This is a genomic window from Bradyrhizobium sp. CFUWI (genome assembly GCF_056429085.1).
This window is the reverse complement of the sequence record NZ_JBWJZE010000008.1, coordinates 218,130-275,800: the sequence shown is the minus strand read 5'-3', so window position 1 is coordinate 275,800 and position 57,671 is coordinate 218,130. Positions and strand designations below refer to the sequence as shown.

At 65.6% G+C, this 57,671-nt stretch carries 42 protein-coding genes and 2 tRNA genes (1 of these 44 only partly in view); 7 read left to right on the top strand and 37 right to left on the bottom strand.

Going from position 1 to position 57,671, the window contains the following annotated elements; translation table 11 throughout:
* The first annotated feature begins 249 nt into the window (after positions 1-249).
* Complete coding sequence (locus tag AC066S_RS19805; RefSeq protein WP_478270395.1) at positions 250-1,431, top strand: bifunctional 2-C-methyl-D-erythritol 4-phosphate cytidylyltransferase/2-C-methyl-D-erythritol 2,4-cyclodiphosphate synthase; 1,182 nt, start codon at positions 250-252, stop codon at positions 1,429-1,431.
* 4 nt (positions 1,432-1,435) lie between these two features.
* On the top strand, positions 1,436-2,041 hold the full coding sequence (locus AC066S_RS19800) for a CinA family protein (protein WP_126257692.1): 606 nt from the start codon (positions 1,436-1,438) through the stop codon (positions 2,039-2,041).
* 1,092 nt (positions 2,042-3,133) lie between these two features.
* On the opposite strand, the gene AC066S_RS19795 is transcribed toward AC066S_RS19800, so the two are convergent.
* Positions 3,134-3,604, bottom strand: coding sequence for a type II toxin-antitoxin system RatA family toxin (locus AC066S_RS19795; RefSeq protein ID WP_126257693.1), 471 nt, complete (start codon positions 3,602-3,604; stop codon positions 3,134-3,136).
* Positions 3,605-3,610: 6 nt separating this feature from the next.
* Positions 3,611-4,567: a lipoyl synthase gene (gene lipA / locus AC066S_RS19790; RefSeq protein WP_126257694.1), complete on the bottom strand. Its 957-nt coding sequence runs from the start codon at positions 4,565-4,567 to the stop codon at positions 3,611-3,613.
* 130 nt (positions 4,568-4,697) lie between these two features.
* Here lipA and AC066S_RS19785 point away from each other — a divergent pair, with 130 nt between their 5' ends.
* Positions 4,698-5,300 (top strand): DNA-3-methyladenine glycosylase, encoded by a 603-nt coding sequence (locus AC066S_RS19785; RefSeq protein ID WP_126257695.1) that lies wholly within the window; start codon positions 4,698-4,700, stop codon positions 5,298-5,300.
* 92 nt (positions 5,301-5,392) lie between these two features.
* Here AC066S_RS19785 and AC066S_RS19780 read toward each other — a convergent pair whose 3' ends face one another.
* The 16 genes from AC066S_RS19780 to AC066S_RS19705 form a co-directional block, all read right to left on the bottom strand.
* Positions 5,393-8,269: a valine--tRNA ligase gene (locus AC066S_RS19780; RefSeq protein ID WP_478270394.1), complete on the bottom strand. Its 2,877-nt coding sequence runs from the start codon at positions 8,267-8,269 to the stop codon at positions 5,393-5,395.
* A 129-nt stretch (positions 8,270-8,398) separates the two neighbouring features.
* Entirely contained in the window at positions 8,399-9,172 is a 774-nt protein-coding gene (locus AC066S_RS19775; RefSeq protein ID WP_167772239.1) for a PopZ family protein, read from the bottom strand.
* Between the two features lie 304 nt (positions 9,173-9,476).
* Complete coding sequence (locus AC066S_RS19770) at positions 9,477-10,862, bottom strand: TolC family outer membrane protein (RefSeq protein ID WP_478270393.1); 1,386 nt, start codon at positions 10,860-10,862, stop codon at positions 9,477-9,479.
* 206 nt (positions 10,863-11,068) lie between these two features.
* On the bottom strand, positions 11,069-11,731 hold the full coding sequence (locus tag AC066S_RS19765; protein WP_478270437.1) for a protein-L-isoaspartate O-methyltransferase family protein: 663 nt from the start codon (positions 11,729-11,731) through the stop codon (positions 11,069-11,071).
* Positions 11,732-11,868: 137 nt separating this feature from the next.
* Positions 11,869-12,297 carry a hypothetical protein gene (locus tag AC066S_RS19760; RefSeq protein ID WP_167767666.1) on the bottom strand — a complete coding sequence of 143 codons (429 nt, stop codon included), beginning with the start codon at positions 12,295-12,297 and terminating at the stop codon, positions 11,869-11,871.
* Positions 12,264-12,338: transfer RNA gene (locus AC066S_RS19755), tRNA-Asn, on the bottom strand. The genes AC066S_RS19760 and AC066S_RS19755 overlap by 34 nt, the downstream gene beginning before the upstream one ends.
* A gap of 136 nt (positions 12,339-12,474) precedes the next feature.
* Positions 12,475-12,843 (bottom strand): hypothetical protein, encoded by a 369-nt coding sequence (locus AC066S_RS19750; protein ID WP_478270392.1) that lies wholly within the window; start codon positions 12,841-12,843, stop codon positions 12,475-12,477.
* Between the two features lie 207 nt (positions 12,844-13,050).
* Positions 13,051-14,745: a flotillin family protein gene (locus AC066S_RS19745; RefSeq protein WP_126257700.1), complete on the bottom strand. Its 1,695-nt coding sequence runs from the start codon at positions 14,743-14,745 to the stop codon at positions 13,051-13,053.
* A 19-nt stretch (positions 14,746-14,764) separates the two neighbouring features.
* Positions 14,765-15,427 carry an OB-fold-containig protein gene (locus tag AC066S_RS19740; protein ID WP_126257701.1) on the bottom strand — a complete coding sequence of 221 codons (663 nt, stop codon included), beginning with the start codon at positions 15,425-15,427 and terminating at the stop codon, positions 14,765-14,767.
* 10 nt (positions 15,428-15,437) lie between these two features.
* A complete protein-coding gene (locus tag AC066S_RS19735) occupies positions 15,438-16,601 on the bottom strand; it encodes a PspA/IM30 family protein (protein ID WP_478270391.1) in 1,164 nt (387 codons plus the stop codon).
* Positions 16,602-16,804: 203 nt separating this feature from the next.
* Positions 16,805-17,188, bottom strand: a complete 384-nt coding sequence (locus AC066S_RS19730; RefSeq protein ID WP_478270390.1) for a RidA family protein — start codon at positions 17,186-17,188, stop codon at positions 16,805-16,807.
* A 13-nt stretch (positions 17,189-17,201) separates the two neighbouring features.
* Positions 17,202-19,532, bottom strand: a complete 2,331-nt coding sequence (locus tag AC066S_RS19725; RefSeq protein WP_478270436.1) for an acetamidase/formamidase family protein — start codon at positions 19,530-19,532, stop codon at positions 17,202-17,204.
* A 160-nt stretch (positions 19,533-19,692) separates the two neighbouring features.
* Positions 19,693-20,934: an acetamidase/formamidase family protein gene (locus tag AC066S_RS19720; RefSeq protein WP_126257705.1), complete on the bottom strand. Its 1,242-nt coding sequence runs from the start codon at positions 20,932-20,934 to the stop codon at positions 19,693-19,695.
* 43 nt (positions 20,935-20,977) lie between these two features.
* Positions 20,978-22,600, bottom strand: a complete 1,623-nt coding sequence (locus AC066S_RS19715) for an amino acid ABC transporter permease/ATP-binding protein (protein ID WP_478270389.1) — start codon at positions 22,598-22,600, stop codon at positions 20,978-20,980.
* Positions 22,600-23,520 (bottom strand): ABC transporter substrate-binding protein, encoded by a 921-nt coding sequence (locus AC066S_RS19710; RefSeq protein WP_126257707.1) that lies wholly within the window; start codon positions 23,518-23,520, stop codon positions 22,600-22,602. Before AC066S_RS19710 ends, AC066S_RS19715 begins: the two co-directional genes overlap by 1 nt.
* 333 nt (positions 23,521-23,853) lie before the next feature.
* Positions 23,854-24,114 carry a hypothetical protein gene (locus AC066S_RS19705; RefSeq protein WP_478270388.1) on the bottom strand — a complete coding sequence of 87 codons (261 nt, stop codon included), beginning with the start codon at positions 24,112-24,114 and terminating at the stop codon, positions 23,854-23,856.
* Positions 24,115-24,375: 261 nt separating this feature from the next.
* Between AC066S_RS19705 and AC066S_RS19700 the strand changes: the two genes are divergently transcribed.
* Positions 24,376-24,573 carry a hypothetical protein gene (locus AC066S_RS19700; protein ID WP_126257709.1) on the top strand — a complete coding sequence of 66 codons (198 nt, stop codon included), beginning with the start codon at positions 24,376-24,378 and terminating at the stop codon, positions 24,571-24,573.
* An 86-nt stretch (positions 24,574-24,659) separates the two neighbouring features.
* Here AC066S_RS19700 and AC066S_RS19695 read toward each other — a convergent pair whose 3' ends face one another.
* From AC066S_RS19695 to AC066S_RS19665, 7 genes are all read right to left on the bottom strand, one after another.
* Positions 24,660-24,806: a hypothetical protein gene (locus AC066S_RS19695; RefSeq protein ID WP_164718606.1), complete on the bottom strand. Its 147-nt coding sequence runs from the start codon at positions 24,804-24,806 to the stop codon at positions 24,660-24,662.
* 201 nt (positions 24,807-25,007) lie between these two features.
* Positions 25,008-25,081: transfer RNA gene (locus tag AC066S_RS19690), tRNA-Cys, on the bottom strand.
* Positions 25,082-25,175: 94 nt separating this feature from the next.
* Entirely contained in the window at positions 25,176-25,907 is a 732-nt protein-coding gene (locus AC066S_RS19685) for a tRNA-uridine aminocarboxypropyltransferase (protein ID WP_478270387.1), read from the bottom strand.
* Between the two features lie 36 nt (positions 25,908-25,943).
* A complete protein-coding gene (locus AC066S_RS19680) occupies positions 25,944-29,048 on the bottom strand; it encodes an efflux RND transporter permease subunit (RefSeq protein WP_478270386.1) in 3,105 nt (1,034 codons plus the stop codon).
* A complete protein-coding gene (locus AC066S_RS19675; RefSeq protein WP_478270385.1) occupies positions 29,048-32,197 on the bottom strand; it encodes an efflux RND transporter permease subunit in 3,150 nt (1,049 codons plus the stop codon). The genes AC066S_RS19680 and AC066S_RS19675 overlap by 1 nt, the downstream gene beginning before the upstream one ends.
* A gap of 37 nt (positions 32,198-32,234) precedes the next feature.
* Positions 32,235-33,629, bottom strand: coding sequence for an efflux RND transporter periplasmic adaptor subunit (locus AC066S_RS19670; protein WP_478270384.1), 1,395 nt, complete (start codon positions 33,627-33,629; stop codon positions 32,235-32,237).
* Positions 33,619-35,103 (bottom strand): efflux transporter outer membrane subunit, encoded by a 1,485-nt coding sequence (locus AC066S_RS19665; protein WP_478270383.1) that lies wholly within the window; start codon positions 35,101-35,103, stop codon positions 33,619-33,621. Before AC066S_RS19665 ends, AC066S_RS19670 begins: the two co-directional genes overlap by 11 nt.
* Positions 35,104-35,765: 662 nt before the next feature.
* On the opposite strand from AC066S_RS19665, the gene AC066S_RS19660 reads away from it, so the two are divergent.
* Positions 35,766-36,800: a cysteine synthase A gene (locus AC066S_RS19660; protein ID WP_126257728.1), complete on the top strand. Its 1,035-nt coding sequence runs from the start codon at positions 35,766-35,768 to the stop codon at positions 36,798-36,800.
* A 51-nt stretch (positions 36,801-36,851) separates the two neighbouring features.
* On the opposite strand, the gene AC066S_RS19655 is transcribed toward AC066S_RS19660, so the two are convergent.
* The 6 genes from AC066S_RS19655 to AC066S_RS19630 all read right to left on the bottom strand — a co-directional run bounded on the left by AC066S_RS19655 (position 36,852) and on the right by AC066S_RS19630 (position 46,085).
* On the bottom strand, positions 36,852-39,089 hold the full coding sequence (locus tag AC066S_RS19655; RefSeq protein ID WP_478270382.1) for an O-linked N-acetylglucosamine transferase, SPINDLY family protein: 2,238 nt from the start codon (positions 39,087-39,089) through the stop codon (positions 36,852-36,854).
* Positions 39,090-39,196: 107 nt separating this feature from the next.
* Positions 39,197-41,470 carry an O-linked N-acetylglucosamine transferase, SPINDLY family protein gene (locus AC066S_RS19650; protein ID WP_478270381.1) on the bottom strand — a complete coding sequence of 758 codons (2,274 nt, stop codon included), beginning with the start codon at positions 41,468-41,470 and terminating at the stop codon, positions 39,197-39,199.
* A gap of 100 nt (positions 41,471-41,570) precedes the next feature.
* The gene (locus tag AC066S_RS19645; RefSeq protein WP_126257729.1) at positions 41,571-42,308 is read right to left on the bottom strand and encodes an amino acid ABC transporter ATP-binding protein; all 738 of its coding nucleotides are present in this window, start codon (positions 42,306-42,308) and stop codon (positions 41,571-41,573) included.
* Positions 42,309-42,320: 12 nt separating this feature from the next.
* Positions 42,321-43,841 carry an amino acid ABC transporter permease gene (locus AC066S_RS19640; RefSeq protein ID WP_478270380.1) on the bottom strand — a complete coding sequence of 507 codons (1,521 nt, stop codon included), beginning with the start codon at positions 43,839-43,841 and terminating at the stop codon, positions 42,321-42,323.
* Positions 43,838-45,043, bottom strand: coding sequence for an amino acid ABC transporter permease (locus AC066S_RS19635; protein ID WP_126257731.1), 1,206 nt, complete (start codon positions 45,041-45,043; stop codon positions 43,838-43,840). The genes AC066S_RS19640 and AC066S_RS19635 overlap by 4 nt, the downstream gene beginning before the upstream one ends.
* 25 nt (positions 45,044-45,068) lie before the next feature.
* Positions 45,069-46,085 carry an amino acid ABC transporter substrate-binding protein gene (locus AC066S_RS19630; protein WP_126257732.1) on the bottom strand — a complete coding sequence of 339 codons (1,017 nt, stop codon included), beginning with the start codon at positions 46,083-46,085 and terminating at the stop codon, positions 45,069-45,071.
* A gap of 389 nt (positions 46,086-46,474) precedes the next feature.
* Between AC066S_RS19630 and metC the strand changes: the two genes are divergently transcribed.
* Positions 46,475-47,659, top strand: a complete 1,185-nt coding sequence (gene metC / locus AC066S_RS19625) for a cystathionine beta-lyase (protein WP_478270379.1) — start codon at positions 46,475-46,477, stop codon at positions 47,657-47,659.
* A 169-nt stretch (positions 47,660-47,828) separates the two neighbouring features.
* Positions 47,829-49,520 carry a Na/Pi cotransporter family protein gene (locus tag AC066S_RS19620; protein ID WP_478270378.1) on the top strand — a complete coding sequence of 564 codons (1,692 nt, stop codon included), beginning with the start codon at positions 47,829-47,831 and terminating at the stop codon, positions 49,518-49,520.
* Between the two features lie 9 nt (positions 49,521-49,529).
* Here the strand turns inward: AC066S_RS19620 and AC066S_RS19615 are convergent, their stop codons facing one another.
* The 6 genes from AC066S_RS19615 to AC066S_RS19590 all read right to left on the bottom strand — a co-directional run.
* Positions 49,530-49,868 (bottom strand): lipid-A-disaccharide synthase N-terminal domain-containing protein, encoded by a 339-nt coding sequence (locus AC066S_RS19615; RefSeq protein ID WP_135165886.1) that lies wholly within the window; start codon positions 49,866-49,868, stop codon positions 49,530-49,532.
* Entirely contained in the window at positions 49,865-50,617 is a 753-nt protein-coding gene (locus AC066S_RS19610) for a glycosyltransferase family 2 protein (RefSeq protein ID WP_164718611.1), read from the bottom strand. Before AC066S_RS19610 ends, AC066S_RS19615 begins: the two co-directional genes overlap by 4 nt.
* A gap of 62 nt (positions 50,618-50,679) precedes the next feature.
* Positions 50,680-51,525 carry a phosphatase PAP2 family protein gene (locus AC066S_RS19605; RefSeq protein ID WP_478270377.1) on the bottom strand — a complete coding sequence of 282 codons (846 nt, stop codon included), beginning with the start codon at positions 51,523-51,525 and terminating at the stop codon, positions 50,680-50,682.
* A gap of 1 nt (position 51,526) precedes the next feature.
* The gene (locus tag AC066S_RS19600) at positions 51,527-53,269 is read right to left on the bottom strand and encodes an ArnT family glycosyltransferase (RefSeq protein ID WP_126257736.1); all 1,743 of its coding nucleotides are present in this window, start codon (positions 53,267-53,269) and stop codon (positions 51,527-51,529) included.
* A 50-nt stretch (positions 53,270-53,319) separates the two neighbouring features.
* Positions 53,320-55,428: a penicillin-binding protein 1C gene (gene pbpC, locus AC066S_RS19595; protein WP_478270376.1), complete on the bottom strand. Its 2,109-nt coding sequence runs from the start codon at positions 55,426-55,428 to the stop codon at positions 53,320-53,322.
* Between the two features lie 89 nt (positions 55,429-55,517).
* Positions 55,518-57,671, bottom strand: partial view of an alpha-2-macroglobulin family protein gene (locus AC066S_RS19590; RefSeq protein WP_478270375.1) — the final stretch only. It continues 3,045 nt past the right edge of the window; the window shows 2,154 of its 5,199 coding nt (coding positions 3,046-5,199); the start codon falls outside the window, past its right edge; its stop codon occupies positions 55,518-55,520.

The window sequence follows — 57,671 nt, the reverse complement described above, 5'->3', positions numbered from 1 at the left end:
AGGGGTCTCGTCGACTGGGCAGGGGCCTCATCGCGCCTGCCATGATCTATCTTGCGCACAATTCTTGTGCAGTCAAGCGTCATGCCTACAGTTTAGACAATTCTGCAAGTCTTTCAAGTGCAGTGCAGCAAAATGCCGTTGCGAACAATCGGGGGAAACCCCCTTTTTTTGCGGGCCTGCCGTGCTAGAGGCATGCGGCAATCACCCCACTCCCCGACTCTCCCATCACCAACTGAGTATTTGAGTCCTATGGCGAAATCACAGCGCACCGCGGTCGTCCTCGTCGCAGCCGGGCGTGGACTGCGTGCGGGCGCCGGTGGGCCGAAGCAATATCGCGAGATCGGCGGCGTGCCGGTGATTTATCGCGCCATGGAAGCCTTCAGCCGCCACGCCGACGTGTTTGCGGTGCAGCCGGTGGTGAACCCCGATGACAGCGCCATATTCACGGCCGCGGTCGCGGGGCTCGAGCACGAGCCGCCGACCAATGGCGGCGCGACGCGGCAGGCCTCGGTGCTTGCCGGCCTCGAGGCGCTCGCACAACACGAGCCCGATATCGTCCTGATTCACGACGCCGCGCGCCCCTTCGTCTCGGACGGATTGATCTCGCGCGCGATCGAGGCGGCGAACCGAACCGGCGCCGCGATCCCCGTCGTCCCCGTCACCGATACCATCAAGCTCACCGGCGCGAGCGGCAATGTCGAGGGCACGCCGGACCGCGCCTCCTTGCGGATCGCGCAGACGCCGCAATCCTTTCGTTTCGACGTCATCCTCGAAGCGCATCGTCGCGCGGCGCAGGACGGCCGCAGCGATTTCACCGACGATGCCGCGATTGCCGAATGGGCAGGATTGACGGTTGCAACCTTTGAAGGCGATGTTGCCAACATGAAGCTCACCACACCCGAGGATTTCGTGCGCGAGGAAGCGCGTCTGGCGGCCCAGCTCGGCGATATCAGGACCGGCACTGGCTACGACGTGCACGCCTTCGGCGAAGGCGACCACGTCATGCTGTGCGGCGTGCGCGTGCCGCACACCAAGGGTTTCCTCGCCCATTCCGACGGCGATGTCGGCCTCCATGCGCTGGTCGACGCCATCCTCGGCGCGCTCGCCGACGGCGACATCGGTTCGCACTTCCCGCCGAGCGATCCGAAGTGGAAGGGTGCCTCCTCCGACCAGTTCCTGAAATACGCCATCGAGCGCGTCACGGCGCGGGGCGGCCGCGTCGCCAATCTCGAGGTGACGATGATCTGCGAGCGGCCGAAGATCGGCCCCTTGCGCGACACCATGCGCGCGAGCATCGCCGAGATCTCCGGCGTCGACATCTCGCGCGTCGCGGTGAAGGCGACGACCAGCGAGCGGCTCGGCTTCACCGGCCGCGAGGAAGGCATCGCGGCCACCGCGAGCGCCACCATCCGTCTGCCCTGGAGCGTGTAAGATCATGGGCGGCAGCGACGCACGCGCCCTCTCCCGTTCGCTGCTCGATCTGTGCCGGATGCGCAAGCTGACGATCGCGACCGCTGAATCCTGCACCGGCGGCCTCGTCGCCGGCGCGCTGACCGACATCCCCGGCTCGTCCGACGTGATCGATCGCGGCTTTGTCACCTATTCCAACGACGCCAAGCGCGCGATGCTCGGCGTCGAAGCCGGCACGCTCGCCAATTTCGGCGCCGTCAGCAAGGAAACCGCGACCGCGATGGCGGTCGGCGCGCTGGAGCGCGCCGGCGTCGATCTCGCCGTCGCCATCACCGGCATTGCCGGCCCCGGCGGCGCGACGCCCGGCAAGCCAGTCGGTCTCGTCCACTTCGCCGCCGCGGCACGCGACGGCCGGATCATCCACCGTGAGCATCGCTTCGGCGCGATAGGCCGCACCGCCGTGCGTCAACGCTCCGTCGTCGAGGCGCTGCGCATGCTCATGGATCTCGCCCGCGGCCCGCAGGCCCAGACCAAGCCGCGCGCCGCCGCAACCCGCCTGCGCCCGCGCGTGACCCGCTCGCCGCGCCGTCACGCCGTGAAGCGCAGGCCGCCGCGATCGCCGCGGGGCTGAACCACCCCACGCCGCCGCGAGCAATGCGCTGGCGTGATCGAGCACGGTGCCGGGAGAGGCGCGGTGGTCCGATCGGGCTACAAGCCTTTGCGTTGCCCGACGGGCAAAACACGCCAGTCGTAGGGCAAGACATCAGCGCGAAAATATTCGCCTTTACAGAAATTCGGATTTATCGCATCGTCCCGCCACCTCATCCCGGTCAGAGGGGCGTATCGCGATCGTCACGAAACGTGGGGTGAGCTGCGGTGGACGCAAGTCACATCGGCGCGAGAGGCATCGCAGGGCGGGCAACCGTGAGCGACGGCCGGCGCGCACACGACCGGTGTGACATGCGTACGGCAAAACCGTGTGGTCCTGACGCCCGGGGTCTGTGCGTCAAGTCTTGCGGTGATGTGGCGGCCCGACCGGGTGCGCGCATCAGCGATCTGCAAGGCGACGGGGGCAATAGTGCAACGCTCCCCGGGGAGAGCTCGGCATAAGCCGTCAAACCACTGCGCAGGGAAGGCCGGGATGTCTCCGGTTGCCCTGTTCTCCGCTATGCATGAAGCACACGCAGTCTGCTCTTGGCATGGCGGTCCATGGGAGCCAACCGGCTCCCGGCCTTCCCTGCGCCCTCTTTCAATTGATGAGGGTGAGGCGACCAGGCAAAACTCGGGCGAAGTGCGCCGCGAGCATGCGATGCTGTGTCCGCATGAAGGCGAGTACGTTGCAAACCCTATGCGTCACCGTCACCCTGAGGTGCGCGCGCTGCAGCGCGATAGCGTCGCAGAGCAAGCCTCGAAGGGCGACGGCCCCCGCTGCGCCAGTTCGGCCGCGCATCCTTCGAGGCTCCGCATGCGATGCATTCGCATCGCATGCCTCGCACCTCAGGATGATGGGATTGATACTGTCTCTACGGAAAGCTTCTGGCTTGCTTCCGCCTTCGTACGCAACACCCCGCTCTCGTGCCCCGGACGCAGCGCAGCGTCCCTCCGACGATGCGCTGCAGAGCCGGGGCCCATGTCGCAGCGAGTGCCGTGGCGTCATGGGTCCCGGCTCTGCGCAGCAACGCTACGCGTTACGGCGCGTCCGGGACACGAGAAGCCGCAACAGCTATGTCGACGCCAGCTTCGGCCGGCCGTAGATCGCATCCGCCCGCTTCTCGAACGCGGTGGAGAAGCGCGCGAAGGCGGCATCGAACATCGAGCCCATCAGCAACGCCAGCATGCGGCTCCTGAATTCGTAGGACAGGAAGAAACCGACATCGCAGACGCCCTCACCTTTGGGCTCGAACGTCCAGCGGTTCTCCAGATTGCTGAAGGGACCTTGCAGATATTCGACGAGAATCTTCAGATTGGCGCGGTCGAGCGTCACGCGGCTGGTGAAGGATTCCCTGACCAGCTTGAACGACACCGTCATGTCGGCGACCAGCACCTCGGTGCCGTCGGGCTTCACCATCCGCTGGCGCACCTTCAGCGCGCTGCAGAGCGGCACGAATTCCGGGTAGCGCTCGACGTCGGCGACCAGGTCGAACATCTCGGATGCGCTGTGATTGACACGGCGCTTGCTCGAAAATTTGGGCATGGTGGTTCAGCGGGCGTGAGCTGCCCGCGCGGCCTTCAGTCTCGCAAAATCCTCGCCGGCATGATGCGACGAGCGGGTGAGCGGGCTCGCGGATACCATCAGGAAGCCCTTGGTGTAGGCGACCTTCTCGTAAGAGGCGAACTCGTCCGGCGGCACGTAGCGCATCACCGCATGGTGCTTGCGGGTCGGCTGCAGGTACTGGCCGATGGTCAGGAAATCGACGTCGGCGGAGCGCAAATCGTCCATCACCTGCTGCACCTCGTGGCGCTCCTCGCCGAGACCGACCATGATGCCGGACTTGGTGAAGATGGTGGGATCGAGCTCCTTGACCCGCTGCAGCAGCCGGATCGAATGGAAGTAGCGCGCGCCCGGCCGCACCGTGAGATAGCGCGACGGCACGGTCTCGAGATTGTGGTTGAAGACGTCGGGCTTGGCGGCGACGACGATTTCGAGCGCCCCCTCCTTGCGCAGGAAGTCCGGTGTCAGGATCTCGATCGTGGTCGAGGGACACGCGGCGCGGATTGCGCGGATGGTCTGGGCAAAATGCTCGGCGCCGCCGTCGGCGAGGTCATCGCGGTCGACCGAGGTGATGACGACGTGGGCAAGCCCCAGCTTGGCAGTCGCCTCGGCGACGTTCTGCGGCTCGGCCGCGTCCAACGCATTCGGCAGGCCGGTCTTGACGTTGCAGAAGGCACAGGCGCGGGTGCAGGTGTCACCCATGATCATGAAGGTGGCGTGCTTTTTGTCCCAGCACTCGCCGATGTTCGGACAGCCCGCTTCCTCGCACACCGTGTGCAGGCCGTTGGACCGCACGATGTTGCGGGTGTCGGCATAGCCGCGGGTGTTGGGCGCGCGCACGCGGATCCAGTCCGGCTTCGGCGGGGAAGCGGAATCGGGCCGGTTCACCTTTTCGGGGTGGCGCGGGCGCAGCGGGTTCGAGATGGTATCGACGATTACGACCATGGGGTGTCCGGTCTGTTCAGGTCCTACCTAGTCGGTCTGGCGGGGCATCGCAACCCGCCTCGCCCCGCTTCGGGGAACATGGCAGATATGGGCAATATCCTGCTCTGTCCTCTGGCGATTCTCATCTCGAATGGCTCCAAGATCGAACGCCTCACCCCCGCGGCTCGGCAAACGGTTGAAGCGTGGCTTTTTCGGCCGCAGCGTCCACGAGGTCGCGCCCGACCTGATCGGCGCGACGATGCTGGTCGACGGAATCGGTGGCATCATCGTCGAGGTCGAGGCCTATCATCATACCGACCCGGCGGCGCACTCCTACAACGGGCCGACGCCGCGGAACCAGGTGATGTTCGGCCCGCCCGGTTATGCCTACGTCTATCGCTCCTACGGCATCCATTGGTGCGTCAATTTCGTCTGCGAGGAGGAAGGCTCGGCCAGCGCCGTGCTGATCCGCGCGATCGAGCCGACGCACGGCATCGCCACCATGCGCCGCCGCCGTCATCTCCAGGATCTGCACGCGCTGTGCTCGGGCCCGGGCAAGCTGACCGAGGCGCTCGGGATCACCATCGCGCACAACACGCTGCCGCTGGACCGGCCGCCGATCGCGCTGCATGCGCGGACGGAGGACGTCGAGGTCGCAACCGGCATCCGGATCGGCATCACCAAGGCGGTCGAGCTGCCCTGGCGCTACGGCATCAGGGGATCGAAGTTCTTGAGCAAGCCGTTTCCGAAGTGACCATCGTCGTTCCGGGGCGATGCGTAGCATCGAACCCGGAAGCTCGAGATTCCGGGTTCGGCTCGTTGAGCCGCCCCGGAATGACAGCGAACTCACGACGCCTGCTTCAGCCGCTCCAGCGCCTCGAGCAGCTTGGCCTTCCGCGCCAGCGCGGCCTCGCGCTTTTCGCGCTCCTCCTCGACGACCTCCTCGGCCGCGTTGGCGACGAATTTCTCGTTCGCCAGCTTCGACTCGGCGCGCTTGATGTCGGCGTCGGCCTTGGCCATTTCCTTGTCGAGACGCGTGCGCTCGGCAGCGACGTCGATCACGCCCTTGAGCGGCAGCGCGGCCACCTCGCCGCGCACGAGCAGCTGGACCGCACCGTCGGGCGCGCGGTCGGCGAAAGAGATGTCCGACAGCCGCGCCATGCGCTTGATGACGTCGGTCCAGCGCGGCGCGCGCTCCCTGGTCTCGGCCGAAGCGCCCGCCAGCACCAGCGCCGTCAACGTCGCCGGCGGAATGTTCATCTCGGCGCGCACCGAACGGATCTGGGTGATGAGGTCGATCACCCAGCCGATCTCGGCCTCGGCCGCAGGGTCGGTGAAGTCGGCATGGTCGAAGATCGGCAGCACCCAGGCCGGCGAGACCAGCGGATCGGTCGTCCCCGTCGTCGCGGCGAGCATCGCAAGCTGCTCGGACGTCGGCTCGGTCCGCTGCAGCGGCCATGGCGCCAGCGCGAGCAGGCCGTCGCGCTTGGCCGTCACCTCCCACAGCTCCTCGGTGATGAAGGGCATGAAGGGGTGCAGCAGCTTCAGGATCTCGTCGCGCGCCCAGGCGACCATGGCGCGGGTCTCGTCCTTGGCGGGACTGTCGGGGCCCAGCAGCACGGGCTTGGCGAGCTCGACATACCAGTCGCAATAGACGTTCCAGACGAAACGATAGATGCTGCCGGCCGCATCGTTGAAGCGATAGGCTTCGATCGCCTCGGTCACCTCGCGCGTGGTGTGCGCGCTCTCATGCGCGATCCAGCGGTTCAGCGTCTCCTTCGCCTTCGCCGGCTCGAAGCCATCAGGTACCGCGCACTGGTTCATTTCGGCGAAGCGGCAAGCGTTCCAGAGCTTGGTCGCGAAATTGCGGTAGCCCTCGACGCGGCTGGTGGCGAGCTTGATGTCGCGCCCCTGCGCCGCCATCGCGGCCAGCGTGAAGCGCAGCGCGTCGGCGCCGTATTCGTCGATCAGGTTGAGCGGATCGACGACGTTGCCCTTCGACTTCGACATCTTGGCGCCCTTCTCGTCGCGGACGAGGGCGTGGATGTAGACCGTCGAGAACGGCACTTCCTTCATGAAGTGCAGGCCCATCATCATCATGCGGGCGACCCAGAAGAAGATGATGTCGAAGCCGGTCACCAGCGCATTGGTCGGGTAGTAGCGCCGCACCTCGGGCGCGTCTTCGGGCCAGCCGAGCGTCGAGAACGGCCACAGCGCCGAGGAGAACCAGGTGTCGAGCACGTCCTCGTCGCGCGTGATGAAGCCTTCGCGCTTGTTGCGGTCGAGCGCCATCTCGCGGCCCTGCTCGGCCGTGATCACCTCCTGCTCGACGTAATAGCCGAGGGCGTGGCTGATCGCCTCCTCCTCGGTCTCGGCGACAAACACCTTGCCGTCAGGCCCGTACCAGGCCGGGATCTGGTGGCCCCACCACAGCTGGCGCGAGATGCACCAGGGCTGGATGTTCTCCATCCAGTCGAAATAGGTCTTCTCCCAGTTTTTCGGCACGAACGTCGTCTCGCCCGAACGCACCGCCGCGATCGCCGGCTTGGCCAGCGTCTTGGCGTCGACATACCACTGGTCGGTCAGGTACGGCTCGATCACAGTGCCGGACCGATCGCCATGCGGCACCATGTGGGTGTGCGGCTCGATCCGCTCGACGAAGCCGAAGCTCTCCAGCCGCTCGACGATGCGCTTGCGCGCGGCGAAGCGGTCGACCTTGTGGAATTCCTCGGCGAACTCCCCGGCGCCTTCGGGCAGGTCGCGCAGATAGTCCTCGTTGTCGACGAGATCGAGGCAACCTTCCCTGTCGATCACGCTGATGCGGCGCAGGCCGTGGCGATTGCCGACCTCGAAGTCGTTGAAGTCGTGTGCCGGCGTGATCTTGACCGCACCCGAGCCCTTTTCCGGATCGGAATAATCGTCGGCAACGATTTTGATCTTGCGGCCGACCAGCGGCAGGATCACGTTGTGGCCGACCAGCTTCTGATAGCGCTCATCCTCCGGATGCACGGCGACGCCGGTATCGCCGAGCATGGTCTCGGGCCGCGTGGTGGCGACGACGACGAAGCTCGAGGGATCCTCGGGGCTGAAAGTCTTGCCCTCGATCGGATAGCGCAGATACCAGAGGTGACCCTTGACCTCGGTCTGCTGCACCTCAAGATCCGAGATTGCGGTGAGCAGCTTGGTGTCCCAGTTCACCAGCCGCTTGTCCTTGTAGATCAAACCCTCGCGGTGCAGCTCGACGAACACCTTGACGACGGCCTTCGACAGGCCCTCGTCCATGGTGAAGCGCTCGCGCGACCAGTCGCAGGACGCGCCGAGGCGCTTGAGCTGGTTGATGATGGTGTCGCCGCTCTCGGCCTTCCACTGCCAGACCCGCCCGAGAAATTTCGCGCGGCCCATCTCGCGGCGGCCGGGCTGCTGGCGTTCCATCAGCTGCCGCTCGACCACCATCTGGGTGGCGATGCCGGCGTGGTCGGTGCCGGGCTGCCACAGCACGTCGCGGCCGCGCATGCGCTCGAACCGGCACAGGATGTCCTGGAGCGTGTTGTTGAGGGCGTGGCCCATGTGCAGCGAGCCCGTCACGTTCGGCGGCGGGATCACGATGGTAAACGGCACGGCGTCGCGGCGGTCGGGACGGCCGGCCTTGAAGGCAAGGCTGTCCTCCCACACCACGGACATGCGGGCTTCGATATCGGCGGGCTGGTAATTTTTCTCGATCATGGGGCTGCTAGAAAGCCGCGTGCGCGGGGCAAGTCAACGGAAAGCTCAGCGGCAAAAAGGCTTTCCAGCCCGGTCCGCGGGCCGAATATGCCGCAGGAGCAGGGCTTTATCGGGGCCGCAGCGCCCGCGTCAGCGGCCGCCGCGCGAGACCCGCTCGATTTCGGCCTTCACGATGCGTTCGACAAGGCCCGGCAAATTGTCGTCGAGCCAGGATTTCAGCATCGGACGCAGCATCTCCTTGACCAGATCCTCCAGCGTGCGTGCATTGCTGCTCAGCACCGTATGGGCCAGGGAGTTGAAGGCGGATTCCACCGCCGAGACCGTCGACTGCGCCAGGATCGGCTGCTGCGGCGGCAGCGGCGGGGCGTCGAAGTCCACCGGCGCGTAGGACGGTGGCGGGGTCGGACGCGGTGGCGGCGATTCGGCGAATTCGAGATCGTCCCGCGGCTCGACCTTGCGAAAGCTCGGTGGCGGCGGAGCCGGCGTCGGATCCATCGCCATCTCGTCGGTCAATTCGAGCACGTCGGGTTCAGGCTCGGGCTCCGGCTCAGGCTCAGGCGCGCGGACCTCGGGCGCGGGTGTGGCTGCGTCGAGTCCCGCCAGCAGCGCGTCGATATCGTCCTGACTGTTTGGCGATGCATCCGCCGCAGGTGCGGGAGCTGGGGCCGGCTTTGCGGCCGGAGGAGGAGCGGGCTTCTCGGCGGCCGGTTTGGCCGGTGCGACCTTGGAGGGCGGAATGTCGTTCATCGCCTGCGGCTTTGGCGGCGCTGCGGGGGCCGCGGCTTTCTCAGGCTTGGCGGTCTCAGCCGGCGGCGGCTTGGCCTCGTCGTCGGCAATGATGCGCCGGATCGAGGCCAGAATCTCCTCCATCGAGGGTTCTGTGACCTTTGCAGGCTGCGTCATCTCCGACTCCACATCATCAACGCCCTCGCATGCGTTGTTTTACACCAAGCAAGACAGGATTGGCCCGGTTCCGGGCGGGCGGCCTGCCATTTTCGTCGCGGCAGCCCGACTTGTCCCCAGATCACGGCTCAACGTGCGGCGGTGCGCCCCTGCCCCCGGCACTCAAGCTTTACGCATACGGCATCAATACGAGGCGAATCGACCCGCATTGTCCTGGCAAGGCTATGTCAGGGATTTTGATGATTGCAAGCAAAGCGCCGGTCGGCTTCGGCTGTTCGCGAGGCCGACCGGACGATTACGGGGATCAGCGCCCGTCAGGCGTGCGCACGCCGGCCCAGCTGTCGCGGACCTGATGGTAGTGAACGCTGGGATCGTAGACATTGGTCGCAAGGCCAAGCACCTGCGGCGCCAGACGGCCGACGGCGGCGAGGACGTTGTAGGATGCGACGACCCGGTCGTGCTGCGCGGTCACGAGCGCGACGCGCGCATTGACCAGCGCCTGCTGCGCGTTGAGCACGTCGAGGGTCGTGCGCTGACCGGCCTTGGCTTCCTCGCGGACGCCATTGAGCGCGATCTCGGACGCCGTCACCTGCGCCTGCGCCGACTGCACCTGCGCCTTGCCGGCCTGCAACGAACCCCACCATTGCACGATGGTCGCGCGAACCTGATCGCGAGTCTTTTCGAGATTGAGGCGCTGCTGCGCCAGATTTTCCTTGGATTGGCGGATCAGCGAATATTCGCCACCGCCATTATAAATCGGCACCTGGAGCTGCGCGATCGCCGATGCGGTGTACGAGCGCATCTGAATCAAGGACTGTTCGTCGGCCCGCTGGGCCGTTACCTGAGCCGTAAGTGTCGGCAGCAGCGCACCCTCGGCGATTTTGACCTGCAGATAGTTGACGTCGATGCCGTACATGGCGGCCGTCACGTCGGGGTGCTCGACCAGACCGAGCTCGATCGCCGAGGCAAGCGTTGCGGGAAGAAACCGATCGACCGGTGAGCCCGGCGCAAGGTTCGTCGGGTCGTTGCCGATGACCCGACGGAAGGCGGCGCGAGTCGTGTTGAGATTCGATTCCGCGGTAAGGGCCTGGGTCCTGCCGGCAGCCAGCTGCGCTTCCGATTGCGCGACGTCGGTGCGTGTCACCTCGCCGACATTGAAGCGATCACGGGTCTGCTTCAGCGTTTGCTCGAGGACGCGGACGTTGCTGCGCTGGACCTCGAGCGTGGCGGCGTCCCGCAGATAGTCCATGTAGGTCGTTGCGGCGCTCAGCAGCACGCTCTGATCCATACCGCGCAACGCTTCACGGGTGCCGGAAACCTGGCTCTCCGCCGCCCGCGTCCTGTTGGCGGTAATGTTGCCGTTGTAGAGCGTCTGCGTCGCGGTAACGCCAACGCTGCGGGGCGTCCTGGTTCCGGAGACTGAGTCAGCCCCCACGCCACTCTGCAAATCCTGGTACTGATAGCCACCGCTCGCCGTCAGATTGACCTTGGGCCGGTAGCCGGACAATGCCTGCGGAACGCCCTCGTCAGTTGATCGCACTTGGGCACGCTGTGCGTTGAGCTGCGGATTGTTCTGATAGGCGCGCACCAGTGCCGCCTCGATCGTGTCGGCCAAGGCAGGCGCCGGCCCGGCGAGCGCCAGCAACAGGACCGAAACCGCAGCTCCGGTGAAGAGCTTCACCCCATGCATCCCTGAAATTCCGTTCATTCTAACGCCCGGCTCGTGCCCGCGAGCTGGGTTACCGTCTACCGAGTGGAGTCGTTGCCCCGCCGCAACATAGGACGCGGATGGGCATGACGGAACCACCTCAAGGTAGTTCTCGGTGGAAACTCTTCACGTGCAGCATCCCGGCCACACTTCTGATTCAGAACGGGATTTTAACGGGCTTTGGGTCGTCAGAAGACGAAAGCGGCGGCCCGTTCGAGCCCGGGAAGGACCGGCGCGGTGGCGTCGAACAGGGTTCGATGGCCGAATTCACCGTGAGTCCGGGTCATGATCATGGCCCGCGGCTGCCTGGATTCGGCGAACACCCCTACCAGGCGCCCGCCCTCCTTGAGCTGCCCGAGCAGCGCCTCCGGCATGACCTCGGCAGCGCCATTGAGGATGATCACGTCAAAGGGGGCGGCGGACGGGTCGCCTTCGGTGCAGGAAGCGGCCTTGCAGGTGACATTGGCAAGCCCCAGCGACGTCAAGGCATCCTTGGCCTTCGCGGCGAGCGCCGAATCGCATTCCGTTGCGGTGACCTGGCGGGCCAGCTTGGCAGCCAGCGCCGCGAGGTATCCCGTGGCGCAGCCGACCACCAGCACGCTGTCGCCCTCGCCGATTTCGGCGGCCTGAAGCAGCTTGCCGGTCAGCTGCGGCTTGATGAGGAATCGCTTGGCTGTGCCCTCGCTCACGTCGAGGTCGAGATCGAGATAGGCCAGTGCCTGCCGGGCGGCCGGCACGAAGGCCTCGCGCGGAACCGTAAGCATGGCATCGAGAACACGACGGTCGGTGACGTCATTGGTGCGCACCTGGCCATCGACCATTTTGAGGCGCGCGGTCGAAAAACCGGACATTTGCGGACCCTGCAATGCGGACGATGCCGCGGACGAAATCGCGGCATCTTTGGAGCATGCACGGCCAAAACGCAACACGGCCGTTCGCCTGCGGGACTAAGGCTTCCGCATCTGACCGCACCCGGCGTCGGAACGGATTATTCGATCGCCACCGCGAGCCGGCCGATCAGAGCTGCGACCTCATCCAGCCGCGCCGAATCGGGCGTCTCGACCGCACGCGCCAGACAGGCGAGGCATTCGTCGTCGCTGAGCTCCGGGATCTCAGCCGGCAGAATCGAGGGGGCCATTTGGGAACGGTCGACCTGGATGTGTGGCATGCGAATCAGCTCCGTAAAGATCCGGCAGCTGTCGAAGCTCGATTTCAATTGGGTCGATTTGGCGCCGTCCGCATGGCGCGACGACGCCCATCCACACATCTGTTTGAACGCGAATTCGAGGCAGGAATCGTGGATTCGCGGCTCAGAGAAAGATGCAACGAGATCGCGCGTCGCACGAGGATGCGGCCACAACTTGTTGAATTTACGGAAAAATTTGGCTCCCCGGGCTGGATTCGAACCAGCGACCATCCGATTAACAGTCGGATGCTCTACCGCTGAGCTACCGAGGAAAAGGCGAACCAGTCGTTCGCGCGCGGCTGCGTATAACAAAGCCGCTTGCGCTTGCAAAGGACGAATTCGTCGTCATCCGAAACGTCCTTGAGGAAGGGTCTGAACGGCCCTTCCTCCGGACATTGTCGGCAGCCGCTATTCCGCAAGAAACGAGGTGGTCTTGGTGCCGGAATCGTAGCGCAGCCGAAGCGCGGTCATCTTGCAGAGGTTGACGTTCTTCCACAGCACGGCCTCGTCGTAGCTCTGCCAGTCGACGCGGATGTTCCAGACACAGCCCTCGTCGTCCTCGTCGAACTCGACATAGGTGCTGGCCTGGTTCTGCAACACCTTCTCCAGTTCGTTGTCCCACTCGTCCAGGCCGTCATTCGGTGCGTTGAAGCCCAGGAATTTGATGGCATAGCCGGTCTCGTTGACGATGGTGACGTTGCGGGCGTCAGCCGCGACCGACGGCATGGCGGCGATCGAAAGACCGATCGCGATCAATCCAGTCAGAAAATACTTCATGTGAAAATCCTCCGATCGAAACAGGCCTCGGCGCCTGGCGTCGATCGGCGCAGGCGCCGCGGCAACAAAAGCGTTGCCTCAAGACAGGTTCGGAGCACGATCGAAGGTTCAACACGCCGTCGATCTGCACTCCGGAACGTTGCGCGACGCGAGACGCGCAGGACCTGTTTCTATCGTTTCGAATTCTCCGCAGCAATGAACCGGCATTCATAGATCGGCGGCGTTTGCCTTTTCCGGCGCTGGCGCCGGCACAGCGGCGCCGTTGCTCTTTCCGGTCACGGCACCGACCAGCGCCTGCACGGGATCGTCGCCGGGCGCAAAGCCGCCCTGGCGCAGGATCTCGTCGATCATCGGACGCAGCGCGTGCACCTTGAGCAGCTCGCCGGCGAGTCCTTCGCCGAAGCCGACATTGCCACCGCCGGCGCCGTTGCCGCCGAACGCGCCGCCGGTGTGCAGGATACGGACGTCCTTGAGGTTGGCGATCGGCCTGACCATTTCGGCCAGCGCCGACGGCATCGTCTCGATCCGTCTCTTGGCGATCTCGAAGTCGATGATGTTGCTGCCGAGCTTGTTCTGCGCCTCGTTCTTCATGGTGATGACGGCGGCCTCGGCCTCACCGATGTCGCGGACGCCGACGGCCTTGATTTTGTTGGACTCCGCTTCGGCCGTGGCCAGCGTCTTCACGGCTTCGGCGCGATCGAGCGAAGCCTTCTTCTCCGCCTCGGCCGCGACGATCAGCTCGGTCGATTTGCGTTCGGCCTCGGTCCGCGCAGCAAGCACCTGGGTGAGACGGGCGCGATCGGCCACCTCGACCGCACGCGCAGTCACGACCTTTTCCTCCGCGGAGACGGCAAGCGCTTCGGCGGTCTTGGCTTCGGCGACGGCTTCCGAGGTCTGCTTGCTCTTGGCGGCGATCTGGATCTCGTTCTCCTGCGTGGCGATCTGGATCTCGCGCTGGGCATCGGTCTTGCGCTTGTTGATCGCCAGATCCGATTCGATCACTGCGGTTTCCTTGACCTGCTTGGCACCGGCCTCCTTTTCGGCAACTGCCCTGTCGGTATCGATCCGGGCGTTCTCCTCGGTCAGGCGCGCGGTCTGGGTTGCGGTTGCGACCTCGGCGCGGGTGCTCGCGGTCTTGTTGGCGATGTCGCGCTCCTGCGAAAGCTCGGCTTCCTTCTTGGTCCGCTCGATTGTCAGTGTCTGCTGCCGCGCCTCGAGGTCCTTTTGCGCGATCGCGACCTCGTTGTCGCGCACGATGGCGTTGCGGTCGCGGCGGCGGGTCTCGGTGATGGTCTTGAGCTGGGTCAGGCCCTCGGCGTCGAAGAAGTTTTCGGGGTTGAAGAACTTCACGTCGGTCTGGTCGAGCTTGGTCAGCGACACCGATTCCAGCTCGAGACCGTTGGACTTGACGTCGGACTCCACGGTCGCCTGCACGTGCTTGACGAAATCGCTGCGCTTTTCCTGCAGCTCCAGGATGGTCATGGTCGCAGCCACCGAGCGTAGGCCGTCGACGAACTTGGCCTCGACCTGGTCGCGCAAGGCCTCGGCGTCGTTGGTCAACGCGCCCAGCGTCTGGCTGGCCAGCGCGATGCTCTCGTCGTCAGGACGAACGCGGACGTAGAACTCCGCGACGATGTCGACGCGCAGGCGATCCTTGGTGATCAGGGATTCCCGCTCCTTGCGTTCCACGGTGAGCCGCAGCGTCTTCAGATTGACGCTGGCATAGGAGTGGAAGATCGGCAGGATCATGGCGCCGCCGTCGAGCACGACCCTCTTGCCGCCAAGGCCGGTGCGCACGAAGGCTTCGTCGCGGGTGGCACGCTTGTAGAGGATGGTAAAGACGATCCCCAGGACGACGATCAGCGCGACGCCGATCATGGCCGGAACTGCGATGTCGAACATGACTTTCTCCGATAATGACCTAGCTGCTGCTTAGACTGGGCTTGGAAGGTTTGAGTTCATCGTCGGCCTTGACCGCCACAAAGCGCGTGCCGGCCCGATCGACGAGCAGGACGGCGGTTCCCTGCGGCAAAGGTGCCGATGACGGCGCCGCGACCGCCGAGACGAAATGGCGGTTGCCATGGACATCGGCGACGCTGACCCGGCCGGGTGGCCCCTGGTCGAGCGGGCCGATGACGACCTCACCGATGCGGCCGACGAGGTCGCCGAGGCCGACGGCGTAGCTTTCATCCTTGGGAATGACCCGCGCGATGGCGCGGCTGGCGGCGCGGACCAGTGGAACCGAGACCACGACCGCCCCGACCGAGGCGACCGTCGCCGGCAAGGGACCGGCCACCATCTGCGCGACGTCCTGGATCAGGAAGCCGGTGATGGAGAAGGCGCCGAGCAGCAGCAGCAGGAAGATCAACAGCGGCACGCCGCCGACATTGATCCAGGAGATGGCGTTGATCACGCCATTGTCGCTGGGATGACCGAAATCGAAGTGGGCGCCGAGCATCTCGCTCAAGGAGGCCCCGACCAGCATCGAGACCGCCTCGATCGAGCCGACGATGACGATCATGGCCGCCGCAATCGCGAACGGCCTCACCTCCGGCGACATGACGTGTTCGAGCAGAGCGCTCATGACACGGCACTCAGGTGCGTGACTTGAGACGCGCCAGCCTCGCCGCAATTTCCTTGTCGCGATGGAGCGTGCTGAGCTCGTCGATATCGCTCGAATACGGGATGGCCTGGGGCACGCCGGTGGCGCGGGCCACCGCCCTGCCCGCACGCAAGGCCTTGGCTGCTGCGGAAGTGCCACCCTGCTTACGGGACGCCGTCGAGCCCTGCTGGGTTGCGGCCGCCTCGCTCTTTTCGAGCTCGGCGCGGCGCTGCTCGGCGTCCTGGAGCGCCGACAGCACCGCACGCAGCGAAGTCACAGATTGCTCGATCTTCTCGTTGTTCTCGTCGATGGCGCGGGAGAGCACGTCGAACTGCGCCTCCAGATCCATCTGCCGCGCGATGCCGGCGCGAGCGAGGTCGTCGCGGCCATCGGCGATCGCCGCTTCGATCTTGGGGGTGAGGTTGGCCATCTCGCGCTCGATTTCGGTCCGGCGCGCGTTGAGGCGGTATTCCTCGGCGCGCGCGGCGGCGAGCGCGTCGCGCGCTTCGCTCTCGGCGCGCTCGATCTCGCGGATGGCCTGTCCGACCACCCCAAGCTTGTTCTTGCCTTCCGCCTGCTCGATCGCGTCGTAAGCGATCCCGGCAATCAGGCGCCCGACCCGGGACAGGAAATTGTCGGGAGCGGCAGCGATGTTCTCCATAGCGTTCTCCTCCTCTGGCAGAATGTTCGGCGTGACGCCGTAGTGGACTTCGAAACCGTCCTCGGTGCGAACCAGGCACGCGGGCACGCTTTGCCCCCAGCCCTCGGCATAGCCGGCATAGTCGAAGGGCACGCTGAAGCGCCCTTGCACGGTCGCAATCGAGATGGTGGCCGGGCCCTTGATCTTGGCGAGCTTGTCGTCGAGCGGCAGACGGCGGCCCTGCGCCGCGCGATATTCGCTGCGGTCGCGCAGGCCCAGCGTCACCAGACGCGACGGCAGCGCGGTTGCTTTGCGGATCGGGTCATAGGCGTGGGCATGCAGCAGCACGACGTTGGAACCGACGTTGTGGCTTCGCGCGACCTCATCCAGGATTTCCATCATGCGGTCATAGGCCTGGAACGTCGCCTCCAGTGCGGCCTTGGCGGCCGGGTCAGGGGCAAGCCTGTATCGCAGCGCGGATGGAGCGTTTCGAGAGGACTGGCTCATGAAAAGCACTAAAGCACCGTTTTAGTACTTTAGGAAGAGGCGGGTTGTTCACATTCCTCTGATCCCTCGGCACTCTGCCGGTTAGTCGCGCCGGTCGCCGACCACGTTCAAGCCCACCCCAATACCTCTTCTCACAACCGATCAAGATTTTCTGCTCGCACAGATTGCGATTTGAGACAAATGAGCACGCTCTCGGCCCACCCTGCCGACCGTCACGGCCGACGGCACACCAGATCGATCTCGATCAACGCGTCATAGGCGAGCCCGGTGACCCCGACACAGGTGCGCGCGGGGAGCCGGTCCGGCGGAAAGAATGTGCGGTAGGTCGCGTTCATGGCCGTGTAGTCCTCCCTGAAGCGCGTGAGATAAACTCGCGTCATCACGACATGCTCGAGGCCGAGATCGAGGCCGGCGAGCACCACTTTCAGGTTCTCCATCACGGCGCGGGTCTGCGCGACGATGCCCTCGGGCAGCACGCCCGGCGTCTGCGGCGTGTCCGGCATCTGGCCCGTGACGAAGACGAAACCATCGGTTTCCACCGCGTGGCTGAAGGGCGCGACCGGCTTCGGTCCGCCGCTGATCATGTGGAATTTCACTTGAGTGTCCTTGTTAAGATGCGTCCTGAAACAGGCGCTTGCTGAGGATGGCGTGCACGCCCCAATTGCCGTCGACCACCTGCGTCACGCCGAAATCGACGGCGGCCGACATCAGCGCGATCGCCTCGTCCTCGCTGAGGCCTTTGACGTTCATCAGAAAGCGCCGCATCTTGCGGAACGCGTCCTTCATGGCGAGATCGAGCGAAGATTTGGCGTAGACCTCGCTTTGTCCTTGGGCGCCGAACTCCGCGAGATAGTTCGGATGACTGAAGCCGGTCAGCACCCAATCGGTCTCGGTCTCGATCAGGGGATAAGAGAGATCGGCGAAAGGCCGGCCGGCGAAATCGGCCTTCTTATGCAGGATCACCTCGAAGGTGCCGGTCATCGAGCATTCGATCGCGGTGCCGCTGAGCTCGCCGTCGCCCTGCGCGGCATGGGGATCGCCTACCGATAGCAGTGCCCCGGGAACAGAGACCGGAAGATACACGGCTGCCCCCTTCCCCAGCCGCCAATTGTCGAGATTGCCGCCGAAATAGGATGGCGGCACGGAATCGACGAAATCGACCTCGCGCGGCGCCACAGCGATCACGCCGAAATGCGGACGCAGGGGGATCTTGATGCCGTCGAGTACGGCATGGCGGCGCTTGATCGTGGCGGATGCGACGGGAACGCCTGGGTAATCGTAGGTGGTGTGCACGACGCCAAACGGATCGGTCTGCGGCTCCCAGCGGTAGGAATAGAGCGCACGGGCGTGCGGCACCTCGGCGTCGTCGAAGATCTCGTAGATGGTGACCGCTTCGCGCGGCTTGGGACCGCCGAGAAACTCGTTGTAGTGATAGCCCCACCAAGCTGCGACCGAGGAGCCGAACACACGGCCCGCATGGTTCGGATTGCGGCTCGCCCGCGGCACGATGTCGAGGATGCGCACCTCCAGCACATCACCTGGCTGGGCGTCCTTCACAGCGACGGGTCCGGTGCAGATGTGCACGCCGAACCCCTCGCCGGCACCGCGGCCGAACACGCTGGCATCCATGGGCCCTGCGCCGCGGCGGTCGACGTTCTTCCTGTCCCGTGTCCAGCCGAACACGCTTTCGGCAGCGGCATCGCCGGCGATCATCAGCTCGGGATCGTCGGAGGCGTGCTGCGTCAGCGTCTCGATGGTGATGGTGTCGCCGGAGGCGATCTCGATCTGCGGCGGCAGCGAGCGGCTGAAATAACCCCAATGGACGCGGCTGGCCTCGACCGGCAGATGGTGATGACGGCGTTCGGCGGTCGTGCGCGCCTCGGCGCCGGCGCAGGCGACACTGCTGCGCGTCTCCAAGCTCTGATGGACGCGAAGCTGCGCCAGTGCCTCCTGCGGCCAGCCGCGCTGGCCGGCGACGCCGTGCTGTGCAGTCGCGCGCTCCGCCTCCTGCTGGCGAAACTCTCGCGGCGGCAGGCCGAAGCGATGTCGGAAGGCGCGGCTGAAATGCGCGGAGTCGCCAAAACCGTAGGCGTAGGCGATCTCCGAGATCGAGCGATGTGCCTCGGTTGGGTTGGATAGGTCGGCCCAGGCGCGCTGGAGGCGGCGCTCGCGAACGTAGTGGGTGAAATTGTCCCCGACCGTCTCGAACAGCTTTTGCAGGTAGCGTTCGGAAATCCCCTCGGCCTGCGCGACGCGCGCCGGCACCAGATCGGGATCGTCGAGGCGACGCTCGATGGTCTGGCAGATCCGGTGCAGCAGCGCGGCCTGCGTCGCGCTCGATCCAGCATCGGAGGCCGAGGACGCCAGCTGATGCACCAGCGTCAGCAGCAAATCGACGAAGGATTGCGCGACCGAATTCCATTCGGGATCGCTCAGAGTGTCGAGCGTCCGTGCAGTGGCATCGAGCAGACGGGAGAAGACGTCGGCAAAGCCGCTCGGCGGAACGACGCGCGGCCCGCCGAGCCGCGGCTTGCCCGAAAGGCGACCGTGCAGCGCCTCCGATGTCACCGACAGCACGATGGCGCGCATGTCGCGCTGGAACACGATGCTCCAATCGCCGCTGCGGGGCAGCAGCACGAGATGACCGACGGGAACGATACGATGACTGCCGGCGCTCTTCAGCACCATGCCGTCCTCGACCGGTATCAGCGCGATGGGAAGGTCTTCGCTTGCTCGTGAGAGCGGAACGACGCTCTGCGCGCCCGCAGCCATGCGCGTCAGCGCGACACCGGCGGCGTGCCGGTGCGATGCGGTCGCGTGTCCGTCCAATACGCTGTGGCCACCCGCCGGCTGCAGGCCGACCGCGGCCAGCACGTCCCGCCAGGCTTCTGGGCGGTCGTCTTGCGCGTAGGACTCGCTCGTGAACGGGCGGAAGCTCATCGGATCGACCCAGATTGCAGTCGATCGAAGCAACCTCCGTGCCAGACGCACGCGGTCATCCGTCGCCGCGACGGGCCGAAGACGAGGTTCGTCGGTCACCATCCCATCCTGAAAAACGGGCTGCTCTTCAAAGCGTTAGAGCATGACGACGTGCAGAGATTCAGTCGCACCGGAAGATGTTCTTGCGGATCGTGCCGTGGACGCCCCAATTGGCGTCGACGACCTGGGTGACGCCGAAATCGGCCCCGACCGACATCAGCGAGATCGCCTCGTCCTCGCTGAGACGATGCACCGTCATCAGGAAGCGGCGGAGCTTTCTGAACGCATCGCGCATCGCACGGTCGAGACTCGAGTGATTAGCAATCTCGGTTTGCGCATCGGCGCCGAGCGTGGCGAGATAGTTCGGATAGGTGAAACCGTAGAACGACCAGGCGTGGTCGGTCTCCAGCATCGGGTGGTCGAGGCCTTCGAGGCTGGTACCGGCAAGGTCGGCCTTCTTGTGCAGGATGAATTCGAAGTCGCCGGTCAGCGAGGTCTCGATCGCGGTGCCGCCAAGCTCGCTGTCGCCCTGCGCGGCGTGCGGATCACCGACCGAGAAATAGGCGCCGGGGACGGCAACCGGATAGAACATCCGCGCGCCCTTGCCGATGCGCCAGTCGTCGATGTTGCCGCCGGTGTAGCTCGGCGGGATCGAGCTGACGAAGTCGGCTTCCGACGGTGCGAGGCCCATCGTGCCGAAATGCAGCCGCGCCGGCACCTTCACGCTGGAGAGAATGTTCTGGCGCTTCCTGATGGTGGCGTGATCGACGCGGACGCCGGGATAGTCGATGGTCGCATGCACGATGCCGTCAGGATCTGTCTGCGGCGTCCAGACGTAATTGTAGACCGCCTTCGCGTAGGGCTCGCCGGACGTGTCCAGCTCGAAGATGGTGACGACCTCGCGCGGCTTCGGCTCCTCGATCAGGTCGTGATAGTGAAAGCCCCAATTGGCTGCGACGTTGGAGCCGAAGCAGCGGCCGGCATGGCAGGCGCTGCAGCTCGGCCGTGGCCGGACGTCGAGGATGCGCACCTCCAGAATGTCGCCGGGCTCGGCGCCTTCGATTGCGACCGGTCCGGTGAGCAAATGCACGCCGATCCCCTCGCCTGCGCCGCGGATGAACGGGCCTTCCGTCGGACCTGAGCCGCGGCGCGCGACAGCCTTGTGCTCGCGCGTCCACTGGAACACGCTTTCGGCGCCTGGATCGCCCTGGATCATTCGCTCGTAATCGTCATTGGCGTGGTGGGTCAGCGTCTCGATCGTGGCGCGATCTCCGGAGCGCAGCGTCAGGGCCGGCGCTACTGTCTTGGAGAAATAGCCCCAGTGGACGGTTTTCGGCGAAACCGGCAGCGTGACATGCTTCATGAAATGGCCTCTTCGGGACTCTTGAACCTTGCGGATGCGCCGCTCATCGCACCGTCTCCGGGGTCTTGTCGGCTTCCATCACGCTGAGGAATCGTGCCGTCAGCGGATTGCGGGGATTGGAGAGCACATCGTGCGCAGGCCCCTCCTCGATGATCGCGCCGCCGCTCAGGAAGGCGACGCGATCAGCGACCTCGTCGGCGAAGCGGATCTGGTGTGTCGAGATGATCATGGTGAGGCCGTCGTCGATGGCCAGGCGCCGGATCACCTCCAGCACCTCGTTGACCAGCTCCGGATCGAGTGCCGAGGTCGGCTCGTCCAGCAGCAGCACGCTCGGGTTCGGCGCCAGCGCACGGGCGATGGCAACGCGCTGCTGCTGGCCGCCGGAGAGATGCCGCGGCAGCGCATGGGCGCGATGCGAAAGCCCGACACGATCGAGCAGCTCGGCGGCGCGGCGATCGGCATCGATGCGGGTCATGCCGTGAACCCAGCGCAAGGGGCCGGCGATGTTCTCCTTGGCCGAAAGATGCGCGAACAGATTGAACTGCTGGAACACCATGCCGACGCCGACACTGGCGCGCTCATTGGCGATCGCCCGCGGCGACAACGGCTTGCCGTTCTCGCCGAAGCCGAGGCGCCGGCCGCCGACGCGCACGGTGCCGGCATCCCAGTTTTCGAGGTGGTTGATGCAGCGAAGCAGCGTGCTCTTGCCGGAGCCGCTCGGGCCGAGCAACGCGACCACTTCGCCGATGCGCACCGTGAGGTCGAGACCGGCGAGCACCTTCTGCGGGCCGTAGCTCTTGGTGAGGTCCTTCACTTCGACCGCGATATTGTTGCGCGCAATCGTCGCGGCGCGGCGGGCGCGCTCCTCGCGCGTCAGGGCCAGCGGCGGCGTGGCCGCGGGCTCTGCTGGCGCGGGCTCCGGATCGGCGACGGGCGCATCGGCAAGTTCGAGCTTGGTGACCAGATCGACGCGGCGCCAGGGCATATAATCGGCGAGCTTGCGCTCGCGGCGCGTGGTGCGGTCGAGATCCAGCAGCCATTCGACGAAGAGCTGGATCGCGCTGATGCTGGCGGTCAGCACGAGATAGAGCAGACCCGAGGCGAAGAAGATCGAGAAGAAATCGAAGGTCGAGGATGCAAGCTGGGTCGAGCGCAAGGTCAGCTCCTGCACCGCGATCACCGAGGCGAGCGAGGAATTCTTCAGCGCACTCACCGCTTCGTTGCCGAAGGCCGGGATCATGGTGCGGATGGCCTGCGGCGCGATGATCCTGCGCATCAGCACTGACGGCGTCATGCCGAGCGCCTGCCCCGCCGTCAGCTGCCCGCGATCGACGCCGAGCACGCCGGCGCGCAGCATCTCCGCGATGAACGGCGCCTCGTTGCAGGCGAGCGCGAGGCCGGCTGCCAGCACCGCCGGCAGCTTGATGCCGATATGCGGCAGCGCGTCGTAGGCGAACACCATCTGGAGGATCAGCGGGGTGCCGCGGAAGATCACGGTGTAGGCCCTGGCGATCGCCGCCAGGAGCCAGAAGCGGGAGAGCTGCATGCCGGCGAGGATCAATCCGAGGATCAATCCACCGCCGAGCCCGAGGGCAGTCACCTCGAGGGTGAGTTCGATGCCCGCGAGCAGATACGGCATGCTCAGATAGTGGAGGAACAGCGACATCAGTCGGCCGTGAGAATTTCCGGCTCCATGAAGTTGTTCACATCGAGCCCATGCTTTTTCAGAAGCTCCATGTGCGTGCCGGCCTTCTGCACCTCGATCAGCGCGGCGAGCACGGCGTCGCGGAATTTCGGCTTGTTCTTGGGCACGGCGATGCCGACGGAATACGGGATCGTCACCGCGATCGCCTTCTCCAGCTTGTCCGGATAGGCCTTGACGGCGCTGTCGACGGTGTTGACGTCGTTGATGTAGGTGTCGGCGCGGCCGGCGAGGATCGCCTGAATGCAGTTGGCGTTGTTGTCGTAGAGCTGGATGGTCGGCTCGGGCTTGCCGGCCTTCTTGCATTCCGGGATCAGCGCCTGGATCAGGGGCACCTCGACATAGCCGGTGTTTTCGGCGGCGGCGGCGCCGCACAGCGACATGTTGATGCCGTTGATGCCCTTCGGATTGCCCTTGGCGACCAGGACGCCGTCGAACACCTTCGAGTAGGTGATGAAGTCGGCGGCCTTGGCGCGCTCCTTGGTGGCATAGATGTCGGAGATCACGATATCGGCCTGTCCGGCGGCGAGCGTGGTCAGGAGCGCCGCGAACGTCACCGCCTTGTAGGTCAGCTTGAAACCGAGGCATTCGCCGATGGCTTCGCCGAGATCGATGTCGAAGCCGATATACTTGCTGGGATCCTTGGGATCGATGGTCTCATAGCCCGGCGTATGCGGATTGATGGCGTTGACCAGCGTCTTGCCCTTCCAGTCCGGGTACTTTTCCTGGAGCGCGGCGCAGGCGGCGGGCGCTGCGGCCTGCGCGCTCAGCGGTGCGGCAACGAGGAGTCCAAAAGCGACGGCGGCGCCGAGCATGAGCTTGCGCGGTGACAATGATGCGCGCGCCAATTCCCGCCGCGCCAACGGCAAAACCCGTCTCTCCATCTCCAGCTCCTTCGCGTTGTCATGGCGCCTGCCATGTTCCAGGTCGACGGCGAAGCTAGGTGGGATCCCGCTTGAAAAGCTTGTCCGCGGGCGTACAAAAAATTGGATCGAGGAGGCCCGCGGTTTGGGCATGGCGCTGCACAAAAACTGGTCGCATGCCAGGGCGCCCGATTCGAGCTTCCAAATTCGCAAGAGACGATGGGTCTTGCTCCGTGCAGCGGCGCTGCCGCAATTCACCGGTCAACAATCTATCCGCAGCATATCCACAGGGCGGCTGCGGGGAATTCGGGCGTGCGTGCAAGCTACTTGCTGCGCAACAATCCACAGGCGGGCTCACCCGCCGGCCTGGTCGAACACGCTGCGGCAAGTCTCGCTGAGGCTGGAGCGGTTACGGCGCAGGCAGGCCGTGATGGCGCGGACATTGGGAATTTCGCCGGCGCAGAGCCGGTAGACATCGGGGGTGCAGGCCCGGCGCTGCTCCGCCGTCCCTTGCGCATGGGCAGCGGAGGCAAACAGCGTCAGGAACAGCCCGACCGTGGAGGCGCCGCGCGCCCGGCTCTTCACACCCGCAAACCGCAAGAACCTCGCCTTCATGACCAGTCTCCTGTCTGCGCTGCCGCCTCCCGGCCTGTCCTGGCCGGTGTCGTGCGAAGGGGTAGGAGAAATAAATCGCGCGGGATGTGATCTCTTTCACACTGCGGGCGGGGGTGCAGAACGTAGGTTCCCGCCGGGACTTCTAAAAATCGCTAACCAATCGAGCCTCGATCGCCAGATCGTTAAAATGCGAACGATCGGCTCAATCGGATGACAAGCTGGCTTTGCGACATTGCGCCATCCGCGTTCTGCGAGGGTGCCATGAGAAGCGAAGCCGAATTCAACTTGCTGCTGGATGCCGTCCGGGACGCCATGGTCATTGAAAATTTCGCCCCCGCGCCGGAGGAGGAGTTCGTGCGGCGCTCGTGGAGCCTCCACGCGACGCCCAAAGCCGCCAATGACAATGAGGGCGCCTGGCCCCTCCTGCCGTTTCCCGACGACTGGTACGCGGCCAGCTGATAGCCGCGTTCAGCGTGAACCGAACCGCCCGCCTTCCGCGGGCGTTTTGCTATGGGGTCGGCGCCGGAGACCCCGACCCAGCACAATCAGGTCTTGACGCGATCCTCGCCATCCTGCGGCGCCCGGTCGGGCGTGGCCGACGGAAAGATGCTGTCATAGATCGCGCGGGCCTCACGGATGAGGCGAGCCCGCTCCTGCTCGGATTTCGGGACAAATCGGACGATGTCGCCCATTCGTGGTTCCAGTGCTCGGGTGACGAGATGCATGCCTTCGCAGATGCGAACTCTATGCCAGCGGCCTGATTCGGAGGGTTCCAGCAGGCCCCGGGCAAACCCGGTGATCACGCCGACTCCACCCCCTGGGCCGACGACGGCGCGCGGCGGCGGCTAGCCGCGCCGGCCGTCTAATTACGCCGAGAAATCAGAGGGTTGTGATGGAGGCCACGACCAGAATTGAACTGGTGTACACGGTTTTGCAGACCGTTGCGTAACCACTCCGCCACGTGGCCCCGTAGGGGCGGAGCAATATAGGGGATGAAGCGTTTAGGCAACCGCCTTCGTCCGACCATGGCGGCAACGGGGCTCTTCCGATGTGGATCGAAGTCAGCCTCGCTTGCGTCGCCGGAAGTCGCGCCGCCCCTTCGGCGCGGGCTTGGGAGCCAATTCCGGCATCTCGACCTGGACCTCGCGGTAGCGTGTCAACAGGCGCTCAAAACTCGCATTCAGCGTGTCGGCGATGTCGGGGCGCCGCTCGAGGCCGGCCAGAATCGTCGCCGCGGCCTCGATGGTCGAGAGCCCATCGCTGCGCGGCTCCTTGCGCAGACGCCCATAGCGCGAGGGGTGCGCCGGGTTGAGGATCACGCGCTGGCACTTGAGCATCCAGGGATTGCGCCACCACAGCGCCTTGGCCTGACTCCAGGTGCCGTCGAGCAACACGATTCCTTCGAGCTTGCCGAGGATCGCGCGCTGGTTCTCCGCGATACCCCCCTTGCGGTCGAGCGCGACGATCTCGCCTTCCGCCTCGAGATCGTCGGCGCGTGCCGAGCCGAGATAGAGCACGGCCCAGCGCGCGGCGTTCTCGACCGGTCGACCCAGCGCCTTGGACAGGCTCGGCCAGGACAGGCCGACCCGCACCGTGGCGTCGGCGAAATGCCTGGCAAGCAGGCGCGCGGTGCCGAGCGCCCTGTCCTGCTCCTGCGGATGCTGGAGGATCAGGAGCGACAGCCGGTTTTCAATCGGCGTGACGCTGTCGCAGATGCACAGCGGCATCGGCTTCTGGCAGTGCGGGCATTCGGGAATGGGATCGGCAGCGGCCGTATCTGCTGGGTTCGACATGGGCGCGCTATACGCTTCGCGCGCCGCTTCAACAACCTATTCCGCCGGTGCCGCCAGCGGACGCGGCTCGGAACGGCGCCGCAGGCGGTCGATCAGGAGATAGATCACGGGCGTCGTGTACAGCGTCAGGATCTGTGAAACGAACAGGCCGCCGATAATGGTGATGCCGAGCGGACGGCGCAGCTCCGTGCCGGGGCCGGTCGCCACCACGAGCGGAATGCCGGCAAACAGCGCCGCCATGGTCGTCATCAGGATCGGGCGGAAGCGGGCCTGGCAGGCCTCGAAGATCGCCTCCGCTGACGACAGGCCGCGCTGGCGTTCGGCGTCGAGCGCGAAATCCACCATCATGATGCCGTTCTTCTTGACGATGCCGATCAAGAGGATGATGCCGACGAAGGCGATCACCGTCAGCGGCGTGTTGGTGAGCTGCAAGGCGAGCAGCGCGCCGAGCCCGGCCGAGGGCAGCGTCGAGATGATCGTGAGCGGATGGGCGAGGCTCTCATAGAGCACCCCGAGCACGATATACATCGCCACCAACGCACCGAGGATCAGAAGCGGCTGGCGGCCGCTGGTCCTGGCGAAGTCGCCGGCATTGCCGTCGAAGCTGCCGCGGATGCCTTCGGGCATGTGCAGCTCTTCCACCGCGCGCTGGATGCTCTGCGTCGCCGCCTGGAGCTGCACGTCGGGCAGCAGGTTGAACGACACCGTGGTCGAGGGGAACGACTGCGAGTGATAGACCGCGAGCGCGGCGAGGCTGCGCGTGGCGTGCACCACGGCCGACAGCGGCACCTGCGCGTCGCCCGCGCCGGCGACATAGATGCGATCGAGGTTGGAGGGATCGACCTGGAATTTCGGATCGATCTCCAGCACGGTCATGTACTGGTTGCGCTGGGTGTAGATGATCGAGATCTGCCGCTGCGAGAAGGCGTTGTTCAGCGCGTTGTCGATGTCCTGAACCCTGACGCCGAGCGCCGAGGCCTTCTGGCGATCGATCGCGAGCGTGAGCTGAAGGCCGCCGGGGTCGCGGTCGCTGGAGATGTCGGTGATGCCTTCGACGCTCTCCATGCGCTTGGCCACGATCGGCGCCCACTTCTGCAGCAGACTGAGGTCGGTGCTGGTCAGCGTGTACTGGTAGTCGGAATCGCTCCGCCGCCCGCCGGCACGGACGTCCTGGGCGGCGAACATGAAGAGGCGGATGCCGGGCACGGGGTACAGCGCGCGTCTCAGACGGTCGATCACGACCTCCGTCGAGACGTGGTCGCGTTCCTCCGGCGGCTTCAGGCTGATGTACATGACGCCGCGGTTCGAGGTCGCTCCTCCCGGCCCGCCTCCGGCACCGACCGTCGAGCCGACGCCGGCCACGGCCGGATCCTTCATCACGATGTCGGCGAGCCGCTGCTGGAGACCGAGCATCGACTGAAACGAGATGTCGGCCGAGGCGCGCGTCGCCCCGATGACGAAGCCGGAATCGTCGGTCGGGAAATAGCCCTTGGGGATCTTGATGTAGAGCGTCACGGTGAGGCCGATGGTGGCGAAGAACACCAGCAGCGTCGCCATCGGGTAGTCCAGCACGGTGCGCAAGGTTCTCGCGTAGAAGGCGACGATGCGCGACAGCGATCCCTCGATGACGCGGTCGAACAGGGTCGCGGTGCCCGATGTGGTCTGCCGGATGTAATGGGCGCAGATCATCGGTGTCACCGTGAGCGAGACCAGCGTCGAGACCAGGATGGCGAAGGTCAGCGTCAGCGAGAATTCGCGCAAGAGGCGCCCGACGATGCCGTCCATGAAGATCAGCGGCGTGAACGCTGCGATCAACGACAGGCTGATCGAGACCACCGTGAAGCCGATCTGCCTGGCGCCCTCCTGCGCCGCCCGGAACGGGGTCATGCCGTGCTCGAGATTGCGATACATGTTCTCGATCATGACGATGGCATCGTCGACCACGAAGCCGACGGAGATCGCGAGCGCCATCAGCGACAGATTGTCGATCGAGAAGCCTGCGATCCACATCCCGGCGCAGGTGCCCGCCAGCGCCAGCGGCACCGAGACGCCGGCCGCGATCGTCGGCGTCAGCCGCCGCAGGAACACGAACACCACGACCATCACCAGGATCGCGGTGGCCAGCAATGTCCATTGCATGTCGAGCACGCTGGCGCGGATCGTGCCGGTGCGGTCGACCAGGGTCGAAATCTCGACACCGGCCGGAATCCACTGCTTCAGCTGCGGGACCAGCGCCTTCACCCGGTCCACGGTATCGATCACGTTGGCGTCGCCCTGCTTGGTGATCTGGATCAGCACCGCCGGCTGCTTGTTGAACCAGGCGATCGAGCGGGCGTTGCGGACGGAATCCTCGATGTCGGCGACGTCGGAGAGCCGCACGAAGTTGCCGTTGGCGCTCTTGATGACGATGTCGCGGAATTCCTTGGCGGTTCGCATCTGCCGGTTGAGCGCCAGCGTCTCGCTCTGGCGTTCGCCGTTGAAGATGCCGACGGGACCGAGTGGGTTGGCATTGACGATCGCGGTGCGCACGTCGTCGGTGGCGATGCCGGCATTCGACAGCGCGACGGGGTTGAGCTGGACCCGCACGGCTGGCTGGTCGGCGCCGGACACGCTGACATCACCGACGCCCGGGACCTGCGAGATGCGCTGCGCCAGGACCGTGTCGGCGACGTCGTAGATTGCACTGGGGGACAGCGTCTTCGAGGTCAGCGCCAGCACGAAGACCGGCGCGCCGGCCGTGTTGGCCTTGCGGAAGCGCGGCAGCGTCGGCAGGTCGCTCGGCAGGTCCACCATCGCGGCGTTGATCGCCGCCTGCACGTCGCGGGCGGCCTTGTCGATGCTGCGGCCGATGTCGAACTGGAGCTGGATGGTGGTGGTGCCGAGCGTCGAGGTCGAGGTGATCTGGTTGATGCCGGCGATCTCGCCCAAACGCCGCTCCAATGGCGAAGCTACCGTCGCCGCCATCACGGACGGGTCGGCCCCCGGCCGGCTGGCCGAGACGAAGATGGCGGGGAAGTCGACGTTCGGAACCGAGGCGACGGGAAGGAACCCGTAAGCGACGACACCCAGCAGGAACAACCCGATCGACAGCAGCGTGGTCGCGACCGGGCGGCGGATGAAGGGCTCCGAGATCGATGCCATCACTGCATCCCCTCGGTCGCGCCCGCGACCGGCGGGCCGCCGGATTCGGCCGGCGGCAGCGCCTGCTCGAGGCGGCGGTTGATGCGGTCGAGCGCGAGGTAGATCACTGGCGTCGTGTAAAGCGTCAGCAGCTGGCTCAGCAGCAGGCCGCCAATGATGGAGACGCCGAGCGGGAAACGCAGCTCGGCGCCGGTGCCGCTCTCGATCGCCAGCGGCAGCGCGCCGAACAGCGCCGCCAGCGTCGTCATCATGATCGGACGGAAGCGCAACAGGCAGGCCTGCACGATGGCCTCGTGCGGCGACATCCCCTGCCCGCGCTCGGCCTCGAGCGCGAAGTCGATCATCATGATCGCGTTCTTCTTGACGATGCCCATCAGGAGAATGATGCCGATCAGGCCGATCACCGACAAGTCCTGCCCGCACAGCACCAGCGCCAGGATCGCGCCGACGCCGGCCGAGGGCAGCGTCGACAGGATCGTGATCGGGTGGATGTAGCTCTCGTAAAGCACCCCCAACACGATGTAGATCGTGATCACGGCGGCGAGCAGCAGCCAGGGCTGGCCGGCGAGCGCCTTGGCGAATTCGGCGGCATCGCCGGCATAGACACCGACGATGCTGTTGGGCATGCCGATCCGCGTCTCGATCGTCTTGACGGCGTTGACCGCATCGCCGAGCGCGGCGCCCGGCGCGAGGTTGAAGCTGAGCGAAATTGAGGGGAACTGGGCCTGGTGCGAGATCGCCAGCGGCGCGGTGGTGCGCTTCAGCGTCGCCACGGCCGACAGCGGCACCTGCGCGTTCGGCGCGCCGGCGGTGGCGCTCGCGGCGCCCGGCAGATAGAGCTTCGACAGGATCGAGGGATCGCGCTGGTACATCGGCAGCGCCTCCAGCACCACGCGGTACTGGTTGGCCTGGCCGTAGATGGTCGAGATCTGCCGCTGCGCGAACGCATCGTTGAGCGTATCCGTGATCGCCTGGAGGCTGACACCGAGCTGGCCGGCGCGGGTGCGATCGACGTCGAGCTGCGCCCGCAGGCCGCCCTCCTGCGCTTCGGAAGAGACGTCGCGGAACAAGGGATCGCGCCGCATCTCCGTCACCAGCTTGCGCGCCCATTCCGACACCAGCGCCGCGTCGGTGCCGGTCAGCGTGTACTGGTATTGCGAGCGGCTCGACTGGGTCGATATCTGCACGTCCTGCACCGGCTGGAAATACACGGTCATGCCGGGAATACCCGCGACCCTCTCCTTCAGCCGGGTTATGACGGCCGCGACATCGTCCCGCCGCTCGCCGCGCGGCCTCAGGCTCATGACGAGCCGGCCGACATTGGTGGTCGGATTGACCGAGCCCGCCCCGATCACGGAGACCACGCCGACCACGTCGGGATCCGCCCTGATGGCGTCGGAAGCCTCGGCCTGCCGCTTCTGCATCTCCGCGAACGACACGTCGGGTCCGGCCTCCGTCACCGCCGTGATCGAGGCGGTGTCCTGCAGCGGCAGGAAACCCTTCGGCGCGACGACATAGAGGACCAGGGTCGCGATCAGCGTGGCGAAGGTCACGACCAGCGTGGCGCGCTGGCGTTCCAGTACCCAAAGCAGCGTCCGGTGGTAGAATTCGACGGTGCGGTCGATGAAGCGGCTGATCGTGGCCAATCCCGGAACCGCCAGCTCCTCATGGGCGTGCTTGAGCAGGCGCGAGCACATCATCGGCGTCAGCGTCAGCGAGACCACGGCCGAGGTCACCACCGCGATCGTCAAGGTCAGCGCGAATTCGCGGAACATGCGTCCGACGAGGCCCGACATGAACAGCAGCGGGATGAACACCGCGATCAGCGACACCGTCAGCGAGATCACGGTGAAGCCGATCTCGCTGGCGCCCTTCAGCGACGCCTCCATCGCGTCGTCGCCGTTCTCCATGTGGCGCACGATGTTCTCGATCATGACGATGGCGTCGTCGACGACGAAGCCGGTGCCGATCGTGAGCGCCATCAGCGAGAGATTGTCGAGGCTGAAGCCGGCGAAATACATGATGCCGAAGCTCGTGATCAGCGACAGCGGCAGCGCGACGCCCGCGATCAAGGTTGCGCGCAGCGAACGCAGGAACAGCAGCACCACGAGGGTCACCAGCACGACGGCAAGGACCAGCGTGAACTGCACGTCGCGCACCGAGGCGCGGATCGTGACGGTGCGATCGGAAACGATGGTGAGGTTCACCCCCGCCGGAATCGCGCTCTGCACCTTGGGGATTTCGGCGCGGATCTGGCTGACGACGTCGATCACGTTGGCGCCGGGCTGTCGCTGGATGTCGATGATGACGGCCGGCGTGCCCTGGTACCAGCCGCCGGTGCGGTCGTTCTCCAGGCCGTCGACGATCTGCGCGACGTCGGCAATGGTGACCGGCGAGCCGTTGCGATAGGCGATGATGACGGGCTTATAGGCGTCGGCCGCGGCGATTTGGTCGTTGGCCGCGATGATGTAGGATTGCTGCGCGCCGTCGAGCGAGCCCTTCGGGCCCGAGACGTTGGCATTGGCGATCGCGGTGCGCAGGTCTTCCATGGCGATGCCGTAGGCGGCGAGCCGCGCCAGATCCGCCTGGATGCGTACGGCCGGTTTCAGTCCGCCGAGCACCGAGACCCGTCCGACGCCCGAAATCTGGCTCAAACGTTGCGCCAGAAGCGTGTCGGCGATGTCGCTCATCGCCCGCAGCGAGATCGTGTCCGAGCGCAACGCCAGCGTCATGACAGGTGCGTCCGCCGGGTTCACCTTGGCGTAGGTCGGTGGATAAGGCAGCGTCTTCGGCAGCACGCCAGCCGCGGCGTTGATCGCGGCCTGCACGTCCTGGGTCGCGCCATCGATGTCGCGGTTGAGATCGAACTGGAGCGAGATCTGGCTGACGCCGAACGAGCTCGTCGAGTTCATCGCCGACAGCGACGGGATCTGGCCGAGCTGCCGCTCCAGCGGTGCCGTGATCAGCGACGCGATCACGTCCGGGCTCGCGCCCGGCAATTGCGTCGTCACCTGCACGGTCGGGAAATCGACCTGCGGCAGCGCCGAGACCGGCAGCGCGAAATAGCCCAGCAGCCCGCCGATCAAGAGCGCGATGCCGAGCAGCGAGGTCGCGATCGGCCGGCGGATGAACGGTTCGGAGACACCCATGGGATCTGCCTGCCGCGTCAGGCGGCTGTTGTCGGGATCATGGCTGCTTGGCTCCACTACCCGCTGCCCCCGGCCCCGGGGCCGGTCCGGTCTGTCCCTTCTGGTCGCCTTCGCCGCTCTTGCGCCTGGCGCGGAACTCGTCGTCCTTGCCTTGCCCGTCCTTCTGACTTTCCTTGGCGCCATCCTTCTTCTGGGCGTCAGGCCCGCGCGAGCGCTTGCGCGGGGCGAGATCGGCCGACGGGGTCTGGTCGTCGCGGCCGACGATCACCTTGGAGCCGTCGGACAAATTGGCAAAGCCCGTGGTGACGACCCGGTCGGTCGCCGACAGGCCGCTCGCGATAACGGCATCGTGCTCGTTCTGCTGCGTCACCGTCACGGGCTTGGCCGAGACCACGTTGTCCTCGCCGATGACATAGCTGAATGTCCCGATCGGGCCGCGCTGCACGGCCGATGTCGGCACCACCAGCGCCCGCGTCAAGGTCTCGACCTTGAGGCGGACGTTGACGAACTGGCCCGGCCAGAGCTGGTAATTGGCGTTGGGAAATTCCGCCTTGAGCTTGAGCGTGCCGGTGGTCTGGTCGACCTGGTTGTCGATGCCGGTCAGCTTGCCGGTGTCGATCACGGTGATGCCGTCATTGCCGAACACGTCGACCGCGAGCGTACCTTTCGCCGCGGCCGCATTGACGCGCATGATCTGCTGCTGCGGCAGGCTGAACCACACCGCGATCGGCTGCAATTGCGCGATCACCACCAGACCCGTGGTGTCGGAGGCGTGGATGATGTTGCCCTGGTCGACCTGGCGCAGGCCGGCACGACCCGAGATCGGGGCCACGATCTTGGTGTAGCTGAGCGTTGCCGCCGCATTGTCGATCGCGGCCTGGTCGGCCTTGACCAGCGCCTCGGTCTGCGCCACCAGCGCGCGCTGGGTGTCGGCCTGCTGCTTGGAGCCGGCATTGGAGGCGGCGAGCTGCTCGTACCGGGTCAGGTCAATGCGCTGGTTGGCGAGCTGGGCCTGGTCCTGTGCCTTCTTGGCGACGGCCTGGTCGTACTGCGCCTGGTAGATCGCCGGATCGATCTCGCCGAGCACGTCGCCCTTCTTGACGTCCTGGCCTTCGGTGAAATTCACCGCGATCAGCTTGCCGTCGACCTGCGAGCGCACGGTCACGGTGTTGAGCGCGCGGATCGCGCCGACGCCGTCGAGATAGACAGGCACGTCCTGCACCCGGGGGGTCGCCGCCAGCACGGGCACCGGCAGATCGGGCCGCTGGTTGTTGCGGTTGTTGGCTTGCTGCTGATGCATGGCGATCCAGCCGAGATAACCGAGCCCTCCGAGGATCGCGAGCGTGATCAGCGTCACGACGAAGCCGCGGCCGCGCGATTTTCTCGCCGTCCCCTCCTCCACGCCTGGCTTGCCGTCCGGCTTAAAGAGCATTGACGGGTTTCTCCATTCGCGGCTCCCAGCCGCCGCCGAGCGCCTGATACAGGCTGACGATGGCGAGCAAGCGGGCCAGTTGCGCCTGCGACAGCGCGTCCTCCGCCTGGAACAGGGTCAGTTGAGTGTTGAGCACGGTCACGATGTCGGCGGTGCCGGCGCGCAACTGCTGCTCGGACAGATCGAAGGCGCGGCGCGAGGCGGTAACGACGTCGCGCTGCAATTGCAGCTTGATCGTGGTCTGCTTGATCGAGAACAGCGCATTGTCGACGTCGGCAAAGGCCTGCACGATGGTCTTGCGGTAGGTCTGGAGCAGTTCGTCCTGCCGCGCCTTGGCGAGTTCGAAATTGCCGAGAATCCTGCCGCCGTCGAAGATCGGTTGCGTGGCACTGCCGACGAGCTGGAAGAACGCCGCATGCGGCTGGAACAGCGAGACCAATGCCGCACTCTGATAGCCGCCATTGCCGGTGAGCTGGATGGTCGGAAAGAACTGGGCACGGGCATTGCCGATGTTGGCGGTCGCAGATGCAAGCTGCGCCTCCTGCCGGCGGATGTCAGGCCGCTGCGTCAGGAGCTCCGACGGCAGGCCGGGCGTCACGCGCGGGATCGCGATCCGGTCCAGCGAGCCACCGTGCACGCGCACGCTCTCGGGCGGGCGCGAGACCAGCACGGCGAGCGCGTTGACGTTCTGGTCCAGCGTCTGGCGCAGCGGCGGCACCAGGGCCTTCTGGTTGGCGAGGACGCTCTCCTGCTGGGCAACATCGAGATCCGTGCCGGTGCCGGCCTTGCGCCGCTCCCGGACCGCATCGAGGATACGCTGCGCGCTCGCGATGTTGCGCTGTGAGGTCCGGATGCGGTCCTGCGAGGCCAGCACCTGGAAATAGGCGTTGGCGACGGCAGCGAGCGTCGTCAGCGCGACGGTGTCGCGATCGAAGCGGTTGGCGTTGGCGGTTTCCTCCGCAGTCTGCAGCGCATCGCGGTTCTGGCCCCAGAAGTCGAGCTGATAGCTCGCGCTCAGCGAAGCCGAATAATTGACGACTTCGCGGCCGCCGATGGACAGACCCGAGGAGCTTGCGCCCGAGGTGCGCGAATAGGTTTCCGAACCGGCGGTCGATAGGCTCGGCAGCAGCGCCGCGCCGGCCTGCCGCGCCTGGGCGTCGGCCTGAACGATGCGCGAAACGGCTGCGGCAATGTCGAGATTGACGGTCTGCGCCTCTTCCATCAGCTGCGTCAGCTCCGTGGAGCGGAAGCCGCGCCACCAATCCAATGACGGCGGCGCATCGCCCTTGCCGGCGTATTTGTACTGTATGGGAACGTCGAGGGCGGGATCAGGAAGGTCCTGGGTCAGAACGCAAGCGCCTGAGGTGGCAGCGAGGCACACCACCGCAAGCCAGCGCGCCGCACGCAGCGTCCGGGCCGCTGAACCTTCGGACCGCCGCGTGGCGATCCCCGGAACACCCTGTGTCACATCCACCCCCCGCCGGGCAGATCAAACCGCCGCGCAACCGGATTAACCGATTCGCGGCGGGACAATCGGGGGGCTTTGGACAACTCGTTCACAACGATGATGCTTTCTCGGAACCTCGAAATGATACTAGCCGGGCGTTGAACTGGGGGACAGGGCCGCGGTCGCGAGACGGTCCTGCCAACGAGCCTGAAACGAAACGATGAAAATTCAAAAGGTGCTTGTCTCGCAGTGACTTTTCTCCTTCTGCAAACACCGGGAGGCGTGATCAAGCTTACCAAGATTTCATGTGATATTGCTGCCACACCGGCGTCCGGCCTTCCATGCGGCCACAAGAAGCCGCGTGCGGCTTCGCTTCAATCCGCTCTCTGGCCGGAGCCATCTCACAAAGCCGTCAACGGCTCCCGATGCCCGCCCCCCTCCGGTCCCTGGAAAGAAGCGTTCGCGGATTGGCTGCCGACGACGGTCATCTTCCGTCATCGGACGGAGTTCAGCCATTTCCTCCTCCTGATATCTCCCCTCGCGGCCGCGCACATTACCGCGCGAGAATATCACTGTTCGGACAGGCGTTTCAGCCGGTTTCGCCGCAGCGCAAAAGCCTTCCCCTTTGGCCCCCCAAGCACTAGGTTCTGGCCAACCAGATCAACCCTCTTGGTGGCGATTTTCCTGACATGAGCATTCGAAATGACGTTGTCGAAGCCATCGGCAACACCCCGCTGATCAAGCTGAAGCGCGCCTCGGAACTGACCGGCTGCACCATTCTCGGCAAGGCCGAATTCATGAATCCCGGCCAGTCGGTCAAGGACCGCGCCGGCAAATGGATGATCCTGGAGGCCGAGAAGCGCGGCGAGCTCAAGCCCGGCGGTCTCGTGGTGGAAGCGACCGCCGGCAATACCGGCATCGGGCTTGCCGTCGTCGCCAGCGCGCGCGGCTATCGCACCCTGATCGTGATCCCGGAAACGCAGAGCCAGGAGAAGAAGGATTTCCTGAAGCTGTGCGGCGCCGAGCTGATCGAGGTGCCGGCCCTGCCCTATGCCAACCCCAACAATTATCAACACGTCGGCCGGCGGCTTGCGGATGAGTTGCGCAAGACCGAGCCTCACGGCGTGCTGTTCGCAGACCAGTGGAACAACCTCGACAACGCCAAGGCGCACTACGAATCGACCGGACCCGAGATCTGGGAGCAGACCGGCGGCAAGGTCGACGGCTTCGTCTGCTCGGTCGGCAGCGGCGGCACGCTGGCTGGCGTCAGCCGCTATCTGAAGGAGCAGAACAAGAACGTGCGGATCGCCTGCGCCGATCCGCACGGCGCCGGCATGTACGAATATTTCAGGACCGGCGATGCCAAGGCGACGCCGGGCGGCTCGATCACCGAAGGCATCGGTCTCAACCGCGCGACCGCAATTGTCGAGACCGCGAAGGTGGATGATGCCTATCTCATTCCCGACGCAGAAGCCGTCACGGCGATCTACGAATTGCTCCAGCACGAAGGCCTGTGCCTCGGCGGCTCGACCGGCATCAACGTCGTCGGTGCGATGCGGCTCGCAAAGCAGCTCGGGCCCGGCAAGACGGTCGTGACCGTGCTGTGCGATTCCGGCAGCCGCTATCAATCAAAACTGTTCAACGCGGATTTCATGCGCGCCAAGAACCTGCCGGTGCCGGAGTGGCTAGAGAAGCGCAGCAACATCAAGCCGCCGTTCGTGTGATCGTCGCGCGCCCCCTTCGGGTCGGGACGCGCGTCCACAAGCTCGGCCGGGCTACGCGATCTCGCCGCCCGAGGCTGCGGCACAATAATCGCGCCAGAATTGGCGGTATCCTTCCTCCACCCTGCGCGCGTAGATCTCGACATTGCCAGCGGCCGAGGCTGCGATCTGGGCGGGCAAGTCCGCACGCAACTTCGCCAGATGGGCCGGCTGCGCGGCATATTTGCATGCGATCGCGGCGTAACCCTCGTCGTCCTCGGCGACCCAGTCATTGAGGCCGACGGCCGCCACGATGGCGCCGCCGGCGCGCGAAGAGGCGCCGTGGCCAAGCTTGGCAACGACCGGCACGCCCGCATAGAGGGATTCCCAGGTGCTGACGCCGCCGTTCTGCGGAAATGGATCGAGCGAAATATCGACCTCCGCGAAGGCTCGCAGATGCGCGGCGCGCTCGGACGAGCCGAGACAGGTGATCTTCTCTTCGGCAATCCCCTGCGCCACGAAGCGCGCGATCAGACCGTCGCGGACCAACGGATCGTCGAGCAGCGTGTGCTTGATGATGATCTTCGATCCCGACACCTCCCGCATCACATTCGACCACACGCGAACGGCCTCATCCGAGATCTTGGAGATGCGATTGAAGACGCCGAAGGTCACATGGCCGTTGCGGAGCATGGGAGGCTCCGACGCCGGTACGTCCAAGATCGGATCGGTCGTGATCAGGCACGGCAGATCGTAGACCTTTTCGGCCAGCAGGAGGCGGGCCGATGCCGGAATGAAGATCGGATCCGCAAGCACGTAGTCCATGGTCCGCAGGCCGGTTCCGGTGGCGTGTCCAAAACCCGTGACCTGGACCGGAGCCGGCTTGCGGGCGAACACCGGGAGCCTGTTGCCGGTGGTATGCCCGGACACGTCGATCAGGATATCGACCTTGTCGGCCTCGATACGATCGGCCAGTTCGTCATCGGACAGCTGCCAGGCGTCGACCCAGACGTCCGCCAGCGACTTGAACTTGGCGGTCATCTCGTCTCGCAGCGGCGAGCACGAATAGCAGACGATCTCGAATTTGGCGTGATCGTGATGGCGCAGCACCGGCAGCAGACCGAACGCTGCCGAGTGGTACCAGAACTCGGCCGCGACATACCCGACCACGATCCGCCTGTCGGGATCGAGTTGCCGGGGCGCGAGCTTGCGCTGGGGCAATCTGGCGCCGATCGCCTCCCCCCAGGATTTGCGCGCCGCCTGCTGGACCGCGAAATCGGCGTCGGAGAGAAAGTCCAGAAAGTAGATCTTCCGCGCGATCAGGTCCGGCTGGTCCGGCGCGATGGCGAGCGCGGCGTCGAGATGTTCGATCGCAGCCGCGATCTCCCCCTGGTTTGCAAAACACGAACTCAGCAGCGCCAGCGCGATCGCCGAGCGCGGATTTTCCTCCAGCAAGGCCGTGCAGGCCAGGATCGCCTGCGCGGTATTGCCAAGGCTCAGCGAGACTTCCGCCTTCCCCCGCAAGGCCACTTCGAGCTTCGGTGCAAGCGCAAGTGCCGCATCGAAATCCGCGGCCGCCGGCTCCGGCCGCGACAGCGCCAAATTGAGCCGTCCGCGGTGCGCGAGGAGCTTCGCCGAACCGGGCCTGATCGCGAGCGCCGCCGCTAGCGCGGCTTCCGCCTCGTCGTAATGCTTGAGCTCGATGCTGACCACAGCCTTGCCGCCGAGCGCTTCGGCATGACGCGGCTGAAACAACAGCGCGCGCGCGAAGCTCTGCCCGGCGCGGTCAAACCGCCCCAGCGCCAGCTCGGCCAGGCCACGATTGCAGAGCGCATCGGCGTAATCGGGCTTCAGGGCGATGGCGCGGTCATACAGCTCGATCGCCTGCTCCGGCAGGTTCAATTGGAGCAAGGTGTTGCCGAGGCCGGCCAGGGCCGGCGGAAAATTCGGCTTCAGCGCGATTGCCTTCTCCAGACATGCGCGGGCGGCCTCAAGCTTCTGAAGGGCGAAGTATACAGAAGCGAGATTGTTATGCGCCTCGTGCGAACGCGGATCGATCGCGACCGCGCGCTCAAGCAGCTGTTGCGCCTCATCGAGACGCCCGAGCTGTTGCACGCTCAGGCCGAGGAAATGCGTGGCGTCGAAATGATCCGGAACGGCTTGCACGATCTGGCGGCAGAGCGCCTCGCTCTCGGCATATCTGCCCTGGCCATAGGCGCTCGCCGCAGCGGAGATGATGGCGTCGGCCTGCTTCTTCAACTTTTTCTGCAATCGCGCATTCTGGAATGCGCGCGCGCCGGCGCTGCTCTGCAAGGTGTCTCTCCGGAAAATGGCCCGTGGCGAGTCTAACTGATTCGCACGGCTACCCGGCGGGACCGAAAAATCCCTCCGGAATATCCCGGTGCGCAGGACCTGTGGGCTCAGGAGCCGCTGGGCGTGTCCGCCTCGTCTACCGCAGCGTCGCCGTGTTCCGAGGCCGCGGCACAATAGTCGCGCCAGAACTTGCGGTAGCCCGCTTCGAGCTCGCGGGTGTAGATCTCGACATTGCCGGCGGGCGAGGCCGCGATCTGAGCCGGCAAGCCCGCACGCAATTTCGCCAGATGCTCGGGCTGCGAGGCAAACTTGCAGGCGATCTCGACGTAGCCATCGTCGTCCTCGGCGACCCAGTCACCGAGCCCGACCGCCGCCACGATGGAGGCGCCGGCGCGCGAGGAGGCGCCGATGCCGAGCTTGGCGACGACGGGAACGCCCTTGTAGAGGGATTCCCAGGTGCTGATGCCGCCATTTTGCGGGAACGTGTCGAGCGAAATGTCGATCTTGTCGAAGGCCATCAGGTGGTCGTCGCGCGAGGTGGTGCCGAGGCACGTGATGCTCTCCTCCGCAATGCCCTGGGCGATGAAGCGTGCGATCAGGCAGTCGCGCAGCAGGGCATCGTCGAGCAGACCATGCTTGAGGACGATCTTCGATCCCGGCACCTCCCGCATGATGCGCGCCCACACGCGGATCGCATCGTCCGAGATCTTGTAGATGCGGTTGAACACGCCGAAAGTGACGTAGCCGTTGCGGAGCATCGGCAGCTCGGAGGGCTGCAGATTGGTGACGGGCTCCATCGTGATCAGACACGGCAGATCGTGGATCTTCTCGGGAAACAAGTGCCGGACCGATGGCGGAATGAAGATGGGATCAGCGAGCACATAGTCCATGGTCGGCATGCCCGTGCCCGTCGCGTGTCCGAAGCCGGTCGCCTGGATCGGAGCCGGCTTCCGCGCGAAACACTGCAGCCGGTTTCCGGTGGTGTGGCCCGACACGTCGATCAGGATGTCGACATTGTCGGCCTGAATGCGATCGGCGAGTTCGTCGTCGGAGAGCCCCCAGGCATCGACCCAGACGTCAGCCAATGATTTGAACTTGGCGGTGTACTCGTCCGCTCCCGGCCAGGAATAGTAGCAGATGATCTCAAATTTGGTGTGATCATGATGGCGCAGCACCGGCAGCAAGGTGAGCCCCGCCGAATGCTGGCGGAATTCGGCAGCGACATAGCCGACCACGATCCGCTTTTCCGGATCGAGCGGCCGCTTCGGCAGCGTCCTTTGCGGTATCTTCGAGCCGATCGCATCCCACCAGGATTTTCGCACCGCCTGCTGCACCACGAAATCGGCCTCGGCGCGGTAATCCTGCAGGAAGATCTTTCCTCTGATCGCATCCCCATAGTCCGGTCGGAGCGCCAGCGCGCGGTCGAGATATTCGATCGCGGTGTCCATGTCGCCCTGGTTCGAATAAGCGAATCCCATCAGCGCCATTCCCATCTCGGAGCGCGGGTTTCGCTCGATCAAGGTCGTCGCGGCCGCCATCGCCTGCGCGGTCTTTCCCATGACGAGGCAGGCCTGCGCCTTGCCCCGGAGCGCCAGCTCGAGCTTGGGCGAGATCGCAAGCGCCGCCTCGAAATCCGCAAGCGCGGGCTCAAGGCGCTGCAGTTCGTAACTGAGCCGCCCGCGCTGGGCCAGGATCCTCGGCGCGCCCGGCTTGATCGCCAGCGCCGCGGCAAACTTGGCGGCCGCCTCGTCGTGGTGCCGGAGCTCCATGCTGACCATGCCGCTGCCGACGATGGCCTCGGCGTGACGCGGCTGAAACAGCAGGGCACGATCGAAACTCTCCTTGGCGCGCATGACCTGCCCAAGCACGATCTCGACCATGCCACGGTTGCAGAGCGCATCGGCGTAATCCGGCTTCAGCTTGATGGCACGCTCGTGCATCTCGAGCGCCTGCTCGTACTGCCCCATATGCATCAGCGTGTTGCCGAGATTGGTGAGCGCGACCGCGAAATTCGGCTTCAGCGCGATCGCCCTTTCCTGGCAGCGCCGCGCCTCGTCGTAATTGCCGAGATCAAAATGCACGGTCGCCAGGTTGTTATGGGCATCGTGCAGGCGCGGATCGAGCGCGATCACGCGCTCGAGCAGCTCTTTCGCCTCCTCGAGGCGCCGGCCGTCATGGGCGCACATGCCCAGCAGATGCATGGCGTCGACGTGATCCGGAAGGGCTTTCAAGATCTCGCGGCACAGCGCCTCGGTCTCGGCATACCGGCCCTGGCCATAGGCGTTCGCCGCAGCGGCAATAACGGCGTCGGCCTGCTTCATCAATTTCTTCTGCAATCGCGCATTCTGGAATGCGCGCGCGCCGCCGCCGCTCTTCTGCAAGGTGTCTCTCCGGAGGATGCCCGGAGCCGAGTCTAACTGATTCGCGAGCCATGACCGCCCGGTCACCGGACCAGCATCGCCCCCGGGATTTCCCGGGGGTTCAGCGCAAGATCTGGCTCAGGAACAGCTTCGTGCGGGCGTGCTGAGGCGCCGCGAAGAATTCATTCGGGGTGTTGGCCTCGATGATCTGGCCGGCATCCATGAACACGACGCGGTTGGCGACCTCGCGGGCAAAACCCATCTCGTGGGTGACGACCAGCATGGTCATGCCCTCCTCGGCGAGGTCCACCATCGTGTCCAGCACCTCCTTGACCATTTCAGGGTCGAGCGCCGAGGTCGGCTCGTCGAACAGCATGACCTTCGGATTCATCGTCAGGGCGCGGGCGATGGCGACGCGCTGCTGCTGGCCGCCGGACATCTGTCCCGGAAACTTGTTGGCCTGATGCGGGATCTTGACCCGTTCCAGGAACTTCATCGCGGCCGCCTCGGCGTCCTTCTTCGGGATGTTGCGGACCCAGATCGGAGCCAGCGTGCAATTGTCGAGCACCGTGAGGTGCGGGAACAGATTGAAGCTCTGAAACACCATGCCGACTTCGCGGCGCACGGCATCGACATGCTTGAGATTGGGCCCGAGCTCGATGCCGTCGACGACGATCTCGCCCTCCTGGAATTCCTCGAGCGCGTTGATGCAGCGGATCAACGTCGACTTGCCGGAGCCCGAGGGCCCGCAGATCACGATGCGCTCGCCCTTGCGGACATCGAGGTCGACGTCGCGCAGCACGTGAAAGTCGCCATACCATTTGTTGAGCCCGGAAATCTTGACGATGGGGTCTGACATGGGGGACCTCGATCAGTTGCGACGATGGGCGTTGAGACGATGCTCGACGAACAGCGAGTAGCGCGACATTCCAAAGCAGAAGATGAAGTAGATGATCCCGGCGAAGGCGAAGCCGGTGAACGCGGTCGAAGGCGTCGACCATTTCGGATCCGAGAACGATGCCCTGAGCGAGCCCAAGAGATCGAACAGCGCGACGATCGAGACCAGCGAGGTGTCCTTGAACAGCGAGATGAAGCTGTTGACGAGGTTCGGGATGACGTGCCGCAGCGCCTGCGGCAGCACGATCAGCGAGGTCGTCTTCCACCAGGACAGGCCCAGCGCTGCCGCGGCCTCGCCCTGCCCACGCGGGATCGCGGCGAGCCCGCCGCGGACGTTCTCGGCCTGGTAGGCGCCCGTGAACAGCGCAATGCCGATCAGCGCGCGGACGAGACCGTCGACCGTGAAATTGCCCGGCAGGAACAGCGGCAGCATGTAGGTGGCGAAGAACAGCACGGTGATCAGGGGCACGCCGCGCCAGAACTCGATGAAGGCGATCGAGAAGATCCGGATCAGGGGAATGGTGGAGCGGCGCCCGAGCGCCAGCGCGATGCCGATCGGCAGCGAGGTGACGATGCCGGTGACGGAGACCACCAGCGTCACCAGCAGGCCGCCCCACAGATTGGTCGTCACGACCGGCAGGCCACCGCGATCGAGCCCCATCAGCTTGATCACGGCGGCGATGGCGACGAAGGCAGCGATGCTCGAGCCCAGTGCGCGCCAACCGGTGCGCAAGCCGCCGCCGAGACCGAAGGCGATCAGACTGACGACCGCGGCGGTGACGGCGAAATCGGCCCAGAGCGACTGGCCCGCTCCCTGGATCTGGTCGCGCAGCCAGATCAGCGGCAGGATCAGCCATTGGATCGCGGTGCCGACCAGCACGATCAAGCTCCCGACCAGCCACAACAACGGCCCGGCGGCCGACGTCTTGCTGAGACTGAGCAGGGCCTGGCCGGCGCCGTTGATGCTCTCGTCGAACAATTCCAGCAAGCCCGCCGTCCAGCTGAGGCCAAAACCCTTGATGCCGCCACCGTGCAGCAGGAAGAACGCGACAATCGGATAGGCGACGAAGAACAGACTGGCGTTGAGCCCCTTCGCCGGCAGGCGGGGCACGAGCAGCGGAACCAGCAGGACCACCGCAAGAACGAATGTGAGGTCCACCCGCCAGCGTTCGGCCTCGGGATAGAAACCGTAGATCAATTGCGGCAGCTTGGCCTGGATGTAGGGCCAGCAGGCACCGACCGCAAATCCGGCGTTCTCGGTGAGGCATGCCGTGCGGTCCTTGCCGCTCCAGACCGCATCGACCAGCAGGAACCTGACCGAGGGAACGATGGTGAACCACAGCAGCAGCGCGCCCACGATGGTGAGCAGGATGTTGGTCGGCGAGTTGAACAGGCGCGTCCGCATCAGCCCGACGAAGCCCGTGGTCTTCACCGGCGCGGGACGCTCGGTGAGCAGGTCCTGGCGGACGAAGCTGCTCGAGGCGATATCGCTCATGCGCCCAGACTCCGGCTGACGCGCCAACCGTAGACGCTCATGATCGCGCTGGTGAGCAGCGAGATCAGGAGATAGATGCCCATCGTCATGGCGATGATCTCGATCGCCTGCCCGGTCTGGCTCAGCGCTGTGCCGGCGAACACCGAGACGAGGTCAGGATAGCCGATCGCGACCGCCAGCGACGAGTTCTTGGTGAGATTGAGGTATTGGTTGGTCAGCGGCGGCACGATGACGCGCATCGCCTGCGGCACCACGATCAGCCGCAGCGTGGTGCCGCGGCTGAGGCCCAGAGACGATCCCGCCTCCATCTGCCCCTTGTGGACGGACAGGATGCCGGCGCGCACGATCTCGGCGATGAAGGCGGCGGTATAGGTCGACAGCGCCAGCGTCAGCGCCACGAACTCGGGAATGATCCGCGAGCCACCGGCGAAATTGAAGCCCTTCAGCTGCGGCAGCTCGAAGCTGAACGGCGGGCCGAACACCAGCATGGTGGCGAGCGGCAGACCGAACAGCAGACCCAGCACGTAGGGCCAGATGCGGATCATCCGTCCTTCCTGAAACAATGCGCGGCGGGCATAGAAGCGCAAGGCCAGTGACGCGACGATGCCGAGCGCCAGCATCGCCAGGAACGGCTCGAGGCCCCGCTCACCGATCGGGCTGGGGACGACGAGGCCACGATTGCTGATAAAGGCGACGCCAAGCAGGGAGATGCTCTGCCGCGGGTTGGGCAGGGCTGCGAGCACCGCCAGGTACCAGAACAGGATCTGGAACAGCAGCGGCAAATTGCGGATGATTTCGACATAGATCTCGCCGACGCGCGACAACAGCCAGTTCGGCGAGAGCCGGCACAGCGCGACGATGAAGCCGATCAATGTGGCGAAGACGATGCCCACCACGGAGACGACGAGCGTGTTCAGGAGCCCGACCACGAACACGCGCAGGAACGTGTCCGAGCCGGTATACGAGATCAGGGTCTGGTTGACGTCGAAGCCGGCATTGTTCCGCAGGAAGCCGAAGCCGGCGGCGATGTGCTGGTTTTCCAGGTTGGCGCGGGCGTTGGAGACGATCTCATAGCCGATCCAACCCAGGATCGCCGCGAAGGCAAACTGGACGGCGACGCCGTTCCAGCCTGCCTTGCCGCCCAGAAGGCGCCTGATCTTCAGCGCGATCTGGGGCGGCGGTTTTCGGGCCTCGGTGCTCATGCCGCTGCCAGCGGGTCAGGGGCGGTCAGCGGATCGGCGGCGCGTACTGAAGACCGCCCTTGTTCCAGAGATTGTTGAGACCGCGATTGATGCCGAGCGGCGAGCCGGCGCCGACATTGCGATCGAACACTTCGCCGTAATTGCCGACCGCCTTCACGATCCGCACCACCCAGTCCTTGGTGAGGCCGAGCTGTTCGCCGAAATTGCCGTCGCTGCCGAGCACGCGCTTCAACTCGGGATTTTCCAGCTTGGTCTTCTCGTCGACGTTCTTCGAGGTCACCCCGAGCTCTTCGGCGGTGACCATCGCGAACAGGGCCCACTTCACGATGTCGAACCATTGGTCGTCGCCGTGGCGCACCATCGGGCCGAGCGGCTCCTTCGAGATGATCTCGGGCAGCACCATGTGGTCGTTGGGACTGGCGAGCTTCAGGCGATTGGCGTAGAGGCCCGACTGGTCGGTGGTGAAGACGTCGCAGCGCCCGGCCTCATAGGCCTTCACCGTTTCGTCGTTGGTGCCGAACGCGATCACCTCGTACTTCATGTTGTTGGCCTTGAAGTAGTCGGCGAGATTCTGCTCGGTGGTGGTGCCGGTCTGCACGCAGACCGAGGCGCTGTTGAGCTCGAGCGCCGAATTCACCTTGAGCGACTTCTTCACCATGAAGCCCTGCCCGTCATAATAGGTCACGCCGGTAAAATTGGCGCCGAGCGAGGTATCGCGCGAGATGGTCCAGGTGGTGTTGCGCGAGAGCACGTCGATCTCGCCGGATTGCAGCGCGGTGAAGCGGTCCTTGGCGGACAGCGGCACGTACTTGACCTTGCTCGCATCGTTGAAGATCGCCCCGGCGATCGCCTTGCAGACATCGACGTCGAGGCCGGTCCAGTTGCCCTTGTCGTCGGGCGAGGAGAAGCCCGGCAGGCCCTGGCTGACGCCGCAGGACAGCATGCCCCGATCCTTGACGGTCTTGAGGGTTTGCGCATCGGCGGTTTGGGCGGAGAGACCGGCGGCGAGAGCAAGAGTGAGAGCCAGGGTTACGCGTTTCATGGGCTTTGGGCCTTTCAAAGTCGTCTCAAGGAACGTTGTCTCAGGATCATCCCTGCCGGGCCGGGCGTATCAAGTCCGGCCTTGCAAGAGTCATGCTGGAAAACCTTGCCGAACACTCGCCGATCCCGGGAGGCCATACCTTAATCCCCGCCGCTGGCGCCCGCCGCTATGGGCTGTGGCGCAAGGTTCGGTCAGACGATGGATCGAAGGTCGCGGCAGGCCCCTCAACATGCGGCGACTGAATAGCACCCGCGCATCACAGAACGACTGGCGTGCCGGGTCAAGGGGTTGACGGGACTCTTCTGTGTTCTGTTATTAACGACAGCGGCCTTTCGGCCGGCCCTCGGGCGCCAGGCCCCGAGCGGAAACGCGGTTTTGAAAGCAGACGCATGGATTCCTCGCACCCCCAAGAGCAGCAGGCCGAGACCCGGCTGGTCACCTCCGGCCGCGACACCAAGGCGCAGAAGGGGTTCGTCAATCCGCCGGTTTTCCACGGCTCGACCGTGCTCTATCCCACCGCCGAGGACCTGCACGCCCATCGCGGCGAGTTCACCTATGGCCGGCACGGTTCCCCCACCACCAAGGCGTTCCAGGAGACGCTGATGGCGCTGGAGGGGCCGCAATGCGCCGGCGTCGGCATCGTCCCGTCGGGGCTGTCGGCAATCTCCACCACCCTGCTCGCGGTGCTGAAGGCCGGCGACCACATTCTGGTCGTCGACAACGTCTACCGGCCCTCGCGCAATTTCTGCAACGGCATGCTCGCCCGTTACGGCATCGAGACCACGTACTTTGACCCGCTGATCGGAGCCGGCATCGACAAGCTGTTCAAGCCGAACACCCGCGCGGTGCTGGTGGAGGCGCCGGGCTCGCAATCGTTCGAGATGCCGGATATTCGCGCCATCGCCGAGGTCGCGCATGCGCGCGGCACGCTCGTCATCGACGACAACACCTGGGCGACGCCGCTCTATCACCGCTCGCTCGAACAGGGCGTCGACGTCAGCATGCAGGCCGCGACGAAATATATCGGCGGCCATTCCGACATCATGTTCGGCACGATCTCGGCCAATGCCAAGGCCTGGCCGATAATTGCCGAAGGCATTCGCCTGCTCGGTGTCTGCGCCGGTCCCGACGACGTCTTCCTCGCGCTGCGCGGCCTGCGCACGCTGTCGGTGCGGCTGGCGCAGCATCATCGCTCCGGTCTCGACATGGCGCGCTGGCTCGCTGCCAGACCCGAGGTCGCTCGCGTGCTGCATCCGGGCTTGGAGACCGATCCCGGTCACGCCATCTGGAAGCGCGACTTCACCGGCGCATCCGGCCTGTTCAGCATCGTGCTGAAGCCGGCGCCGCAGAAGGCTGTCGACACCATGCTCAACACGCTCAAGCTGTTCGGCATGGGTTTTTCCTGGGGCGGATTCGAGAGCCTTGCGATTCCCTTCGATTGCGACGCCTATCGCACCGCCACCAGGTGGGCGCCCGGCGGGCCGACTCTGCGCCTGCACATCGGGCTCGAAAGCACCGACGATCTCAAGGCCGATCTCGATCGCGGCTTTGCTGCCCTCAAGGCGGCAATGTGAGCCTGCTCACTGAGCAATGCGCCTGCCGACGCGCCAATGTGCGTCGACGGACGCACGGCGCGGGAACGTGCAACTGCCGTAAACGTTAACGCCGACGCGCCAACAAAGGATTTGATCCACTGACGTTTGGCGCTAGCCTCACCAATCGACTCTCATCCGGACACGGAGCATGGGAACGTTGGTACTGCTCGATCTCATGGGCGGCGTGGCGCTGTTGCTGTGGGGCCTGCACATGGTCCACAGCGGGATTCTGCGCGCCTTCGGTCCTGATCTCAGGCGCCTGCTTGGCAAGGCGCTGAGCAACCGCGTCAGCGCCTTTGCCGCCGGCCTCGGGCTCACCGCCCTGCTCCAGAGCAGCACGGCGACCGCCTTGATCACGAGCTCGTTCGCGGCCGAAGGCCTTGTCAGCCTCGCCGCCGCGCTTGCCATCATGTTGGGCGCCAATGTCGGCACGACGCTGATCGTTCAGGTGCTGTCGTTCAACATCGCAGCCGTTGCGCCGGTGCTGTTCGTGCTCGGCCTCGTCGCCTTCCGCTCCGGCCCGCGCTCGCGGATCAAGGACATCGGCCGCGTCTGCATCGGCCTCGGCCTGATGCTGCTCTCGCTGCACATCCTGCTCGACACGCTGGCGCCGGCCGAGAACGCGCCCGGCGTCCGCGTCGTGATGTCGGCCATCACAGGCGATCCCATCCTGTGCATCGTCATCGCCGCCCTCGTCACCTGGACAGTGCATTCGAGCGTCGCCAGCGTGCTCTTGATCATGTCGCTGGCCTATTCGCAGTTCATCACGCCCTACGCGGCGCTGGCGCTGGTGCTCGGGGCCAATCTCGGCAGCGCCATCAATCCCGTGCTCGAGGGCGGCAAGCGTGACGATCCCGCGAGCTATCGCCTGCCGGTCGGCAATCTCGTCAACCGCGTGATCGGCATTGCCCTCGTCCTGCCCTTCCTCGGCGGGATCGCCGAGTATATGCACGCCTGGCAGCCTGATCTCGCCAAGATGACGGCGGCCTTCCACATCGCCTTCAATGTCGGCACGGCCATCGTCTTCATCGGCCTGCTCGACGCCATGTCGCGCCTGCTCACCCGCCTCTTACCGGATCGCGTGCAGGAGGCCGACCCGGCCCGGCCGCGCTATCTTGACGAGACAGCGCTGGAGACGCCGTCGCTGGCACTCGCCGACGCCGCCCGCGAGACGTTGCGCATGGGCGATCTCGTCGAGGTCATGCTGCGCAAGGTGATGGCCGCGATGATGACAGGCGATCGTGCGCTGGTCGACCAGGTCTCCAAGATGGACAACTTGGTCGACGGTCTCGACGAGGCCATCAAGCTCTACGTGACCAAGCTGATGCGCGGCAGCCTCGACGAGAGCGAAGGACGGCGCGCGATGGAGATCATCTCCTTCGCCATCAATCTCGAACATATCGGCGACATCATCGACAAGAGTCTGAGCGAGCTCGCGACCAAGAAGATCAAGCGGCGCTTCCAGTTCTCTGCGGAAGGGGCCGACGAGCTCGCCGCCTTCCACAAGCGCACGATGGACTCGCTGCGGATCGCGTTCGGCGTCTTCATGTCGGGCGACGCCAATGAGGCCCGCAAGCTGCTGGTGGAGAAAACCGCGCTGCGCAACACCGAGCTTGCCGCGGTCGAACGGCATCTCGATCGCCTGCGCGAGGGCCGTCCCGAAACCATCGAAACGACGTCGCTGCATCTCGACGTGCTGCGCGACCTCAGGCGCATCCACTCGCATATCTGCTCGGTCGCCTATCCCGTGCTGGACGCGGTCGGCGAGCCCTATCGAAGGACAGAGGCCGAGACGGCCACCCTGTCCGCGGCCGGCGCAGCATCGGCGTTGCCGCGTTAGCGCTTCCGCTCAGCGGTCCAGCGTTTTCGAAGCGCTGGCGCGGTTCTTCCAGATCAGCATGATGTTCCTGATGTAGATCACCGTCGCGAGCGATTGTCCGAGGATGATGACCGGCTCGCGCTTCACCACGCCATAGACCAGCGTCATCAGGCCGCCGCCCATCGAGCAGAACCAGAACGCCATCGGCACCACGCTGTTGCCGGCGCGCTCGCTCGCGATCCACTGCACCAGGAAGCGCGCGGTGAAGAACAGCTGCGCGACGAGGCCGAATGCCAGCCAGAAATCGAACTTGGCGACGAAGACGTCGTAGAGATAGTTGCTCAGCGCCTGACCGTATTGGATGATCATGCGTTCACCTCAGTCACATCTGGTGTCGGCTTCTTGCGGCGGATCAGCCACCACACGCCGGCGAGATCCAAGATGCCGATCCACAGCCGGTCGAAGAAACCGTAATTCGACACGCCGGAATGGCGCGGCCGGTCGATCACGTCGACATAGGCGATGTCGTAGCCTTCGCGGCGGACCAGCGCCGGCAGGAAGCGATGCAGCCCGTCGAAATAAGGCATCATCAGGAAGACCTCGCGCCGGAATGCCTTCAACCCGCAGCCGGTATCCCGCGTGCCGTCCTTCAGGATGGCATTGCGAACGCCGTTGGCCACGCGCGACTGCAATTTCTTGAAGCCGGTATCCTTGCGTCCGACGCGCTGGCCCGCAGCGAGGCCGACGCGCCCTGCTCCCTTCTCGACCGCCGCGATCAGGTCGGGCAGGAAGGCCGGATTGTTCTGGCCGTCGCCGTCGAGCGTCGCCACGATCACCCCGCGCGCGGCGCGCACGCCGCTGCGCACCGCCGCGGATTGGCCGCCTGATCTGGCATGGCGGAGCTGACGCAGATTGTCCCGCTGCGCCATCAGCGTCGTGATCCGTTCGCCGGTCGCATCGGTCGAGCCGTCGTTGACATAGATGATCTCGTAGTCCCAGCGGCCGTCGAGCGCCGCGCCGATCTCCGCGATCAGCGGCGCGATGTTGTCGGCTTCGTTGCGCACGGGAACGACGATGGAAACCGAAGGCTGGGAAACCGAAGGCTGGGACGTCGACAAGTGAGGCTCGTGGTTGGAATTGGCCTGCCACGGGAACCGGCGGTCCCGGCAGGCAGCCGCTTTTATGGGGCGGATGCCCCGTGGGCAACCCTTTTGAGGCGGCCCGAGACCGCCCCCGCAAGAGGCACGATGGTGCCGTCGGCGCGGATGGCAAAGCCGAGCCTTCTGGCCGCGAACCAGTAGCGAACCGCCATGGCACCGACCGTGCCGACCAGGGCGCCGGCCACGACGTCACTCGGGTGATGCGCGACCAGCACCAGCCGCGTCAACGAGATCACGATTGCGTAAGTGAGCATGAACACGCGCAGGCGCGGCCACAATGCCGATACCGCGAACGCCAGGGCGAACGCGGCCACGGCATGGCCTGACGGCAAGCTGGCATAAGCCCCCGTCCCCTCGAACGGAACGAAGTTGAACGGATTGGCCTTGCCGCCGACAAACGGACGTCCGCGGCCGAGGCAATATTTCAGGATCTCGGCAATGAATGCCGACACGGCAATCGACAGAAACACAAACTGCAGCCGTGTGCCGAGACCGAGCAGCAGCGTGCGGCGCGTTCCGTGAAGCCCTGCCGCAACGAACGCCAACACCACCAGCGCGGCCCCGAACGCCGAGAGCAGATACTCGTCCTTGCCGAAATCGGTGAGGATGCGGATCGGCCACAGGCCGGGCGTGCCACGCGCGGGCATCAGCTGGATCTCGGTCTGGTCGAACGCGACCATCAGCACGATGACGAATGCCGCTCCCGCCGCGCTGAGCCACAGCGAATGCCGCGCCAGCTTTCGCGCGGCTTCCGCGCGGCGTGAATGCGAGGGCGTGCGGACGAGCTGCGCCAGCGCGCGCCTCGACACGGCGAGCAATTGCGCGGCATAGCCCGGACGTGGCGCGGGGCTGGTCGAGGCCGACATCCTACTCGGTACCTTCCGACCGGAAGATCGAAATCGAGATCGCGCGGCCTTGCGAGAAATTGTAGCCGTCGATGCGGGTCCCGACCTTGTAGCGCAGCCCGATCGCCTCGGCGCGCTGCACGAAGCTGCGCTCCGAGCGCTGCTCGATCAGCGCAAAACGGCAACTTCCTTGCCGCAGGAAATCCGCCGCGCCCGAGCCGTCGGTGAGCACGGTCTGGGTGCCCGTCAGGAACACAAGGCTCGGCTCGTGATAGCCGGCCGCAGCCGCCTTCGGCCCGACGCAGGTGACGTTGCGAAGCGCGCGCGCGATCTCGATGCTCGGAAACAGCGGCGTCAGCGACGGCAACACGATGCCATACACGATCACCGCCAGCATCAGGGCCGCGACCAGCGCGTTGAGCAGCGAGCGCTCGGCGCGATTGTTGTCGTAGAGCCACCAGGCGAACAGGCCGAAGATCAGCGACGCCGCGATGAAGGGCCAGGCCACGAAGGCCGGCTGCCGCGTCAGCATCACCGCGCCCACCACCGCGATGATGGAGGCGGCCGCGGGGATCGCGAACCACCAGGCCGAACCGCGCATCAGCCAGGAGCGCGACAGCACGCGCCGCTCCACCGCACCGGCGGTGAGAATGGCGATCGCCGGATAGAGCGGCAGCACGTAATGCGGCAGCTTGGTCAGCACCGCCTCGAACACGATCCAGGACGGGATCAGCCAGGCCAGCAGAAACTGCGCGCCGGGCTCGCGCCGCGCCCGCCACACCGCGGGCGCCGCCATCGCCGCAAGCGGCGCGCCGGGCCAGAAGGTGATCCAGAACAGCGCCAGGTAGAGCCCGGGCGGCGCGCCATGGGATTCCTGGGCGCCCAACTTGCTCAGCATGTCGCCGCCCACGGAATCCGCAAAGAAGGCCTCGCCCGCGCGCCAGAAGATCGCGACGAACCAGGGCAGCACCAGCACCAGCATCCACATCAGGCCCCAGACCGGGCGCAGCTTCCACAACCAGGAGGCATCGCGGTCCTGGATCGCGAGCGCAACGATGGTCAGGCCGGCGAACATCAGGATCAGCGGGCCCTTGATCAGGATGCCCACCGCGAGCGCGGTCCAGAAGATCGCGGGCCAGCTCCAGGGCGGACGCGTCTCGTCCTCGGCGCGCTGCCAGGACAGATAGGCCCGCGCCATCGCCCCCATCGCGGCGACCACGCAGAGCAGCAGCATCGCATCGGTCTTGGCGAGCCGCGCCTCGACGCCGAGCAGCACCGAGGCGCACATCATCAGCGCCGCCAGCACCGCGGCGCGCCGCGTGACGAAGCCGAGCGCGGCCCAATAGGTCATCAGCACCGCGCCGATCGCCCCGAACAGCGACGGCAGCCGGTAGACCCAGATCCGCAACTCGGCCTTCGGCAGCTTCAGCATCGAGGCGGCTTCCACCGTCGCCGATTGCAACCAGTAGATGCCGATCGGCTTCTTGTAGCGGACGTCCTCCTGGAAGCGGATATCGACATAGTCGCCGCTCTCGACCATCTGCTTGGTGGCCTGGGCGAACCGCGCCTCGTCGCGATCGATCGGTGGGATGGTGAAGAAGCCCGGCAGGAACAACAGCAGCGCGCACAGCACCAGAAAGGCGACGGCGCGGGCATGGCTGGCCGTGACGATATCGAGCATGCGCACGAGCCCGCTGCCCGGATTAGCGGGCGATTTCGGTTCGCGGGGGGCTCCAAAACGGGGTGATGGGTAGGTCTCGGCCATTGGTTCCGCTTACGCTGAAACCGCCATCGCCACAACCGCTTAAGGCAGGCTCATTGAATTCGAATGACGACTGTGTCCGCGGCGCCCGTGGCATCGATCACGGTGAGCCGTGCAAAGCCCGGACCGGGTGGATCGATCAGACGCTGGCGGCGCCCGTCGATCTCGCCAAGCGCCGTGCCGTTAACCATGACAGTTATCGGCAGAACGCCGCCGGCGACCTTGACCGGCATCGCGGCGCTCTCCTGCCCGCCGGAGCGATCGACATCGATCCGCGAGCCGTTCAGGGGAAACTGGATGTGCAGGGCCTGCTCGCGGCCGGTCCGCACCAGCTCCCCGACGGGGCGGAACCGCTTCAACGGCAACGGCAGCTTGGCGTTGCCGGCAACCAGCGTTCCCTTGGGCGGCTTCGGCAGCGGGGCCAACGTCTTGCCGCTGCGCGCGAACGCATCGAACAGGATCGGTGCGGCGGCGACCCGCCCGATCAGGCCCGGAACCGGCGCGCCGTCGGGCCGGCCGACCCAGACGCCGATGGTCATCCGGCCGTCGAACCCGACCGACCACGCGTCCCGATAGCCGTAGGAGGTCCCGGTCTTGAAGGCGATGCGGTTGTGAGCGGCATTCTCCGGCGGCGGCGTTCCCAAGAGCACGTTGCCGACCTGCCAGGCCGCGACCTGATCCAGCAGCCGGAGCGGCTCGCGGTCGTCCCTTTCCGCCATGACCTCGCGCAGCGGCTTGGTGGTGCCGAGGCGGGCGAAGCCCGCATAGAGCTGGGCGAGATCCTGCAGCGTCACGCCGACGCCGCCGAGACCCATGGCGAGCCCCGGCGCTTCGTCCTTGGGCAGAACCAGATTGCCGCCGGCCTGCCGCAGCCGCGAGGCGAGCCGGCTGGAGCCGACCCGGTCGAGCAGCACGATCGCAGGCACGTTGAGGGACAATTGCAGCGCCTTCCGCACCGGCACCGTGCCCTGGAAGGTCATGTCGAAATTTTCCGGCGCGTAGGAGCCGAAGCGAACCGGCCGGTCGTCGATCAGGCTGTCCGGATGAACGAAGCCGTCCTCGAAGGCGAGCCCGTAGATGAAGGGTTTCAGCGTCGAGCCCGGCGAGCGGATCGCACGGGTCATGTCGATCTGCCCTGCCCGGCTCTCGTCGAAATAATCGGCCGAACCGACGCGGGCGAGCACGTCCCCGCTCTCATTGTCGACCACGATGATGCCGACCGAGATGTTCGGCCCGAGCGCAATGGCGCGGTCGCGCGCCAGCGGCTCCAGCACCTTCTGCAAATTCGCATCGAGCGTGAGCTTGACGATTGGCGTATCCTTGACCGTCGACAGCGCGGTGTCGGAGGCATGCGGCGCCAGGATCGGCATCGGCTTGCGCAGTCTTGGCACGGGCACGGCCTTGGCCTGGCGTGCGTCGTCTGCGCTGACCACTTGCTTCTCGACCATGCGGTCGAGAACGCGGTCGCGCGCCTTGCGCGCGGCCTCGGGATGGCGATCGAGCCGGCGCGTCTCCGGCGATTGCGGCAGCGCCACCAGCAGCGCCGCTTCGGCCAGCGACAGGCGCTTCGGCTCCTTGCCGAGATAACCGATCGAGGCGGCGCGGATGCCTTCGAGATTGCCGCCGTAAGGCGCCAGCGCCAGATAGAGGTCGAGGATCTGCTCCTTGCTCATGCTGCGCTCGATCTCGATCGCGCGCACCATCTGCCGCAGCTTGGCATAGAGCGAGCGCTGCCGCCGCGGCTCCATCAGCCGGGCCAGCTGCATGCTGATCGTCGAGCCGCCCGAGACGATGTGGCCGCGCGTTGCGAGCTGTAGCGCAGCGCGCCCCAGCGCCAGCGGGTCGATGCCGTCATGGGCGTAGAAGCGCTGGTCTTCATAGGCGAGCAGCAGTTTCAGGTAGGTCGCATCGACGTTGGACCTGGCGTCGACCGGCAGCCTCCAGCGGCCATCCGCCATCGCATAGGCTCGCAGCAGCTTGCCGTTGCGGTCGACGATGGTGGTAGAGACCTGCCGCGCCTCGTCGAGGGGGAGCGGACCGAGGGAGTAGACCCAACCAACGAAGCCGGTGATGGCGAGGATGAGCGTGAACGCCAGGGCGGAGAGGACGCGATGGCCCCAGCTCCGCACTCCGTCATGGCCGGGCCTGTCCCGGCCATCCACGTTCTCGCCAGCCGCACCAAAGTTCGTGGATGCCCGGGACAAGCCCGGGCATGACGATTGTGTACGCGGCGTCAGCTCGCTCATCTCACTCACTTCGCCGCCCGCACCTCGACCGCCCCCGTGCCGGTGCGGCCATAGCGCGAGGGATTGTACATGTCCTCGACATAGGCCTGCGGCAGCACGTATTTGCCCGGCGAGACCGCGCGCACGACATAGGCGACGGTGAAGACCGACTTGGAGTCCGAGGCCCGGTCGACGGCCGCGGTGAAGCGGTCATCGCGGAACTCGGTGTTTTCAGGCTCCTCGCCGTCCTCGATCCAGTCCAGCGTGCCGCTGTCGCCGGACGAGACCAGCTTCGGGTTGTCGATCTCGAGGCCCGCCGGCAGATAGTCCGCCACCATAATGTGGCCGTACTCCGGCTTGGCCTCGGTGATCTTCAGCACCACCGCGAAGCGCTGGTTCTGCTTGACCTTGCTGATGTCGGCCGGCTTGCCGTCGAGCGTGAAGTAGTTGCGCTCGATCTTGAAGCCGTTCGACGCCGCCGGCTCCGGCGTCACCGGCGAGCCCGACACCGAGACCACGGCCTGCACCGGCGCATCGCCGGTGTTGGTGATCTTCAGCGGCTTGCCGCTCAGCGTGTCCGCCTTGTAGCTGCGGTAGAGCGCGGTCTTGACCGGCTGGCCGTCCACTTCCATCGACAGGTTCTCCTTGGCCAGCGCCCGCGCCGCCAGCACCAGCCACGCATTTTCCTGCGTGGAGGTATAGGGCGTCAGCCCGCGCGCGCTCTCGACCCGGGACACCGCCTGTGTCAGCGTCGCCTTCGGCGCGTTGCCTTCGCTGGCAAGCGACACCAAAGCCGCGGCATCGCGAAGCTGCGAGCCGTAATCGGTGCGTCCGAACTCCAGCACGGGCTTCGGCGCCAGGCTGTCGAGCGCGGCACCATAGACCCGCTCCGCGCGGTTGCGGTCGCCGACCAGAGCGAGTGCCGCCGCGAGCTGCGACTTCGCGATCGGCGTTGCGAGATTGGCCAGCTTGGTATCGGCGAGATAGCGGAGATCGCCGATCGGCGCGACCCCGTTGCGCGCGAGCACATAGAGGCCGTAGGCGAGATCGCGCCCACCGTCCTTCTCCGGCTCGTTCGCGTTGACCACGGAGTTGCGGATGCGGTCGAGCGCGTTCTTGAACAGCACGTCCGGCACCGCAAAACCCTTCTCGCGGGCGCGGGTCAGGAAGTCCGTGACATAGGCGTCGAGCCAGGCGTCGTCGCCGCCGGCCAACCACAGGCCGAACGAACCGTTCGAGCCCTGGCGCGCCAACAGCCGCTCGATCGCGTCGCGGATGCGCTGGTCGACCTCGGTGTCCATGGCCAGATGCGCGCCGGCCGCAAGGTCATTGACATAGAGCAGCGGCATGGCACGGCTCGTGATCTGCTCCGAGCAACCATGGGGATAACGGTCAAGCGCTTTGAGGATCGTCGCGGCGTCGAGCGCGGTCGACAGGCTCGCCGAAACCGAGACGCTGCCGGTGCCCGGCACGAGGTCGGAGAACATGTCCGAGGTCAGCGTCAGGCTCTCGCCCTTCGCCAGCGTGCGGATCGAGCGCCGTGCTAGCACCTGCGTCGCCGCCTTGACGTCGAGCGCGTAATGCCGCGCCAGCGTCAAGCCGTTCGGCCCCTTGATGTCGACGTCGAGCGTCGCCTGCCCTGCCGCGGTCGCGTCGATCGCGAGCGAGAACGAATTGCGCTGCTTGGCGGCGAGCTTGACCGTGGTCGCCGGATTGCCCGTCATCTTCACCGGACCGCCGGTCTTGACGTTGATGACGTAGTCACCGGCCTGGCCCTCGACATTGTCGATCTCCAGGTTGACCGTGCCGCGGTCGCCGTTGAGCAGGAAGCGCGGCAGGGTCGTGGTCAGCACGATCGGGTCGCGGATCACGACGTCGGTGTTGGCGCGGCCGAGCTTGGTGGCCGTCCACGCCGCCGCCATCACGCGCGCGGTGCCGGCGAACTCGGGAATGTCGAAGCTCACTTCCGCGGTGCCGTCGGCGGCGACGGTCACGATGCCCGAATAGAGCGCGAGCGGCTTTTGCGTGGGCGGTGAGCCCTGCAATTCGCCGGCACCCGCATCGCCGCCGGACTTGATCTGGCCGCGCGTGCCGGACATGCCGTCGATCAATTGCCCGTAGAGATCGCGGATCTCGGCGCTCAGGCGGCGCTGGCCGAGATAGTAATCGTCCGGAGCCGG

Excerpts from the sequence above, each read along its gene's own strand:
- AC066S_RS19805 (WP_478270395.1), top strand. The coding sequence starts at position 250 with ATGGCGAAATCACAGCGCACCGCGGTCGTCCTCGTCGCAGCCGGGCGT.
- AC066S_RS19800 (WP_126257692.1), top strand. The coding sequence starts at position 1,436 with ATGGGCGGCAGCGACGCACGCGCCCTCTCCCGTTCGCTGCTCGATCTG.
- AC066S_RS19795 (WP_126257693.1), bottom strand. The coding sequence starts at position 3,604 with ATGCCCAAATTTTCGAGCAAGCGCCGTGTCAATCACAGCGCATCCGAG.
- lipA (WP_126257694.1), bottom strand. The coding sequence starts at position 4,567 with ATGGTCGTAATCGTCGATACCATCTCGAACCCGCTGCGCCCGCGCCAC.
- AC066S_RS19785 (WP_126257695.1), top strand. The coding sequence starts at position 4,698 with ATGGCTCCAAGATCGAACGCCTCACCCCCGCGGCTCGGCAAACGGTTG.
- AC066S_RS19780 (WP_478270394.1), bottom strand. The coding sequence starts at position 8,269 with ATGATCGAGAAAAATTACCAGCCCGCCGATATCGAAGCCCGCATGTCC.
- AC066S_RS19775 (WP_167772239.1), bottom strand. The coding sequence starts at position 9,172 with ATGACGCAGCCTGCAAAGGTCACAGAACCCTCGATGGAGGAGATTCTG.
- AC066S_RS19770 (WP_478270393.1), bottom strand. The coding sequence starts at position 10,862 with ATGCATGGGGTGAAGCTCTTCACCGGAGCTGCGGTTTCGGTCCTGTTG.
- AC066S_RS19765 (WP_478270437.1), bottom strand. The coding sequence starts at position 11,731 with ATGTCCGGTTTTTCGACCGCGCGCCTCAAAATGGTCGATGGCCAGGTG.
- AC066S_RS19760 (WP_167767666.1), bottom strand. The coding sequence starts at position 12,297 with ATGGTCGCTGGTTCGAATCCAGCCCGGGGAGCCAAATTTTTCCGTAAA.
- AC066S_RS19750 (WP_478270392.1), bottom strand. The coding sequence starts at position 12,843 with ATGAAGTATTTTCTGACTGGATTGATCGCGATCGGTCTTTCGATCGCC.
- AC066S_RS19745 (WP_126257700.1), bottom strand. The coding sequence starts at position 14,745 with ATGTTCGACATCGCAGTTCCGGCCATGATCGGCGTCGCGCTGATCGTC.
- AC066S_RS19740 (WP_126257701.1), bottom strand. The coding sequence starts at position 15,427 with ATGAGCGCTCTGCTCGAACACGTCATGTCGCCGGAGGTGAGGCCGTTC.
- AC066S_RS19725 (WP_478270436.1), bottom strand. The coding sequence starts at position 19,532 with ATGAGCTTCCGCCCGTTCACGAGCGAGTCCTACGCGCAAGACGACCGC.
- AC066S_RS19720 (WP_126257705.1), bottom strand. The coding sequence starts at position 20,934 with ATGAAGCATGTCACGCTGCCGGTTTCGCCGAAAACCGTCCACTGGGGC.
- AC066S_RS19715 (WP_478270389.1), bottom strand. The coding sequence starts at position 22,600 with ATGTCGCTGTTCCTCCACTATCTGAGCATGCCGTATCTGCTCGCGGGC.
- AC066S_RS19710 (WP_126257707.1), bottom strand. The coding sequence starts at position 23,520 with ATGGAGAGACGGGTTTTGCCGTTGGCGCGGCGGGAATTGGCGCGCGCA.
- AC066S_RS19705 (WP_478270388.1), bottom strand. The coding sequence starts at position 24,114 with ATGAAGGCGAGGTTCTTGCGGTTTGCGGGTGTGAAGAGCCGGGCGCGC.
- AC066S_RS19700 (WP_126257709.1), top strand. The coding sequence starts at position 24,376 with ATGAGAAGCGAAGCCGAATTCAACTTGCTGCTGGATGCCGTCCGGGAC.
- AC066S_RS19695 (WP_164718606.1), bottom strand. The coding sequence starts at position 24,806 with ATGGGCGACATCGTCCGATTTGTCCCGAAATCCGAGCAGGAGCGGGCT.
- AC066S_RS19685 (WP_478270387.1), bottom strand. The coding sequence starts at position 25,907 with ATGTCGAACCCAGCAGATACGGCCGCTGCCGATCCCATTCCCGAATGC.
- AC066S_RS19680 (WP_478270386.1), bottom strand. The coding sequence starts at position 29,048 with ATGGCATCGATCTCGGAGCCCTTCATCCGCCGCCCGGTCGCGACCACG.
- AC066S_RS19675 (WP_478270385.1), bottom strand. The coding sequence starts at position 32,197 with ATGGGTGTCTCCGAACCGTTCATCCGCCGGCCGATCGCGACCTCGCTG.
- AC066S_RS19670 (WP_478270384.1), bottom strand. The coding sequence starts at position 33,629 with ATGCTCTTTAAGCCGGACGGCAAGCCAGGCGTGGAGGAGGGGACGGCG.
- AC066S_RS19660 (WP_126257728.1), top strand. The coding sequence starts at position 35,766 with ATGAGCATTCGAAATGACGTTGTCGAAGCCATCGGCAACACCCCGCTG.
- AC066S_RS19645 (WP_126257729.1), bottom strand. The coding sequence starts at position 42,308 with ATGTCAGACCCCATCGTCAAGATTTCCGGGCTCAACAAATGGTATGGC.
- AC066S_RS19640 (WP_478270380.1), bottom strand. The coding sequence starts at position 43,841 with ATGAGCGATATCGCCTCGAGCAGCTTCGTCCGCCAGGACCTGCTCACC.
- AC066S_RS19635 (WP_126257731.1), bottom strand. The coding sequence starts at position 45,043 with ATGAGCACCGAGGCCCGAAAACCGCCGCCCCAGATCGCGCTGAAGATC.
- AC066S_RS19630 (WP_126257732.1), bottom strand. The coding sequence starts at position 46,085 with ATGAAACGCGTAACCCTGGCTCTCACTCTTGCTCTCGCCGCCGGTCTC.
- metC (WP_478270379.1), top strand. The coding sequence starts at position 46,475 with ATGGATTCCTCGCACCCCCAAGAGCAGCAGGCCGAGACCCGGCTGGTC.
- AC066S_RS19620 (WP_478270378.1), top strand. The coding sequence starts at position 47,829 with ATGGGAACGTTGGTACTGCTCGATCTCATGGGCGGCGTGGCGCTGTTG.
- AC066S_RS19615 (WP_135165886.1), bottom strand. The coding sequence starts at position 49,868 with ATGATCATCCAATACGGTCAGGCGCTGAGCAACTATCTCTACGACGTC.
- AC066S_RS19605 (WP_478270377.1), bottom strand. The coding sequence starts at position 51,525 with ATGTCGGCCTCGACCAGCCCCGCGCCACGTCCGGGCTATGCCGCGCAA.
- AC066S_RS19600 (WP_126257736.1), bottom strand. The coding sequence starts at position 53,269 with ATGGCCGAGACCTACCCATCACCCCGTTTTGGAGCCCCCCGCGAACCG.